A 57,671-nucleotide genomic window follows, 5' to 3' on the forward strand; every position below is an offset into this window, starting at 1 on the left:
CCCGGGATTTATTGAAGGAATCGAAAAACTTTCTTTTGGAGACAAGGCGGTCCTTTTCATTCCATCACACTTAGCTTACGGACAAACAGGTGCCGGAGATGTTATTCCGCCAAATGCGAATATCATTTTCGAAATCCAATTATTGGAAAAACCACAATAACTAACTATAGACAGACTTAAATTCGAAACACCATGAAATTTAAATTTCTATTCTTATTCTGCCTTGCAGTACTAAACATTCAGGCGCAAACAACAAAGAAAACCACTGCAAAAAAACCGGCCGGAAAATCAACGACAGCCAAAGCAGCTCCTAAAACTGTAAATCCTGCTGAAGGAATTTTTGCAACAATTTCTACGACTAAAGGCAATATCGTTTTGTCTCTGGAATATGTAAAAGCTCCCGTAACGGTGGCTAATTTTATCTCTTTGGCAGAAGGTAAAAATCCTAATGTAAAAGTGGAAAAACTGAAAGGAAAACCATTTTATGACGGACTTAAATTTCACAGAGTAATCAATGACTTTATGATTCAGGGTGGTGATCCTGACGGAAATGGTTCGGGAGGTCCTGGATTTTCATTTAAAGATGAATTTGTACCGGAATTAAAATTTGAAAAAGGCGGCGTTTTAGCCATGGCCAATTCAGGTCCGGCTACAAACGGAAGTCAGTTTTTCATCACACATAAAGATACACCGTGGTTAAATGGTAAACATACTATTTTCGGTCATGTGGTTTCAGGAATGGATGTTGTCAATAAAATTGTTCAGGATGATATCATGACCAAAATCACGATTACCCGTAAAGGTACAGCGGCAAAGAAATTTGATGCTTTAAAAGTAATTAGTGATGATGCCAAAAAAGGAGAAGCTAAAAAAGCGGAAAGTCAAAAAGTAGTTACAGAAAAAGCAGCTTACTTTGCAAGCACTAAAGCGACTGCCACTGCAACCGCATCAGGCTTAAAATATAAAATTACACAAAAAGGATCCGGTACAAAATTACCGGAAGGATCTAACATTTACTTTCACTATGCCGGTTATTTTGAAGATGGAAATCTTTTTGACAGCAGCATTGCCAATGTAGCAAAAGCGTATGGTAAATATGATGCCAACAGAGATGCTCAGAAAGGATATCAGGCTTTTCCGTTTGTAGTAGGTAAAAAAGACGGAATGATTCCTGGTTTTATTGAAGCCTTAGATATGATGACCGATGGCGAAAAAGCCATATTCTTTCTTCCTGCAAATTTAGCCTACGGAGAAAAAGGTGCAGGAGGTGTAATTCCGCCAAACGCCACTTTGGTTTTCGAAATCGAAACGTATAACGCTCAGCCTGTAAAATAAGTATTGCACACTGAATTTTCATACCAAACCATCAGGATTTATTTTCTGGTGGTTTTTTTATTGCACTCTCTCCGTTGTTTTAGGGTTTAATTTTTTAATTTAAATTGAAAGAAAAATCGTATTTTATTTATATCTTGCGCTCTAATACCAAGGAATATTATTGGGAGCATTTCTAATATAAACCCACAGCAGCAAATTTGTTTTTTACCTAACTTGTATTTTTTTATTCATAATTATTATCTTTGAACTATGAGCACAGCAACAAAACCAAATCATATCGGCCGAAAAATCAGCCGTATTCGTGAACTGAAAGACATGAAACAGGAAGCATTAGCGCAGGCTTTAGGAACCAATCAGCAGGCTGTTTCTATTATGGAAAACAGTGAAACTATAGAAGATGAAAAACTTGCTGAAGTGGCAAAAGCTTTGGGTGTAAGTGTAGAAGCGATCAGGAATTTTTCAGAAGAAGCTGTATTTAATATTATTGGAAATACAGTAAACAATCACGATAATGCCTCATTGAATTCAAATTTTCAATACCAGCCAACATTTAATCCAATTGATAAAGTAGTTGAACTTTACGAGCGTTTGGTTCAGGCGGAAAAAGATAAAAATGAATATTTAGAAAAAATTTTAAAGGATAAATAAGCCTTAAAAAATGATACAGCATTCGTAAATAGACTTCTTTGAAGTCTATTTTTTTTACGCAAGGTTTGTCATTTCGAGGAACGAGAAATCACACAAGAAACTCCCTCCCCATAATAGCCAATCTTTGTCGAATTGCGTGTGTGATTTCTCCCTTCGGTCGAAATGACAATGTTGCGCAAGCAGAAGTCACATCAGAAACTCCATCGCTAAAAGTCACCAATCTTTGTCGAATTACATGTGTGATTTACTTCGTCTGTTCGCTAGCGCTCGGGTCTCCCTTCGATCGAAATGACAAAGTTGCGTAAGCAGAAGTCACATCAGAAACTCCATCGCTAAAAGTCGCCAATCTTTGTCGAATTACGTGTGTGATTTCTCCCTTCGGTCGAAATGACAATATTGCGCAAGGAGAATCACAAAAGAAACTCCATCCTCACAACCACAAAGCTTTGCGAACTTCTCCCCCATTTACCAATCATCATTATCAATTTAATTTGCGTTCCTTGCGGTTAAAAACAAACAGCCATTTCCTGCCAAATCAATAATTTCAACCTCAAATCACACCTTCACATTATCACTATAACAAGGTTTTTACAGATTTTATACTAAATCCCAAACAAAATACCTTACCTTTGCCGGCTTGAATTTTAAAACTAAATGAGTTAGGATGTTACAAAATAATGTATTAAAGGGAGTCTTTTTTGTTGCTTTAGGAGCTACAACTTACGGAATGTTAGCCACTTTTGTAAAAATGGCCTATTCAGAAGGATATACAACTGCCGAAGTAACAACTTCTCAATTTGTACTTGGAATTATTGGTATTTTACTGATCAATGCTTTTCAGAAAATAAAACATAAAGACAACGTAGTAAAAGCTACTCCCAAAAACATATTTAACCTGATGCTGGCAGGTACTTCATTAGGTATGACGAGTTTATTCTATTATCTAGCCGTAAAATTCATTCCGGTTTCCATTGGTATTGTGTTACTGATGCAGACCGTCTGGATGGGTGTTTTGCTTGAAATGATTTTAGAAAAAAAATTACCTTCCAAACAAAAGGTGATTGCCGTATGTATTGTTTTAGTCGGAACTGTTCTGGCTACCAACATTATCCATAACGATATCGCACTGGACTGGCGAGGCCTTGCATGGGGAATTATGGCTGCAGCTTCTTTTACCACTACCATGTTTACCGCAAATCGCGTGGCTACCGAAATTTCATCGGCACAACGCAGCTTGTATATGCTTTTGGGTGGGGCAATAATTGTATTTACATTTGCTTTTTTCACTCAGGTTACTCCTTTCAACCTTGCGATTTTCCTGAAATGGGGAATTGTATTGTCCTTATTCGGAACTATTATCCCGCCTATGTTGATGAACATCGGTTTTCCGCTAACCGGAATTGGCTTAGGAAGTATTGTCTCTGCACTGGAACTTCCGGTTTCTGTAATGATGGCCTACGTTTTATTAGACGAAAAAGTAATTTTCCTGCAATGGGTTGGAATTCTGCTCATCATTCTGGCAATCATTATAATGAACGTAAATTTTAAGCGCAAAAATTAACTTATATTGTATAGTTCTAAAAAAATGAACTTAATAATATATTATTTGTTAATTTTTTTATAAATTCGTGATAAACTATACTATCATGAATTTACCGTGGCATTTATATGTAATGGCTTTTCTTTATATAATTGCCGGAATCAATCATTTTAAAAATCCGGGAATGTACATCAGAATCATTCCTCCCTTTTTTCCAAATCCCAAGTTATTAAATATTTTAAGCGGAGCTGCAGAAATCATTCTGGGCCTTCTGCTGACGCTTCCTTTTTTTACGCCTTATGCAGCCTGGGGAATTATAGCTTTGTTAATTGCTGTTTTTCCTGCTAATCTGTATATGTTTCAAAAGAAAAAAGGAGGCTATTCTCTATTAAAATTTATTTTATTAATACGTTTGCCCTTACAGATTGTATTGATTTTATGGGCATACCAATACACTCATTAACATACACTCATTAACAATCAACTATTAATTAAAATTATTTTATCATGAAAAAATTATTTGCTGAGTTCTTCGGAACATATTGGCTGGTTTTTGGAGGTTGTGGAAGCGCCATTTTTGCTGCCGGATTTCCCGAATTAGGCATTGGATTTGCAGGTGTCGCACTTGCATTTGGACTGACCGTACTGGCAATGGCTTATGCAGTCGGACACATCTCAGGCGGGCATTTTAATCCTGCCGTTTCCTTAGGCCTTTGGGCCGGAGGTAAATTTCCTGTCAAAGATCTTATACCTTATATTATAGCACAATGCGTTGGAGCCATAGCGGCAGCAGGAACATTATATACTATAGCATCCGGAAAAGCTGGTTTTGCAATTGACAGCACCAAAGCAGGGGCTTTTGCCTCAAACGGATTTGGAGCATTTTCTCCTGATGGGTATTCTTTACAATCTGTCTTTATTGCCGAATTTGTACTGACTTTATTTTTCATCCTTATCATAATGGGCGCTACAGACAAGTTTGCAAACAGTAATTTTTGTGGAATTGTAATCGGATTGACGCTAACCGTTATTCACTTAATCAGTATCCCCATTACCAATACTTCCGTAAATCCCGCGAGATCTTTATCTCAGGCTCTTTTTGTGGGTGGCGAACCCTTATCTCAGGTCTGGCTTTTCTGGGTTGCTCCTGTTTTAGGTGCTGTCTTAGGCGGATTTATCTATAAAAATCTGTTACAAAAGGATTCTGAAGAATCACAAATAAATAAATCAACTATTAACCCTTAAAACATAAACTATGGAATTTTTCTATTTCTTACTTATCGAAGCAATCTCAGGCGGCGGTTTCGGGCCTTCCTGGTAATATCGCTGTTGGTATCATTGGCGGATGCGCATGGAATTACAAAAGCATTCTGAAGAATCACAAATAAACAAATAAACAAATCAACTATTAACCCTTAAAATATAAACTATGGAGTTTTATTTCTTACTTATCGAAGCAATCTCAGGCGGCGGTTTCGGACCTTCCTGGTAATATCGTTGTTGGTATCATTGGCGGATGCGCATGGAATTACAAAAGCATTCTGAAGAATCAAAAACAAACAAATCAACTATTACATAACGCTTAAAACATAAACTATGGAGTTTTTATATTTCTTACTTATCGGAGCAATCTCAGGCTGGTTAGCTGGTCAATTATGGAAAGGCGGCGGTTTCGGCCTTCTGGGCAATATCGTTGTTGGAATCATTGGCGGAATCTTCGGAGGATGGCTGGCTCCTAAACTTGGCATTGGCGGAGGCGGATTGCTTTGGCAGATTGTTATAGCCGCCGGAGGCGCATGGATTTTGTTGTTTATTATTAGCCTGATCAAAAAGTAATACTAAAAACAGATCGTATTTAGTACGATATCCTATACACATAAAGGGAAAAGTGAAAATAAAATTTCACTTTTCCCTTTTTTTATACTAAACAACTATTAAACAATTACATATCTGTTAAAATTCATACCTTTATTTCATTAAATTAATTAAATTTGATCGAATATACTATACGATCATGAATGAAATAATTGCCTATTTTAGTACGATTCCTTCCTCTCATAGAAGTTTAATTCTGGTTGGGGGAATCACTCTTTTTTGGTTAATTGAGAATACGTTCCCTTTATTTCAGATGAATTATAAAAAATGGAATCATGCGGGGATTAATTTCTTTTTCACCTTTACGACCATTATTGTCAATTTTGTACTGGCGTTTATTCTAATTAAAACGGCTGAATGGACCACTCAAAATCATTTTGGAATTTTAAACTGGCTGCCTGAAATTCCAATTTGGCTGTATACTATTATCGGATTACTGCTGTTAGATCTTATTGGCGCTTATTTAGCCCATTTCACCCAACACAAAGTGAAGATTTTATGGCGTTTCCATCTTATTCACCATACGGATACCTGGATCGATACCACAACGGCCAACAGGCATCATCCAGGCGAAAGCGTGATTCGTTTTATATTTACCGCTTTTGGAGTACTATTCGTTGGAAGCCCAATGTGGATGGTCTTTTTGTACCAGTCACTATCGGTTGTAGCGTCTCAGTTTAATCATGCCAATATTTCACTGCCCCATAAGCTGGATGTGCTGCTGAGCTATTTTATCGTTTCCCCCAATATGCATAAGGTACACCATCATTATGTCCTGCCTTATACAGACAGTAATTATGGGAATATATTTTCGATTTGGGATCGTCTTTTCGGGACTTTTACAACATTACCGAAGGAAGATTTAATCTATGGCGTAGACACACATATGCTGCCGGATGAAAATAACAAACTGCAAAAATTACTTCATATTCCCTTTCAAAAAACCAGATCTGCAAAAAACAATTAAAAATCATAAAAAAAGTAGCACCGATCGCACCAAGTAGTTATTTTTTTTATTAATATTGATATATAAATTGAAAATCAATCTACTAATCATTAACCCCTATTTTGAATTAATTTTCACGTGATGAAAAAGAGTAACCGCAAAGAATTGAATTGGGAACAAACGGAAAAGTTGGTTTCGTTAGCCCTGGAAGAAAAAAATCCATTTGAAATTATAAAAAAAGAGTTTGGATTGGCAGAAAAAGAAGTACTGGAGATCCTGAAGAAGAAAATGCCTCTTGAAAAATTTGAGATGTGGAAAAAGAAAGCTTTAGCAACTAAACCAAAACCAAAACCCGTTAAAATAGATGATTTTGATGAAGATTTGGATGGCAAATATTATATAAAGAACAAATTAGACTAAAAAAAACTCCTGCAATTCAGGAGTTTTTTTTTATTTTTATAAGTTTTATAAGAATTCTGTAACAATTTTACGTTTTGTAAGTCAAACACAAATAACTAAACTCAAGCAAATGAAAAAAATAATTTACACCTTAGCGCTCGCAGTAACATTCTGGAGTTGTAAAACCGGTTCTGCCGGAGCTGCCAAAAAGAATACTGTAGACGTTAACATTAATCTTACTGATGTAAAAGACGATAAAGTTCTGGTAACCGTAACAGCACCGGAAATCAAAACAGATGAAGTAATTTACAGCATTCCAAAAACAGTACCCGGAACATACTCTACCGATAATTACGGTAAATATTCTGATGATTTTAAGGCATACGATGCTAAAGGAACTGCATTGACCGTAAAAAGAATTGACGACAATTCATGGTCTATTTCAAATGCAAAGACATTACAAAAAGTAACCTACCTGGTTGGGGATACTTTTGACACTGAAAAAGGAACCGGATTTGGTAATGATGACGTTTTCTCACCTGCAGGAACCAATATTAATGCCGGAGTTAACTTCATGGTGAACACACACGGTTTTGTAGGTTACTTTCAGGACAAATTAAATGTTCCTTATAAAGTTACCATTACACATCCTGAAACACTTTGGGGAGCGACTTCAATGACAGATGAAGATGCTAGCAAAACCAGCGATGTTTTTACAACACCGCGTTATGCCGTTTTGGTTGAAAATCCAATCATGTATTCTAAACCGGATTACACAACGTTTAACGTAAACGGAATGGATATCCTGATTGCTGTTTATTCTCCAACAGGAAAATTTACCGCAGAAAGCATCACTCCGGAAATGAAAACAATGATGACCGCTCAGAAAAACTTTTTAGGAAAGGTAAACGCTACTAAAAAATATACGGTTTTGTTGTATTTATCAAGCATGGCCAAAGACGATGCACATGGTTTCGGAGCTTTGGAACACCCAACAGCAACAACAGTTGTTTTACCGGAATCTATGCCGAAAGAAAAACTGGTAGAATCTATGAAAGACGTTGTTTCTCATGAGTTCTTCCATATTGTAACGCCATTGACTGTTCACTCCAAAGAAATTCAGTATTTTGATTACAATGCACCAAAAATGTCAGAACATTTATGGATGTACGAAGGGGTAACGGAATATTTTGCCAATCTTTTCCAGATCAATCAGGGATTAATTAATGAAAGTGAATTTTATACGCGTATTGCAGATAAAATCCAACAGTCAAAAAGCCTGAATGATACTATGTCATTTACAGTAATGAGCGCTAATGTTTTAGAGCAGCCTTATAAAGACCAATACTTAAATGTATATCAAAAGGGAGCTTTAATCGGAATGTGTATCGATATTATCATCAGAGAAAAAAGCAACGGAGAAAGAGGAATTCTTGACCTAATGCACAAATTATCGAATGAATATGGTATCGAAAAGCCTTTCAACGATAATGAGCTTTTTGCTAAAATCACAGAACTGACATATCCTGAAGTGGGAGAATTTTTGAAAACTTATGTACAGGGAACAACTCCAATTCCTTACGATGTTTATTTGGCTAAAGTGGGTGTAACAAAATCACTGGAGAAAAAACCAGGTCCAATTTTCCTGAAAGGACAAACACCTTATATTAGTATTGACAAACAGACAAAAGAAATCGCTGTTCGTCCAGATATTGAATTAAACGAATTTTTCAGGAATTTAAACTTAAAAGGCGGTGATATCATTGTGTCCGTAAACAGTAAACCCTACTCGTTAACGAACATCTATGATTTAATTACAGAAAGTGAAAACTGGAAAGAAAACGATCCAATCACACTGGAAATTAAACGTGGTGGTGCAGCACAAACGATAAAAGGAACTGTAAAATTACCATCTGAAGAAACAGAAACGTTTAAAGCTACAGATGCTTCAAAAGACAAACTTAGAAATGCATGGTTGAAAGGGTAATCTTTTAATCTTAAACATAAAAAAAACCGACAAGTGATTGTCGGTTTTTTTATGTTTTAATTTCCGCTTGTCATTTTGACGCAAAGATAAATCTCATTACGGAATTACAAGTCGTTGCTCTCTGAATGCGATTTCTCCTTCGTCGAAATGACAAATTGAGCGCAAAAAAAGACAAGTGATTATCGGTTTTTTTTTATGTTTTTAACTTCTGCTTGTCATTTCGACGAAGGAGAAATCAAATCAAGTTGATAACGTTGCGTTATTCCCGTTATGTGATTTCTCCTTCGTCGAAATGACACAAATGAGAATAATTATTTCTTAACCGGGAACTTCCAGTCAAATTCATCTTTATCATTGATTATGGCTCCGATTTCAAACTTCACCACCTCATCAAACTCAGTCTGAAGAATAAACCAGTTGTCTTCATTGAAATAATTCTCGAACGTATCAAAAGTCTCCTGAGTGTATTTCGTGATTCCTTTTGTAGCCAGATCTTTCTTTACATCCGCAATTTTTCTTCCGATTAGTTTGTATCCGAAAATTTCCAGATCATTTCCTGAAGCTACCAAATAACCTAATTTCAGGTCTTCTTCCTGATAAAAAGTCAATCTTACTTTTTGGGCATTGTATACGAAAATTACATTATCATCTTCGTCTGTATAATTTTTATCCGGTTTTCCCAAAGCAGCCGTTACATCATTTTGCTTCATTCCGAAAAGCAATTTATCAATTCCCGATTTTAGATTTATTTTCATATGGATTGTCATTTTATTTGAAGTGCAAATTTCGTGAAGTTTTTACAAACTCTGTTATGTTTAATCTTTTTGTTTGCCACGAATTACACAAATTTTCTCGAATTTTATCACAACCCTGACAGGTTTAGCTGATCAACCTAATAATTCTTCTTATTCGGCTTATCACTCATATAAAAAGTAATTTTACCTCCATTGATAACCTCTGAATGTTTCAGAAAAGGTTTATCTAATTGTTTTCCGTTCAAAAGAACTTTACTCACAAACACATTTTTATCGGACTGATTTACCGTTTCCACTTCGAAATTTTTACCGTTCTCTAAGTTAAAGACCGCATTTTTCACCAATGGACTTCCTAAAGCATATTCATCAGAGCCCGGAGCTACAGGATAAAATCCTAAACTACTGAAAATGTACCAGGCACTCATTTGTCCGAAATCATCATTACCGCCCAGACCGTCTGCCCCGTTTCTGTACATTTTTTTCAAAATCATTCTGATCTTATCCTGTGCTTTCCAGGGCGAATTAGTCCAGTTGTATAAATACACCACATGATGTGAAGGCTCATTGCCATGAACGTAGTTTCCAATGATTCCGTCTCTGGTAATATCTTCCGTGTTTTCGAAATATTTATCCGGAAGATGCATATTGAACAACGAATCTAATCGTACATTGAATTTGTCATTTCCACCCATCATTTTAATCATTTCTGCAGGATCCTGCGGCACATACAAACTGTAATTCCATGAATTTCCCTCAATGAAACCCTGTCCGTGGGTATCTAAAGGATCAAACTCTTTCTTAAAAGTTCCGTCATTTAATTTCGGGCGCATGAAACCTGTTTTGGCATCATACACATTTTTATAGTTTTTAGCTCTTTCTATGAATTCCTTATAAATTTCCGTTTTACCCAATTTCTTGGCGGCCTGAGCAATCGCCCAGTCGTCATACGCATATTCTAAGGTTTTAGAAACTGATGCTCCGTTTTTGTCTTCGGGAACATAGCCCATTTTCATATAATATTCCAAACCATCATAATAAGGCACTTTGGCGGTATTGACGCAAGCCTGAAGCGCTTTTTCAGGGTCAAAACCGGTATTTCCTTTTACGATGGCATCAGCAATTACGGAAACGGAATGATACCCGATCATACACCAGTTTTCATTGGCGTAGTGGGACCAGATGGGCAGCATTTTATGCACACTCTGATCGGAATGCGCCAGCATCGAACTAATCATATCTGAATTTCGACCGGGCTGCACAATATTAAATAAAGGATGCAGAGCCCTGTAGGTATCCCATAACGAGTAACTGGTATAGTTTTTAAAGTTTTCGGCTTTATGAACATTCATATCCAAACCTTTATAGTTTCCGTCGAGATCCATGTATTCTGTAGGGCCTAAAAAGGCATGATACATGGCGGTGTAAAAGTTCACCAGATCTTCTTTCTGAAGGGTTTCGATTTGAATTTTATTCAGTTCTTTGTTCCAGACTTCCTGACTTTGTTTTTTAACACGTTCAAAATCCCAGTCCGGAATTTCTTTTTTCATGTTTTCAAGAGCTCCGGCGGAACTTACAGGAGACAAAGCCATTTTTATTTTGATCTTCTCCCCTTCGGCTGTGTCAAAGTCAAAGAACAATTTGAGATTTTGTCCTGCCATCTCCGGAAAATTTTTGGTTTGGTCAAATCTTCCCCAAAAACCTCTGTAAACACTTTTTTCTAAAGCTGCCTGTCCGTAACTTTTAATGGGTTTACTGAAAGACATGGCAAAATAAACGGTTCTGGTTCTTGCCCAGCCATTGGTCTGGCGGTATCCGGTAATCAGGGTATCATTTTCGACACGAACAAAGGTCCAGACATTCTTTTTATCGTAGTTATAAATCCCCGAAGTTAAGTCCAGAATAATATGTGCTTCATCTGACTTCGGAAAAGTATATTGATGCATCCCAACGCGCGTGGTGGCAGTAAGTTCCGCTTTAATGTTATGATCTTCCAGCAGCACGCTGTAATACGCCGGCGCTGCTTTTTCTGTAGCATGAGAAAATACGGAACGATATCCGGATAATGGTTTTGAAGCGGTTCCCGGATTCAGTTGCAATTTTCCGGTGGTTGGCATAATTAAAAAATCACCCAGATCAGAATGTCCTGTTCCGCTAAAATGAGTGTGGCTGAAACCAACAATCGTTTTGTCTTCATATTGATAACCTGCACAGTATTTATAGACTTCTCCATTGTATTTTCCGTTTAAGCCGTACGCGATGGTATCGGTTTCGGGGCTTAATTGCACACTTCCAAACGGAACGGTTGCTCCGGGATACGTATGACCCATTTTGGCCGTACCAATCATAGGATCCACATACTGAATTAAATCTTTAAGTGTATTTGCTTTTTTCTGTGCATGGATCGCAGTTACACCACACATTAAAATTAATGATCCAAAAAGGTTTTTTTTACTGTTTACTATATTCATTAAGTAGTTTTTTTTAAAGAATAATTATCCGAATTTAAATCAATAGCAATGAAATTACCACCAAAATTTAAATTCAGTTTCATGTTTGAAAATTACAATAAATTATGGCTTTTAAAAAATATAAATATGCTTCAATCTCTATTCCTTTTGAATATCTTTGGTCTGTTAACAAGACCATTCCATTCATGAAAAATTATATTTTAATCGTATTTCTTGCTTTTTCTACCTTCAGTTTCTCGCAAAAAACAAATAGTTATATATTAGATAAAGAGCAGATCATCCAGAGAGAACTCAATGGATTAAGTGATTTTCCTATTTACAGGGCTTACGAGTTTCACGATAAAAGTGGTGTTTGTGAATTGGTTTTATTTGAAAACAGGAAGGTTATTTCCAAAAAAGATACTTTAAACACTAAAATCCAGGCCATTTGCGCGATGAATGATCACGGTGGTTTTCGGGAGAGATGGACCATTAACGATTTAGTTGATGCCGAAGAGACCAATATTTGGTTCTGGACTAAATATTGCTCTGCCAAAGATCTTGACGGGGACGGTTACACAGATCCTGTTATAGTGTATGGAACCAGAGATGAAAACGAGTACATCAAACGCGTTAAAATCATTACGGTTTATAAGGACAAAAAGTATGCGATAAGGGCGGTGGAATCTGATTTGGATTACGGTAGAAGTTTTAAAAAGGATGCCAACTGGAAATTATTGCCCCAGAAAATACAAGTCTCTATTACTAAATTGGTGGAGAAAATAAGAAAAGAACAGGATCTTCTTTTGAAAGATGGGTAAAATAAATTCCAAATTTTAAATTCCAAATTCCAAAATGGGAATGGTAAAAATCAATTGTAATGGCAAGGTAATTCGGTATTTGATTAATCCTGAAATTAACGTTTTACAGTTTTCTTTTTAGGTTTTCTTTTACTTCATCAAACCATTCGTTTCTTAGAATACTGAGAACGATGGAATCGCGGCGGATTTCGCTATTGGCAGTTGGCATGTGACTTCTTAAAACGCCTTCGACTTTACAGCCGATGCTTTTCATCGCGGCAATACTGCGCTCGTTATTATTATCGGCACGGAATTCTACACGTTCCATTCCGAGTGTTTCGAAAGCAAATTGTAATAATAGAAATTTACAGTGTTTGTTCAATCCGGTTCCCCTAAATGCAGAGCCGTACCATGTATACCCTAGTTGTACCGTTTTGTAGTCAAGCTGAATATCGTAAAAACGGGTTGAACCGGCATATTTTTGAGATTTTTTATCGAAAACAATGAATGGGAATTCTTTTTTATCCTCCCGGTTTTTTATTGCCGACTGAATGTAATTGATCAGATTTTCTTTCCCGTCGGCACCGACTAAGGAATATTTCCAGGTTTCCGGTTCGTTGATCGAGATTTCTACTAAATTATCGACGTCTGATTCCTGCAAAGGACGCAATAAAACGAAGTCGTCTTCTAAAATGATAGGGTCTGAGAAATTGAAATTTGATGTTGTGCTCATACTTTTTTATTCTTAGTGTAGCGCTGTGATATCTTTGTGTGACTTTGTGTTATAGCTATTTCGCAGAGCTACACTAAAAATATCATGAAGTTTCGCAAAGTTTAATTATTCACTCATTTCATCATAGCGCTCCGGCACCTGCGGATCGTACAACGGACATTTGAATTCTTCCATCAGACTTACGAGCTGATTCATTGTTTTACCTTCGGTTCCGTAGCAGTCGATTCTAACACTTTGTGGCGTAGTTATAACCTGAAAAGCGCCTTTCTCTGCGGTATTTTTCCAGCTGTTGTCATCTACTTTTTCCCATTGCGAAAATACCGATCTGATTCGGTTCATGATCACATCAACCGGAAGTTTCTCCAGGCCTTCTACTTCCTGTTCTTCCACAAGGGCTTCGTAAACCTCGTGATGGTTCAGGTAAATTTCGTCTAAATATTTCCAAAAAAGTAATTCGTACATATGCTTGTTTTTTTTACCATATTAGTGATTATAAGATAATATAAGCCATTGGCATTCTAAACGAAGCCTATGGTCTTGTAAATTAAGAATGGGCTTCGACTTCGCTCAGCCTGACACTTGAATTCATTTAGCCTGACTTTGCTCAATCCATATTAAACTTTAACCGCTCATACATTTACCACTGAGCCTAATTCTTACATGAACTTATATTACTTATATGGTGAAATAAATTATATTTAAATATTTCGATTAGCTCGTAATAGTTAAACGCACTGCTGTGCGCCCTACAGCGATTAACCTTAGAATCTTTGTACCTTTGAACCTTTGAACCTCAAAAAAAAACTAATATTCAAATGTTCCGTATTCGCTGGTAATGGTCAGCTTTTTAACATCAGCTGCTTCTACTCTGCCTACGATTTGTGCCTCCACATTGAATGATTTTGAAATCGCAATGATATCCTGAGCAATGTTTTCGGATACATAAATTTCCATACGGTGTCCACAGTTGAAAACCTGATACATTTCTTTCCAGTCTGTTTTGGACTGCTCCTGAATCAATTTGAACAAGGGTGGAACCGGAAATAAATTGTCTTTTATAATGTGTAAGTTCTGAACGAAATGCAGAATTTTAGTCTGTGCCCCGCCACTGCAGTGCACCATTCCGTGAATTTCGTTTGGAGTATACGTATCTAAAATTTTCTTGATAATCGGTGCGTAGGTTCTGGTTGGTGACAATACCAGCTGACCTGCGTTTATAGGGCTGTTTTCAACTTCATCCGTTAAATTTACCTGACCTGAATAAATTAATTCTTCGGGTACAAGCGCATCGTAACTTTCCGGGTATTTTGTAGCCAGGTATTTTCCGAAAACATCGTGACGTGCAGAAGTAAGTCCGTTGCTTCCCATTCCGCCATTATAGCTTTTTTCGTAAGACGCCTGACCAAAAGAGGCCAAACCAACAATAACATCACCGGCTTTGATATTGGCATTATCCACTACATCGCTGCGTTTCATGCGGGCTGTTACCGTAGAATCTACAATTATGGTACGAACAACATCACCAACGTCTGCAGTTTCCCCGCCTGTTGAATGAATCGTTACGCCAAAAGATTTTAACTCGTTGATTAATTCCTCGGTTCCGTTAATGATCGCAGAGATCACCTCGGCAGGAATCAGGTTTTTATTTCTTCCTATTGTAGAAGAAAGCAGAATATTATCGGTAGCGCCAACACATAATAAATCATCGATATTCATGATTAAAGCATCCTGAGCGATTCCTTTCCAAACTGAAATATCACCGGTTTCTTTCCAATACATATAGGCCAGAGAGGATTTTGTTCCCGCTCCGTCTGCGTGCATAATCAGGCAGTGTTCTGAATCCTGAGTTAAATAATCCGGGACAATTTTACAGAATGCCTGAGGAAATAAACCTTTATCGATATTTTTTATGGCGTTGTGTACGTCTTCTTTTGATGCCGAAACACCTCTTTGTGCGTACCTTTTGCTAGAATCTGAACTCATGAAAATTAGTTTGTGTTGATGTGGTGCAAAGATAATCCCTTTTTTTAATTCTTCGAATGATTCGTAAGTGGATTGTAAAAAGTTTTGCCACGAATTACACGAATTTTCACTAATTTTTTTCTTTTGAAAAACAAAAATCATCCTTAGCGGATGATTTTTGAATGTTTAAACTTTTTAGAATTGTTTAAAAAAGACAGTTTACTTTAGATCGCACTATTTACAAAACAAAAAAACAGATTCGTGAAAATTCGTGCAATTAGTGGCTAAAAAAACCTATTTCGTAAATAACAATTCTCTGTATTTGGTTAACGTCCAGCTTTCGTCGTCCACCAATAATTCTAATTTGTCACAGTGATTGCGGATATCTTCAAAATACGGTTTTACTTTATTGCAATACGTCTCTGCCATTTTTTGTGCGTCGGTCAGCTGATTGGCTGTTTTTCTTTCATTTGTCATGGCCAGAACTTTAGAATTGATTCCCTCAATATGGCCTGAAATTTCTTTTATCAAAACAATCTGCTCTTTTGCAATCGTTTCAAACTCTTTTCCGAAGATTTCTTTTAAACCTTTTACGTTTTCAATTAAAGTATTCTGGTAACGAATAGCAGTCGGAATGACATGATTTCTGGCAATGTCGCCTAAAACTCGTCCTTCAATCTGGATTTTCTTGGTGTATTCTTCCAATTCAATTTCATAACGGGCTTCGGCTTCAATATGGTTTAAAATCCCTAACTCTTCAAATAAATCCAATGCTTGTTTCGAAACTTTAGCTTTAATGGCTTCCGGTGTGGTTTTAAAATTACTTAAGCCTCTTTTTGCTGCTTCTTTTTCCCAGGCGTCGCTGTAACCGTCACCTTCAAAAAGTATTTTTTTAGATTGTTTAATGTATTCTCTTAAAACATTAAAGATGGCATCATCTTTTTTCATGTCTTTCGAATCAATCAAATGGTCCACTTCTGTTTTGAAATCTTTCAATTGTTTGGCTACAATGGCATTCAGCGTCGTCATGGCATTCGAACAGTTGGCATTGGAACCCACAGCCCTGAACTCAAATTTATTTCCTGTAAAGGCAAAAGGCGATGTTCTGTTTCTGTCGGTATTGTCCAGAAGAACGTCCGGAATTTTACCCACTACATTCAGTTTCAAATCTGTTTTTTCTTCAGGAGATAATTTTCCGGTAGTCACACTTTCAAGTTCTGACAATACTTTTGTCAACTGTGCCCCGATAAAAACCGAGATAATAGCCGGCGGTGCCTCATTAGCCCCTAGCCTGTGATCGTTACTTGCTGTCGCGATCGAAGCTCTTAACAATGTTTCGTAATCATTAACGGCTTTAATCGTGTTAATGAAAAAAGTTAAAAACTGCAAATTACTCATTGGTGTCTTACTCGGACTTAATAAGTTGACTCCTGTATCGGTTGCCAGCGACCAGTTATTGTGTTTTCCGGAACCGTTTACGCCTTTAAAAGGTTTTTCGTGAAATAGTACTTTAAAATCATGACGCTCTGCTACTCGCTGCATGACATCCATCAGTAAAGAGTTATGATCTACGGCAAGATTGGTTTCTTCAAAAATCGGAGCCAGCTCAAACTGATTGGGTGCTACTTCGTTATGGCGTGTTTTTACCGGAATTCCCAACAGCATACATTCCTGCTCTAAGTCTCTCATATACGTTAAGGCACGAGTTGGAATAGATCCAAAATAGTGATCGTCTAATTGTTGCCCTTTTGCCGAAGTATGTCCCAATAAAGTTCTTCCTGTCATCATTAAATCGGGACGGGAATTGGCCAGCGCTTTGTCAATAAGGAAATATTCCTGTTCCCAGCCTAACGTTGCGGTTACTTTTTTGACATTTTTATCAAAATATTTACACACTTCTGTTGCCGCCTCATCCATAGCCGATAAAGCTCTCAATAACGGAATTTTATTGTCTAATGCTTCTCCTGTGTAAGCAATAAACACTGTTGGTATACATAAAGTGGTTCCGTAGATAAATGCCGGAGAAGTCGGATCCCAGGCGGTATAACCTCTGGCTTCGAAGGTGTTTCTGATTCCCCCGTTCGGAAAACTTGAGGCATCGGGTTCCTGTTGTACCAGTTGTGCACCTCCGAATTTCTCTACAGGATCACTGCCGTCGTAAGAGGTCTCAAAAAAAGCATCGTGTTTTTCTGCCGTTGTTCCCGTCAGTGGCTGAAACCAGTGGGTATAATGGGTAACACCTTTTGCAAGCGCCCACTCTTTCATTCCCATGGCAATGTAATCGGCCAGTTTTCTGTCTATTTTAGTTCCGTGCTGAATGGCGTCCCGTACTCCTTTTAAGGCATCTGAAGTTAAATATTGCTTCATTGCTTTTTCATTAAACACATTTGAACCAAAAATGTTAGACTTTCTGTCTATTTCTTCAAAATGTACCGGCTTTCTGGTAGAAGCTTCTTTTAAAGCTTGGAAACGTAATGTTGACATGTATATAATTTTAAAATATTCATACTGATTTTAACTAAAAAAAGAGGAACAAATATAAGCAATTAAACCCCCTGTTTTAAACATAAATAATAGAATTTTATGCGAAGATTTTGCAACAGAAGAAGCTTTTTACCAAGAATAATGAATTTGAATTAAAGAAATATAACAAATTATGACAGTATTCCTGATTAAATAAACAATTTTTCGCAATTGATGGAGCACTAAATTCAAAAAACATGCTTAATTATTACGAATTTATTTTTAATAGCTATTAAAAATTGCTTTTTTAAAAATATACCCCTCTGAAAATTGCGCTTATCCAAAAAATTATAGTCAGCTAAACAAAATAGCCCCCTAATTTTTAGGACTAAAAAAATAAATCTATATTTGACCCAGCGAAAAAACAAAAAAAAATAAATTTATATTATTATGGCTAAAATTAAGTTAGAGTACATTTGGTTAGATGGATATGAACCAACTCAAAATCTTAGAAGTAAAACTAAAGTTGAAGAACACGAAAATTTCAAAGGAACATTAGAAGAACTTGGAAACTGGTCATTTGATGGTTCATCAACAAAACAAGCTGAAGGAGGATCTTCTGACTGTTTATTAGTGCCTGTTGCAATTTACCCGGATCCAACCCGTATTAATGGTTGGTTGGTAATGACAGAAGTTATGTATGCTGATGGTACTCCACACGCTTCTAACGGTAGAGCTACTATTGATGACGATGGTGATTTCTGGTTCGGTTTTGAACAGGAATATTTCATTATGGACACTAAAACTTTATTGCCATTAGGTTTCCCTGTTGGAGGATATCCTGCTCCACAAGGTATGTACTACTGTTCTGTAGGTGGAAAAAACACACACGGAAGAAAATTAGTAGAAGAGCATGCTGATTTATGTATTGCTGCAGGAATCAACTTTGAAGGAATCAACCAGGAGGTTGCTTGCGGACAATGGGAATTCCAATTATTTGCTAAAGGTGCTAAAAAAGCCGGAGATGAGATCTGGGTTGCCAGATACTTATTAGATCGTTTGACTGAAAAATATGGTTACTATATAGAATATCACCCAAAACCACTTGGAGATACAGACTGGAATGGTTCAGGTATGCATGCTAACTTCTCTAACGAGGTGTTAAGAACATGTGGAGACCAGGCTACTTACGAAAGAATTTGTGAGGCTTTCAGACCTGTTACTGCTGAGCATATCGCGGTTTACGGAGCTTACAACGACCAACGTTTAACTGGTAAACACGAAACTGCATCTATTCACGATTTCTCTTATGGAGTATCTGACAGAGGTTGTTCAATCAGAATTCCTTTAATGACAGTTCAAAAAGGATGGAAAGGCTGGTTAGAAGACAGAAGACCAGCTTCAAACGGTGATCCATACAAAATTGCAGCAAGAATTATCAAAACTGTAAAATCAGCACTATAATTCATAGTTTATAATATATACTTAAAGAGACTGCCCAAAAAGGCAGTCTCTTTTTTTTCGCAATTATTTGTCATCCCGAGGAACGAGGGATCACACTGGCAACTCTACAAAGATTGGCGAAATACTATGCAGAATTTTCAGTGTGATTTTACTTCGTCTGTTCGCTATCGCCCGGGCCTCCTACGTCGAAATTGACCTATATTGAGAATAGATTGCTACTATCTAATAAAGCAAACGGGAAAAGTTTTTAAAACCTCCCCTATTTATAAAATTTCAGAGTAAGTTTCTTATATTTAATTTTTAAGTTAAAATTCAAAAACTATCTTTGTAAATCATTAAAAAAATATATCATGATAGTCTGGATTTTGTTTTTGTTAGCCGTTGTTTTTATTCTTGCTTTAGACTTGGGAGTTTTCAATAAAACACCTCATATTATTAGCACCAAAGAAGCCAGCAAATGGACTCTTATCTGGGTAACACTTTCTTTTTTGTTCTCCGGCGTAATTTACTGGCTGTACACCACCGATTATATTGAAAATCCGGACAACCTGAAACCTGCAGTCGCTTCCATGAAGTTTATTACAGGTTACTTAATCGAATTATCGCTGAGCGTTGATAATATTTTTGTAATCGCTATTATTTTTGCCTCCTTCAAAATACCCCAAAAATACCAGCACCGTGTCTTGTTCTGGGGAATTTTAGGCGCTGTGATTTTCCGTGGTTTAATGATATTCTTCGGCGTTATGCTGATCAACAAGTTTGCCTGGACCACTTATGTCTTCGGCCTTTTCTTAATTTTTACTGCTGTGAAAATGCTATTTTCAGGAGATGATGAAGATTTTAATCCAAAAGATTCCTTTGTGTACAAAACTTTAGGAAAAATTATTCCGATTACTTCTCACATGGAACATGAGAAATTTTTCATTTTAACCGAAAAAGGAAAAAAAGCAGCAACCCCATTATTTGTAGCTTTAATAGTTATCGAAGTTATGGACGTTCTTTTTGCTGTAGACAGCGTTCCGGCCATTCTTGCCATAACATCTGATCCGTTTTTAGTATTCAGTTCTAATATTTTTGCGATTCTTGGATTGCGTTCTATGTATTTCTTCCTGGCCAATATGCTGGCAAAATTCAGTTATTTAGAATACAGCCTGGTGGCTATTTTAGCTTTCGTAGGACTAAAAATGCTGTTGCATGATTTTATTCAGGTTCCGGAATGGGCTTCTTTGGCGTTTATTGCTTTGTCACTTTTGGTAGGGATTTTGGTTTCTTTAAAATTTGGAAAAGAAAAAGAATTGACGGATTCAGATATGGAATAGTTTCTTGAAAAATATAGATATAAAAAAAAAGGAGATCATTAGATCTCCTTTTTTATTTCTATTCTAACAATCAGTTTAGACTCTTAACATTACTATCATCAATATTATATTTTGCAATAACCGCATTATAATCTGAATAATCTGCTTTTACTTTTTTTGCATTTATTCCATCATCTCCTGGAATAATAACAACCCTGAATGTTTTTCCTAACCTAAAACTAGCTGGCAACTGAGATAAATCACTTAAACTTCCATCAATAAAAACTGTAACTCTGTTTTTAGAAAAGTTAAAGTTATATTGAGCAGTTTCTAAACCATCATTAAAGTAATATATCTGAGGCAACAATGCCCAGCTGTCTCCTCCCGTTGTGCTAACTAGCTCATATACCAAAACATTATCTCCCGACAACATTCCTGACGGTGTGCTAGTCACAGCAAAATCTGGGCCAGCAAAGTTAACATTATTCATTTCATAAACATAAGGGAGTAAAATTCCGCCATCTTGTCCAGGAGGCCCTTCTGGTCCTTCACAGCTTGAAAACATTATTAATCCAACAACTGCGAAAAGCGTAAGTATCTTTTTCATAACTTTTATATATTTTTAGGTTTATATATAAAGGTATTCCAAAAATCAAACCAAAAAAAGCAAATGCAACTAATTTGTTATAAATTTTATTACTTTTTACTATTTCTTATTATATCCTTTAATGCTATTTCTTGACAACTACCTGATTTTTAAGCAGTATTTTATTAAAGAACAACAAATGATACGGCAATGAATTTTCCCAATACTCCCAGGTATGCGCTCCCGGTCGTTCGGTATAATCGTGATCTACCTTATTATAGACTAATCTTCGGTGTAGTTCTCTGTTGGGTTCTATTAAAAAATCATCAACCCCGCAATCTATAATTAAAGATAATTTGTTCGCTTTTATTTTGTCCAGCATTCCCATTACGGAATTCTGCTCGTACAATTCAGAATTACTGCTTTTATCACCAAAAACAGGCTGCATTAATTTTATTACCTGAGCCGAGGAGTCTCTGTTGAGCATCGCGCCCATGTCTACCGCTCCGCTCATGCTTCCGGCAGCACAAAACAAATCAGGATGCCTGGCCGACAAATACAATGCGCCGTGACCTCCCATAGAAAGTCCTGTAATCACACGTCCGTTTCTGTTACTTATCGTTCTGTACGTTTTATCTACTTTCTGAATGACTTCCTGCGTAATAAATGTCTCAAACTGACTTTCTTTATTTACCGGACTGTCCAGATAAAAACTAAAATTCTCTCCCTCCGGCATCACAATAATAATATTGTACTGGTCGGATAAGCCTTGCACTAATTTTTTGTTCGGCGTGTTTTTTAACCAATCGCTAAAGTGCCCGTAAGCACCGTGCAACAAATACAGAACCGGAAAAGTCGATTTGCTTTTAGCGTAAGAGTTCGGTAATACAACTGCGGCTTTGTAGGTTTTGCCCATAGCTGTACTTGCAATTTGTAAAGTATCTACTTTTGCAGCATAACTCATTGAGGAAATGCACAATAAAAATGTAAACACTAAAAATTTAAAGTTTTTCATATTGATATTTTTTCTGATTAGGGATTGTAAATATAACTTTTTCAGAATATAGTATATGAAAAATCTGATTCCTTTTTTTGATAAAGAATGAGTAGATTTAACCGCAAAGGTCGCAAAGATATTTCCTGTAATTAATTATTGAGTTAACCGCAAGGTTCGCCAAGCTGGATTTTAAAAAACTTTGCGAACCTTGCGATAAAAAAGTTCAAACCTTTGCGAACCTTGCGGTTAAAAAAAAAGCCTTGCGGTTAGCCAGGCTTTACTTAATAATAATCTTATGCTCGTTTCGGTATTGCGAAGCACTTTTACCGGTATACTGTTTAAAGGACTTACTAAAGTGACTGAAATTATTAAAACCGCTTTCGTAGCAAACTTCATTTATCGTAATCGGTTTCTCGGCCAAAAGTTTGGAGGCATGCACCAAACGATATTCGTTTACAAACTCCGTAAAGGTTTTGTTGGATATTTTCTTGAAGTACCTGCAAAAAGAAGGCGTTGTCATGCTCACTAAACTTGAAACTTCATCTATAGCAATCGATTCCTGAAAATGATCTTTTACATAATTAAAAACCACATTAATCCGATCACTATCCTGTGCATTCAGTTCGAGAGAAAAACCATCGGCATTAAGTATCGTGTATTCGTCTGAAGATTCTAATTCATCTAAAATACTCAGAAGTGTCATCAGACGTTCTAACGGAAGCTGATTTTCCATCATTTCAATCTGGTCTCCTATTCTCTTTTTGGTTTCTCCGCCAAAAGCGATTCCGGCTTTCGACTGACTCAAAATATTCTGAACCTTTTTCATTTCCGGAATTCCAAAAAAGTCATTCCCTAAGAATTCAGGTTTAATATGAATCACAATTTCGTTTGTATTTCCTGTCTGTTCATTGGTAAAACCGCAATGTGGCAGATTAGAACCAATCAAAATCAAACTGCCATTTGTATAATAGGAAACGTGGCTTCCGATTTGTCTTTTTCCTGCGCCTCCATTGATATAAACCAATTCAATTTCGGGATGATAATGCCATAAATGGGCTTTACTGTTCGTCTTCTGAGCATGTTTGGTATACGCAAAAGAACTTCCGTAGGAATTAGAAATGACTTCAAGAGCCGGGGCGATAGTCTTCATGATCAAATCTTTAAAAAATAATAGCAAATTTAACAAAATTACCTAAAATAATTCAAATTTTAACCTATAACGGTTTCGCAATTGAGAATAAAGCATATAATTTCTAAATTATTCAATTGTGAATTATCGGCAAAACTGTCCTTTTTTTGAGGTCTCATTTTTTTTCCTGCTTATTTTTTTATAAATCGTATTTATTTGGGTGTTTTTATGTGCATATCACATAATTGTAAGAAAAACAGAAAATTTTAAGGAACTTCATTTTTTAAAAAACATTGAAAAATATTAGCCGAATTAACAAAAACACCTCAAATAATTCAAATTTTAACCTATAACGGTTTCGTAAATGAGAATATAGCATATAAATTGGCAAATAGAGTTGTGATAAAAAATGTATTGTTGAAGTAATTTAGCATCAACAAATAAGAACAACAATTTAAAAAAATAAAGCCATGAAAAAGATTTTAAAACTTAGTATAGTATGTGCAGTACTTTTTACAGGAATGAGCACTTATGCAATTGACGGGAATGAAGACTTTAATCTTCATGTATTAAAAGGAAATGGTAAACTAATAACATTTGCTCTTAATCAGGTTAAAAAAGCAAACCTTGCTATATATGATACAAACGGAACTTTACTTTATTCTGAAAGTGCTTCAGGTAAAGACGGGATTCTTAGAACTTTCAGCTTAGAAGAATTTCCGGCAGGAACTTACTTCTTAGAAGTGCAAGACAATGCAAAAAAAGTAAGACATGAAATTACTGTTACTGATGAAACATCTGTTTTATCTACAAAAGCAGTTTCTTCAATTTATAAAGCAGATTCTGCTAAAAATACAAGCGTAGCAACGCGCTAGAAAAGTTTATACTCGCATACAGTATAAAAATGAGGTTAGATAGTTAGTAAAGTTTAAAAACATTCAATTGTTTTTTAAAACAGCTCTTTGTGGTTATTGAGCTGTTTTTTTTATGCCTTTTTTTTAACCGCAAAAGGCGCCAGGGTTAACGCAAAGTTCGTAAAAGTTTAATAATGATAAGCTTTGCGAACTTTGCGTTTTATTTCATTGCGGCCCTTGCGGTTAAATTTTACAATGGTATTTTTTTTGTAAGAACCACAGGTAAATTTACATTTTCTTAATTCAAACAAAACATTGAAAAATAACAAGCTAATTAACTAAAACGATAAATATAATTTAAATTTTAACCTATAACGGTTTCGTAAATGAGAATACAGCATCGAAATCAGCCAATAGAGTTGTGCAGGATTCTGTAAGATATAAGTAATTTAGCATCAGAGAATTAGAACTATTAATTTAAAAACGAAAATCATGAAAACAAGTTTAAAATTAAGTTTAGTATGTGCAGTGCTTTTTGCAGGAACAAGCTCTTATGCAATCGACGGGAATGAGGATTTTAATCTTCATGTATTAAAAGCGAATGGAAAACTAATTACGTTTGCCCTTAACCAGGTTAAAAAAGCAAACTTAGCGATTTATGACAAAGAAGGTACTCTAATTTATTCTGAAAGCGCTTCGGGTAAAGATGGAATTTTGAGAACTTTTAGTTTAGAAGAATTTCCTGAGGGAACGTACTTCTTAGAAGTAGAAGATAATGTAAAAAAAGTGAGACATGAAATTACCATCACTGACGAAACATCTGTTTTATCAAAAAAGGCAGTTTCATCGGTTTACAAAGCTGGTTTTAGTGCTAAAAACAGCAGTGTAGCAGCGCGCTAAAAATTTTATACCCGCATAGTATAAAAATGAGGTTAGATAGTTAGTAAAGTAAAAACTGATTGTTTTAAGAACAGCTCTTTGTGGTTATTGAGCTGTTTTTTTATGCTCAAATTCCACTAAACGATCATCGTTATTTTTCAATTGAAAAATTATTCTTAATAATTTTAAAGAGCTGTCTTTTAAAGTATTAAAAAAAATCACTTTAAAAACATCCAAGAGCCCAGCAATTGCGTACATAGTTCAGACAAAACACAGAAAGAGTTTTAATTCAGCAACTTATGTCTGTAAAAAAGATATTTTTTTGCATAAAATTCAATTTCTTTTTCTAGTTTTGCGCAACCACGATTAATACTAAAATTTAAAAAAAACATGACAAAATTTACCAAATTTGGCCTAGTTGTAGCCGTATTTTTAACAACTGTTTTAACCTACGCAATTGATGGAAAAGGGGATTATATCTTGTATATAAAAACCGGTAACGGAAAAGTAATCAGCTTTACTTTAAACACCGTTGAAAAATCAAGTTTTTCAATCTTCGACGTAAATAATAATTTATTGTACACAGGAACATCTGTTGCAGATAAATTAGAAATTTCAAAAACATTAAGTTTAGAAGCTTACCCGGCTGGAACTTATACTTTGGAAGTTAATGAAAATGGCAAAATTGCAAAGCATGAAATCACCGTTTCAGCTAAAAAATCAAAAACAAGTAAACTTGACGAATCTGTAAACGAAAGTCCGGCATTCCGTCGTTAATTTTTGGTTTTAACGAAAACGTAAAAAAGACAGCTTTTCAAGAGCTGTCTTTTTTTATTATTAGAGTTTATTACTAATTAACTATAATATTCCCCTGAGCATCATAAACAAATGTCCAGCCCGTTTCTTTTGTTGAAACATTGTCGTAGTAATATAAAGTCTCGGTATATTTTCTGAAATTATTTCTGGAAAGCGAACGATAAAAATATTCCTCTAATAATTGCATCCTCTTAAACGGATTATAAGAAGTATCATAATCTTCAAAAGTCCTTACGATTTTCTCGCCTTCGCTCTTTCCATTATGCAACTCTGTATATTCTGTCTTCGCTAAGTTATTATTGGCATCGTAGTAGAATTTTTCAGAGAATGTCAGTATATAATCGGTTGGATCCTCCGGATAGTAGGTCATATTAGGATAGGTGGTTATCACCTCTGTAAGTTTTCCTTCTGCATATTTATAAACCTGCTTTCTGGAATTAATAGCGATCCTGTTGGGTACTTCTTTTTCGGCAATCAGATTAGCACTGTTTAAGGTATAATAAATGGTTCCTTTAGCTACTGCATAAATATCCGAATCATAAAAATTTTCAACGGTAACCTTATTAGTGCTGTACACCAAAGATGTATATGCCTTATCTGTAAAAAATGCATCAAAAAAGGTTTCAGGAGGAAGTGGTAAATAACCACCAATTTTTTTGGTTAATCTATTACTGCTATCATATTCAAAATTAAAGTTTACCTCTGAAGAAAGAGGACTGAAATCCAAATGAGCTCCCTCAAACTTTATTTGTTTCACCAAAGGATCTGTATTTGTATCTGGTGCGTCCTCATCAGCACTGCTGCAGGAAGCCAGACAAATTCCGACAACTAAAATTGTAAATAAATGTTTTATACTTTTTGACATATAGGCTGTTATTTTTTAAGCAAGATAATAATTACTGTCAGAAAAAAAGTTGTGACAAAAATTAATTTATTTTTATTTTGTCACAGCCACAACTTTTTTCTTTAATTAGTTTCCGTAATCATTTTATACAATTCCTGACAATACGCAAACTTCTCATTTTGCTGGTTTCGTTTATTTTCCTGCCCGGTTTCATAAACCGAAACCTGAAACCAGTTTAATATCCGGATAGCCATATTTTGGGCTAACGGATTTTTGTCGTCTGCTTTCATCACATTCAGCTCGTTAATTTCAGATTTCCAGAACTTAAAATTAGTAGTAAGCTTAGCCGGTTTTAATTCCTGGTCAAAACGATGCCAGAGTTTATCTAAAATTTCGTTTTCTAAAACCTTTATCTTTTCTGTTTTTGCTGTTTCCTCTTTGTACGCTTTGGATTTTTTGATTTCGGCAATCTGAGCTCTTAGAAAATTGTCATCCGTTGTATTCAAAAAAGTAATTCCTCTTTCATAGGCATTCACCGAAAGCACCAGTTCGTTATTCGTCCTTAAACTATCGGCAATTCGCAAATTAGCTTCATAAATTCTTTTCAGAATAGAATCGTTTTTGGGTCTTATATTTTTCCTGTAGGCCTGAATTTCGAGCCATTCAAAGGCGCGGAGCATTTCAGACGGTTTTGGCCAGACATGTTCGTCATGCACTATAAAAAGCGTGTTTATAATTTTTGCGTTGTCCAGCCACGCTTTGTTAGCTGTCATTTCCTGATAATTCATATCCCTGTCTCCCACCATACCCACATAGGAGAAATTATTAGAAGGCGGTATAAACTTATCCATATCATTAAAAGAAGCGCCACAAGCAATAACCCCCTGGAAAGCGCCCGTGGAGATCCCGAAATAACTGGCCAATCGTGCACCACCCGAAAAACCGGCGATATACAGTTGCGCAGTATCAACGGTATAGTTTTCCAATACGGCATCAAACAATCGGTTGGCGATCGCAATATTGTTTTGAATGGATCCGTTTTTTAACTTATTCGAGCATACCAAAATATACTGGTACGTTTCTGCTGCCGGAATAAAGGGCGCAATTCCTTCTTTACCCCTCGCAGCCGGTTCGAAAATAAAAACCGCTGCCAATGGCGTTTTACCATCGTATTTTTTAGGGAAATATAGGGCATACGATTCTGTTGGAGCAGTTGCCACTTTTACCGAATCGATAATAATGCCCGTTGGCAACAATGGCTTGTCCTGCGGATAACCAAAAACCGTAACCAAAAGAAAGAGAATAGAATAGACCGCGTTTTTCATAACACTAAAATAAAAAAACCTTTCATTTCTGAAAGGTTTTTGGTTTAATATCTTTATTTCTGATGTAGTAATTTTTCTAAATATTCGATTTTATCTTTTTCAGATTGCAGTAAACGTTCGTACAATTTTTTGTTCTCCTCTACTGTTTCCATTAATTTATCTAACGGATTAAAAGTAAGAACATTATTATCGCCAAAACTATTATTCCCAGAATCGTGAAAAGTATTAAAATAGTTAATAACTCCTTCTTCTGAGAAATTCTTAATAGCTTCCACCGTTACACCCAGTGCTTTTGCTACTTCAATCAATTTTTCCTCATCAATCGTTTCACTATTTTCTATAATAGATACAGCCTGTTGGTTGGTTCCTAAAGCTTGCGCCAAAGCTTCCTGCTTCATATCACGAAGTTCACGAATACGGCTGATTTTTCGCCCTATGTGGTTTGGTTTTGTTAGTGTGCTCATAATTCAAAGATAATAATTAAGTGTAATAACTGGCAAGATGTAAAAAGATATTTAAAGCGGTACCCTACGACTAAAAATAATTTGGTACAGTAGAAATCCATTCGTTTTCTGCAGTGTTTTGCAAATATAAGATTTTACTTATAATGAAAACCAGCTACTCTATATTTTTACACGCTAAAACCTAGTTGAACAAGCAAAGGGATTACTCAGTAAGCACAACCACGATATTGTCATTTCGACGAAGGAGAAATCTCCACGTGTTGAGCATGTCCTGTTGCGGAGTTTCTTGCGAAGATTTCTCCTTCGTCGAAATGACAAACAATGTGGGATTTTATTGTTTACAATCACTGCTCAATTAAGCATTCGCAATTGCTGTGCGAAGTCTCCAGACTTCGTACCCGTCACTATATTCCGTTCCAATTATTTTTTTATTCGCTTTGTGGATTATTGGAGCGTGTACGAAGTCAGGAGACTTCGCAGAGCCGAGGTAATCCGATAGAACAACCACAATATTGTCATTTCGACGAAGGAGAAATCTCCACGTGTTGAGCATGTCCTGTTGCGGAGTTTCTTGCGAAGATTTCTCCTTCGTCGAAATGACAAACGGTTTGGAATATTGTTGTTTTATTCTTGATTTTATTTACAATAATTGCTCGACTAATTGTCCGCAATTGCGGTGCGAAGTCTCCTGACTTTGTACCCGTCACTATATTCCGTTCCAATTATTTCTTTTTACAACAAAAAACCTCCCATTATCTGAGAGGTTTCCTTAAATCTATAAAAAAATAAATTCTACATATTCCTTCTATACTGCCCGCCCACTTCAAACAAGGCTGAAGTAATCTGACCGAGCGAACAAACCTTTGTAGCTTCCATTAAATGGGCGAATAAGTTTTCGTTTTTAATCGCGGCTTCCTGTAGTTTGTTTAAGTGCTCGTTTACTTTTGCTTCGTGAAACTGATGCAGGTTATCGAGCATCGTAATCTGATATTGTTTTTCTTCTTCGGTGGCGCGAATGACTTCTGCCGGAATTACCGTTGGTGAACCTTTTGAACTCAGGAAGGTGTTGACACCCACAATTGGGAAATCTCCGTTGTGTTTCAGGGTTTCGTAATACAAACTTTCTTCCTGGATTTTAGAACGCTGGTACATGGTTTCCATGGCCCCAAGAACACCGCCACGTTCTGTGATGCGGTCGAATTCCTGCAGAACGGCTGCTTCTACCAAATCGGTTAATTCTTCGATGATAAACGATCCCTGAATCGGGTTTTCGTTTTTCGCCAGTCCTAATTCTTTATTGATAATCAACTGAATCGCCATGGCTCTGCGCACTGATTCTTCGGTTGGTGTGGTAATCGCTTCGTCGTAAGCATTCGTGTGCAGGGAATTACAGTTGTCGTAAATCGCATACAAAGCCTGCAAAGTGGTTCTGATATCATTAAAATCAATTTCCTGTGCGTGTAACGAACGTCCGGAAGTCTGAATATGGTATTTCAGCATTTGAGCTCTTTCGTTCGCGCCGTATTTGTTTTTCATGGCTTTCGCCCAGATTTTACGTGCCACACGACCAATTACCGAATATTCAGGATCTACTCCGTTCGAGAAGAAGAACGATAAGTTTGGTCCGAAATCGTTGATGCTCATGCCACGGCTCAAATAATATTCCACGTAAGTGAAACCATTCGAAAGCGTAAAGGCCAATTGTGTAATCGGGTTGGCTCCTGCCTCGGCAATATGGTACCCTGAAATCGAAACCGAATAAAAGTTACGAACGTTTTGGGTAATAAAATATTCCTGAACATCGCCCATCAATCGCAACGCAAACTCTGTTGAGAAAATACAGGTGTTTTGTGCCTGATCTTCTTTCAGGATATCAGCCTGAACCGTTCCTCGAACTTGTGACAGCGTTCTGACTTTGATTTCGTTATATACTTCCGAAGGCAAAACCTCATCTCCGGTAACCCCCAAAAGCATTAAACCTAAACCATTGTTTCCTTCCGGTAAATCGCCCTGGTATCTCGGGCGTTCCAAACCTTTGGCTTTGTAGATCTGGTTGATTTTAGCATCAACTTCTTTTTCTAATTCGTTCTCCTTAATATAGTACTCACATTGCTGATCGATTGCGGCATTCATAAAGAAACCTAACAGCATAGGTGCCGGTCCGTTGATGGTCATACTTACCGAAGTCATAGCATGCACGAGATCAAAACCGGAATACAGTTTTTTGGCATCGTCCAGACAGCAGATGGAAACTCCGGCATTCCCGATTTTCCCGTAAATATCAGGACGAATATCCGGATCATTTCCGTATAAAGTCACACTGTCAAAAGCAGTTGAAAGTCGTTTTGCAGGCAAGCCCGCACTTACGTAGTGAAAACGTTTGTTGGTTCTTTCCGGTCCGCCTTCTCCTGCAAACATTCTGGACGGATCTTCGCCTTCACGCTTAAACGGATACAATCCTGAGGCAAAAGGAAATTCACCCGGTACATTTTCCTGTAAGTTCCAACGCAGGATATCGCCCCACGCCTCATATTTAGGTAAAGCAATTTTTGGTATTTGCAGGTGCGATAAACTCTCGGTATGGGTGGCGATTTTGATTTCCTTATCACGAACTTTAAACGAGTATACCGGATTTTTGTATTTGTTTACTTTTTCGTCCCAATTCAGGATAATTTCCCAATTGTACGGATCTAAATCCATTTTTACTTTATCGAACTGATTCAGTAAAAGATTTAGGAAGATTCTGTTTTCGTCATGTTCCTCGACTCCGCCCGGAAGGACAGTCGAGTCATCGATTCCGGCTTTGGTAATTTGCGGTACTTTTCCGGAAACCGATTCTATGGTTTTAAAAATTCCGTAGAGTTTCTGTGCGACTTTTTGCTGTGAAAGGGCAATTTCATCATACCCTCTGTTGCTCTCGGCAATTTCAGATAAATAACGCGTACGGTGTGGCGGAATCACGAAGATTTTCTCGCTCATTTCACGCGTAATTTCAAAAGTCGAATGCAGGCTGGATTCCGTTTTTTCGACGATTTTATCCATAATCGCTTTGTACAGCGTATTCATTCCCGGATCGTTAAACTGCGAGGCAATGGTTCCGAAAACCGGCATCTCGTCCGGATTTTTATCCCAAAGATTGTGATTGCGCTGGTATTGTTTTTTGACATCCCGAATGGCGTCTAACGCTCCTCTTTTATCAAATTTATTCAACGCTACGAGATCAGCAAAATCAAGCATGTCGATTTTCTCTAATTGTGTCGCCGCACCAAACTCAGGTGTCATTACATATAAAGAAACATCGGAATGATCCATGATTTCGGTATCCGATTGTCCGATTCCGGAAGTTTCCAGAATAATCAAATCGTATTTAGCGGCTTTCAAAACCTGAATCGCTTCGGCTACATATTTAGACAAAGCCAGATTGGACTGACGTGTCGCCAATGAACGCATATAAACGCGAGGATTATTAATAGCATTCATACGGATTCGGTCTCCTAACAATGCTCCTCCTGTTTTTCTTTTGGATGGATCGACAGAGATTAACCCGATTGTTTTTTCAGGGAAATCAATTAAAAATCGACGAACCAGTTCATCTACCAAAGAGGACTTTCCGGCTCCACCTGTTCCGGTGATTCCTAAAACCGGAATTTTAGAATCGGCGTTATTGGTATGAATCTGATCGAAAACCGGTTTTGCAATTTCGGGAAAATTCTCTGCTGCCGAAATCAAACGGGCAATTGCGGTTGGAATTTTATTTTCTATATGATCAATCTCTCCGTTTAGTTGGTCTCCAATCGGATAATCGGAACGTTCTACCAGATCGTTAATCATTCCTTGTAGCCCCATAGAACGGCCATCATCGGGAGAGTAAATTCTGGTAATACCATATTCATGCAGTTCTGAAATCTCGCTTGGCAGGATGACTCCGCCCCCGCCTCCAAAAATCTTGATGTGTCCGGCTCCTTTTTCCTGAAGCAGATCATACATATATTTAAAGTATTCATTATGTCCACCCTGATACGATGTCATGGCAATCGCATTGGCATCTTCCTGAATGGCGGTATTGACCACTTCTTCAACACTTCGGTCATGACCCAGGTGAATTACTTCTACACCCGTTGACTGAATAATGCGTCGCATAATATTAATTGCAGCATCATGTCCGTCAAACAGTGAGGCAGCTGTGACAATTCTTACTTTATTTTTAGGATTATATGGTTTTTGTTGTTCCATTTTATGAATATGATAATTTTAAGGGAGCAATTTACAAAATATTTTAATATTCGATCACTACGATAGCTTTATGTTAACAAAAAAAATACGTTTTTTTTCATTATAAGGGTAACAATTTAAACCATCGCTGTATTTATTACGTACAAGCTTATAGGACATGGAAATTTCGCAACATTTAAATAAAATATAACAACTTGCTCCTCAAGTAACTAAAGTAATTTAGCAGTGTAGAAATGCCCCAAATTTTTACCCGATACTTTTCATACTTAGTAAGTAGAAACGTAAAAATTTAATACAATGAAAACATTATATCCAATCGCCGTAATTCTATTGATCGGATTTACAACTTGTTCTTTTGATTCGATAAAAAATGATTTTGCAGAGAGTAAAAAATCAGAAGAATTTTATTTTGAAGTCGTACATGATTCTGATCCAGTGATAGATAATGACGTCCTGAATGATTTTTTTAAACGCTATACCGATTTAAAAAAATACCAAAATAAAATAGCCGCCCTGTACCAAAACAGATCTTACGAGTCTATTTGGTATGAAGACAATAAAATTAACGAATTTGGTAAACTATTGCACCAAAAACTAAAACTGACACATGAGGAAGGACTGGAAATTGAAATTCCTTATGAAAATGAAATTGATAAAATCTTTAACACAAAAAGTAAAGAAAGACCATCAAAATCAGATTCAGATCTTTTGTTAAGTGCCGCCTACATTATTTATATGAGCCAGGTTTATGAAGGACTTGATGCCGAAACGGTAAAAAAGACGGGCTGGATGCTGCCTAAAAAACAATTGTCTTACGAGACTTTATTAGATTCTCTTATTGTAAACCCTGCTTTATTGGAGAAAAATGACGAATTGCTTTTTGATCAGTATTATAAATTACAAGGTGCGTTGGAAAAATACAGACAAATTGAAAAAGACGGTACATGGACGCCTATTGAAACGGCAACTCCCTATAAAGATTTACGTCCCGATGCTGTTTTCAAAACAATTGCCCAGGTCAGAAACCGCCTGTTTGTAATGGGAGATTTAGAAAACGATTCTAAAAGCGATATATACGATCGTGAAATGATGGATGCCGTGATGAAATACAAATTAAGAAATGGCTTTAAACCCAACTATATTTTAGGTGAGGAACATATTAAAGACATGAATACGCCAATAGCCGATAAAATAACAACACTGTCTGTGAATATGGAACGTTGTCGCTGGATTTCTCCAAAATTGGTGAAAGACAAAGAATATATTATGGTGAATGTTCCTTCTTTTGAATTGGTGTATGTGAAAAACGGAAAAACAGAATTGGCATCACGTGTTTTTGTGGGTTCGGCATTGACCAAAACATCCATCTTTAGCGGAAATATTGATAAAATCGTTTTCAGTCCGTACTGGACCATTCCGCAAAGTATTGTGGATAATGAACTGAAATCAAAAATAGCCTCTGATCCTAATTATCTGGCAGAACATAATATGGAGATGAAAAACGGTCAGGTGAGACAAAAACCAGGCCCTGAAAACTCTCTTGGATTAGTGAAATTTATTTTCCCGAATCCGGAAGATATTTACATGCACGATACACCGGCGAAAACATTGTTTGACTTTGAAAAAAGAACGTTCAGTCACGGTTGTATCAATGTAAAAGAGGCTAAAAACCTGGCCATTGCCATGCTGAAAGAGTATCCGGAATGGACTGCTGACAGAATAGACACAGCAATGGAAGGTAAAGAGGAAATTACATTTAAATTACCAAACAAAGTACCAATTTATATTTGTTATTTTACTTCATGGGTAAATGAATCAGGCGAAATAAGCTTTTTTCAGGATGTCTATGAAAAAGATAATGATTTGAACAAAATCATGTTTCAGGAATCTATGGCGTTTAACAATTAGTATATAGATTTTTTTAAAACTGATATTTAAGTTTTTTACCGGGTAATTTTAGGTTTGATTTAGAATTTGAAAGAAAAAAGAATATCTTTCAGGTACTAAACTCAAATTTAAAATTACCCTTTTTTTATTATGGAAGAAAATCATACTGAAGTTAAAAAAAATTGGTGGGACAGAAACTGGAAATGGTTTGTTCCAACCGGATGTTTAAGCCTTATTGTCCTTCTTGGACTTTTTATAGCAGGAATTTTTTTCGGAGTCACTTCGTTAATGAAAGATTCTGATGTTTATAAAGACGCGATGCATCAGGTGACACAAAACAAAGTAGTGGTGCAGCAATTAGGCAGTCCTGTTGAAACGGACGGAATGCCTTCCGGAAGTATTAATGTGAGTAATAATACAGGGGAATGTGATCTGGAAATTCCGATAAAAGGGCCTAAAGGAACCGGTATTTTATTTGTAACAGCACATAAAAAAGTAAGATGGACGTATGATGAATTGTCTGTTTACATTAATGCCACAGAAAAAGAAATTAATTTACTGGAGAAATAAAATTACAACATTCAGATCACTTTCAATTTATGAATACACACTTTCTCGCCCTGCTCCTCTTTTTAAGTCTTAATGCTGCTTCTTTTTCTAAAACATCATTGAGGCATCAGGTTCTTCCTTTACATAAGAAATCTTACGCTCCGATACTTTCAGACCAGGATGTTAAAATATTCTGGCTGGAAAATGATACTTTCCATATAAATGAAAGTTATCTTAAAACCATAACCCAGCAGCAACGTGCCGCTTTGGGATATATTACGACTTTTGTAGGCAATGATTGTGACTGGGACGGGGATAAAAAAACTGACGAAAGTAATTTAAAATGTAAATTACTCGCAGCTCTTGATCTGGGGTATCAGTGTTCGGAGAAACATTTGTCTTTTTTAAGAGAATGGTTTAAAGGAGATCAAAAAATTCTTGAAGATTTACAGACTTGCAAAAGAACGCCCGCTTCGGCCAATATTCAGGACAGTTTTATCGAACTCCGCATGCTTACCGTTGATAATACTATTACCATCACGTACAGTGCCGTTGGTTTCGATTTTAATGCAAAACATACATGGAAATGGACTGAAGAATCTATCTTTACTTTCACTAAAAATGAAATCAAACGCACCGGCAGAAAAAACATTGAAGGCGGATTTAATTAACGATCCGCAATTTAAAATAACATCCTATGAAATCATTATTACTTTTATGTATTGCCCTACTGAACACTATTTTAGGATCAGCACAATCTGATGCACGATATCATACCCATACCGAACGAATTGCACAATTTTCAAAACCCAATAAACTTTTATCCAGTACCATCGATGCGGAAGGAAATGGGTCGCTGGAATATACCAATCCTAAAAATCAGGTGCTCCGTTTTCGATTATTGAATCATAGACTTCAAATACAACATGGCGGTATTGCTTTTCAATTGTTCTCTTATCAAAATAATTATCTGCAAAAAATAGAAACTTTCGATCTGCAGGGAAAACGGGCCGGTGAAAGAGAATCTCAAAATGAAGCCGTAGTGCAATTTATAGTAGAGAAAAAAAACGAATATCTCCAAAAAAAGAAATTGATAGACGATGCTGAAGGAAATATCGATCTGAAAGACGATAGCAAAGAGCAAATCATCAGAATTAAATTGTTTGACACTAATAATCTTCCCTTATCAGAAAAAGAGCCTGCTTATATTTCAAGCAAAACTTATTGGGAATACAATGTGAGAATGTATTGGCCTTAAAAAAAACGCTCCGTTTTACCGACATTCTGTACAAAAAACAGAAATCTGCTTAGTAATGTTAATTCTAAAACAAATTGTTTCTGCTGCTGAAATAAAATTGTGGCTTTGTTTTTGAATAAGTAGTATTTTTGAAACTTAATAAATCCCCAATAAATGAAAAAGATCATCATTCTGGCATTTGCATTTTCGCTTACTTCATGTGCCCAGGTACAACAAACATTAAACCAACTACCACAATTATCTTCACAGATTCCCGGAATTGGAGTTGGCGGCGTTGATATTGCTTCCGGTTTAAAAGAAGCTTTAAATAAAGGAATTACACAACAGGTAAGCAAACTGACCGCTGTTGACGGTTTTTACAAAAATGAAGCCGTAAAAATCTTAATGCCGGAAGAACTTCAAAAAGTGGATGCTACTTTACGAAAAATAGGATTAAGCTCTCTTGCCGATGAAGGGATCAAAGTGTTGAACCGCGCAGCAGAAGATGCCGTAAAAGAAGCAACCCCGATATTTGTTTCGGCAGTAAAAAATATGTCTTTTACAGATGCTAAAAATATTTTGCTTGGAAACGACAGTGCTGCAACCAGCTACTTGCAAAACAGTACAACAACAGCTTTGTACGGAAAATTTAATCCGGTGATCAAAAGCTCTTTCGAAAAAGTAGGTGCCGATGTGGTATGGTCTAAGATTATCAACAAATACAACACTATTCCGTTGGTTAAAAAAGTAAATCCGGATCTGACTGATTACACGACCAATAAGGCTTTGGTGGGTGTTTTTAAAATGATTGCCGTTGAAGAAAAAGAAATCCGTAATAATATTAGCGCAAGAACAACCCCTTTATTAAAAAGTGTTTTTGCCATGCAGGACGGGAAATAATTTTTTAGCTGAAGAGTTGCAAAGTTGCAAAGTTGCAAAGGTTCAGAGGTTCAGAGGTGCAAAGGTTTTAAAACTTTGCGCTCCCAGCGTATATCGATAGCTATGGGCATTGCGAACTTTGCGGTTAAAAAATAAAAACAAAAAAACAACCAGAAAAATGCAAAAAATAACGATTCTGATTCACTGCAAAGACCAAAAAGGAATTATTGCTGCAATTACTACCTTTATCGCCAAAGTGGAAGGAAATATTATTTATATCGATCAGCATGTTGATGTGGAGCAAAACGTTTTTTTTATGCGTCTCGAATGTGAATTTGCCAATTACAGCAGCAGTATCGATGCGATAAAAAAAGAGTTCCAGGAAACCATTGCTACCGATTTTAATATGTCCTGGGATTTGTATAATCAGGAGCAAAAGCCTAAAATGGCTTTGTTTGTATCTAAATACGATCATTGTTTGTTTGATATTCTGGGGCGTTACAGTGCCGATGAACTCAATGTTGAAATTCCGGTAATCATTAGTAATCATAACGACTTACGATCGATTGCAGAACGTTTTGATATTCCGTTTCATTGTGTACCGTTTACAAAAGACAATAAAGAAGAAGGTGAAGCGAAGCAAATTGAATTACTGAACCGGTATCAGATTAATTTTATCGTTTTGGCGCGCTATATGCAGATTATCACCCCAAAATTGATTTCGCTTTACGAAAATAAAATTATCAATATCCACCATTCGTTTTTACCTGCCTTTCCGGGTGCTAAACCCTATCATTCGGCTTTTAAACGTGGTGTGAAAATTATTGGTGCCACCAGTCATTATGTGACGGAAGAATTAGATGAAGGTCCAATCATTGAACAGGATATTGCCAGGGTTTCCCATATTCATTCCGTTGAAGATTTTATCATGAAAGGACGTGACCTGGAACGAATTGTACTGGCACGTGCAATCAAACTTCATGCAGAACGCAAGACGATGGTGTATAGTAATAAAACAGTTGTTTTCTCTTAGAAAATTTAACGGGCAACTTAATAAAACAAACCCGACAGGTTTTTAAAACCTGTCGGGTTTATTGTAAAAACCTTTGAACCTTTGCATCTCTGAACCTTTGTACCTAACCTCAAAAACCTCTCGGATCTCATCCATTTTAAACAGTCTTCTTACTGCAATTGTTAATTTTTACAAGAATCTAGAATACTGACATTTAGCATTTTACCAACCGAAAACAAAAAGCCTTTCGATATTCATAAGAAAATTTGATTGTTATTATATTTTAATAATCAAAAGTAATTTAATGCTACAGATTACTCAAACGGACAGATCGAAAAATCTTAACTTATGTCCAACAAAGTAATAACAAAACCTTAACAGCTTACGATTCATATATGTCTGATCTTTGTAATGTAATAAACTGGTTATTTATTATTTTGGTTTTGGTTAGTTAAATGATGCCGGCGTCTTCGAGATGCCGGCATTCTTTTTTTGTATGAGTTTTTGTTTTTTTGTTTCAGGTTTAAAGTTTCAGGTTGCAATACTTTACGAGATTTAACCGCAAAGTTCGCAAGGTTTATATCACATAGCTTTGCGTTTAAAAAAAACCTGCTATGAAAAAAAACCTTTACGTGACTTGCGGTTCAATACACAATCCAACTTTCCTCATTTTGGATACAACTAAACGAGATTCAGATACTTCACAAAACTATTGTTGTAAGATCTTTGCTGTATTACTTTTCGATCTAAAAATTTAAAACAGCAATTATGAGTACAATACAAAAATTTAAATTAGGAAATCAGGGCCTTATTGTTCCTAATATTGGTCTGGGCTGCATGGGTATGACGCAGATTGCCGGAATGGATATTTACGGGAAAGCCGATGAAACAGAAGCAATAGCCACTATTCACCGTTCGCTCGAATTAGGTGGTACTTTTCTCGATACAGCAGATTTATATGGTCCGCTACACAACGAAAGACTGATTGCAAAAGCCATAAAAGGCAATCGAAACGCCTATACCATCGCCACAAAATTTGGGTATGAAATTGACGATAACGAACAACTTACCTGGCAATTTAATGGTAAAAAAGAATATGTGAAAAAAGCCGTAGAACGTTCCCTGAAAAACTTAGGAACCGACTATATCGATTTGTACTATTTACACCGCCTCGATCCTAATACTCCGATTGAAGAAACAGTTGAAGCAATGTCCGATTTGGTAAAAGAAGGTAAAATAGGGTATATCGGACTTTCTGAAGTTTCATCGGAAACGATTCGTAAAGCACATCAAATTCATCCTTTAACAGCGGTACAAACAGAATATTCTCTATTCGAAAGAAGTGTTGAGGAGTTTGGTATTCTGGATACACTGAAAGAATTAGGAATTGGATTTGTAGCGTATTCGCCGCTGGGAAGAGGTTTTATTTCCGGAGACATTAAAAGCCCGGATGATTTTCCTGACAATGATTTCAGAAAAAGCATCCCGCGTTTTCAGGGAGAGCAATTTCAGAAAAACATTGAATTAGTAAACGAGATACAAAAATTAGCGCATGAAAAACAAATTACAGCCTCTCAGCTTGCTCTTTCGTGGATTGCTACTAAAAATATCCTCGCAATTCCGGGAACTAAACGGGTAAAATACGTCGAACAAAACATTGCTGCCGCCCAAATGGTTCTGACCGAAGATGAAATGAAACGTTTAGAAAATATTATTCCGCTTGGTACGCAAACCGGCGCCAGATATGACGAAGCCAATATGGCCGGAATTGATCAATAAAAATCATCAGGAAAAGTTATCTTTACGATAGCTTTTCCTTTATTATTTCTTCACCTATTTCTTTAACTATTTTGCTATGAAAAAAGAGGCCATCACCCCCTATACGATTCATTCGATTTCAGAAATGCATTCGCTGCTAAAAATTCCAAAACCGGAACATCCTTTAGTAAGTTTTGTAGATTTGAGCAAGATTACCTGTCATTTTGATGATAATTTAAAAAGTGTGGTCTACTCTTTTTATACCGTCTGCATCAAAAAAGGTTTTACGGGAAAAATGAAATACGGACAAAATTTTTATGATTTTGATGAAGGAGTAATGACTTTTATGGCTCCGGGACAAGTAATTTCTACCGAAGTTACCACAGACAGTGCTGTATATGGCGCCATGTTGGTCATTCACCCCGATTTTATTCAAAACTATGCTTTGGCGAAAAAGATAAAAGAGTACAGCTATTTTTCTTATGCCGTGAGTGAAGCACTCCATCTTTCTGAAAAGGAACAAACCATGATTACCGGAATTATGAAAAATATCGAGCAGGAATATCGTTCTTCTATCGATGCCTTTAGTCAGGATGTGATGGTTTCGCATATCGAATTGCTCCTTAATTACTGTAACCGATTTTACAACCGACAATTTATTACCCGAAAAAACGCCAATAACTCGCTCTTAAGCAAACTGGAAAATCTGTTATCCGATTATTTTGAAAGTGATAAAGTACAAAGATTAGGTTTACCCACCGTAGCGTATCTCTCTGATGAGTTGAATGTGTCCCCCAATTATTTAAGCGATATGTTACGTTCCTTAACAGGCCAGAGCACACAGCACCATATTCACGATAAAATTATAGCAAAAGCAAAAGAGCTGCTGACCACTACTTCGTTAAGTGTCAGTGAAACGGCTTTTCAATTGGGTTTTGAATATCCGCAGTCGTTTAATAAATTATTCAAAAGCAAAACCAATCTTTCGCCTTTAGAATTCAGAAGTTCGTTTAATTAACTTTTTAATCTTTCGTGCAGTAATTTAAAATACGGGAAAGCCTTTAGCAACCGGCTTCCGTGCCAGGAGAACATTTCACCGTCTACGAAGATTGTTTTGGCGTGATGTGTAAAACGCCCTATTTCAAAAGCATCTTCTTCTTTAAAAGGATAAGGTTCTGACGAAAGAAAAACCAAATCGGGATCGCCTTCCAGGCGCATCTTTTTGAGTTCTACTTCAGGATAGCGTCCTTTGTCTTCGTAGATGTTCTGAAAATGATTCAGTTGTAATAACATATTGATATATGTATCTTTTCCGGCCACCATATAAGGATTTTTCCAGATAAAATAAGCTGCTTTTTTAACCGGAATATCGGCTATGTATTTTTTGAAATCGCTTAAGGCGAAAGCCAGTTTGTTGTTCCACTTTTGCGCTTCGGTTCTGCAATTGAAGATTTGTCCAAAATCTGAAATCATCTGAAAATTATCTTCGAGACTTACGATATTGGTCACCCAAACCGGACAGATGGTACTGAGCTGCGCTACGATCTCAGCTGTATTTTCTTCTTTATTACAGATGATAATATCCGGCTGTAACAGTTTTATTTTCTCAAAGTGAATTTTCTTCGTTCCGCCAACCACTTTCTTCGTTGATTTTAAATGATACGGATGCACACAGAACTTGGTTATGCCAATGATTTTTTCCTCTAAACCTAAATCATATAATAATTCGGTTTGGGAAGGAACCAAAGAAATAATACGTTTTGGTGCCGTTTCAAAGGAATGCAAAGTGCCAAGCTGATCTGCGAATTGTTTCATTTCTTTTTTTTTGTTTCAGGTTTTCTTTGTTTCAGGTTTCAGGTTATTTAACCGCGAAGTTCGCAAGGTTTTACACTAGGAACGCAAAGCTTTGCTTTGCATTCCTAGTGTAAATTATGTTCAAAGTAAAGCAACCTGAAACCTGAAACCTTAAACAAAAAAAACTATTTAGCACCAATAATCGATGCCATTTCCTGTTGTACTTTCAACGCTTCTTCTCTCGCTTTCGCTGCAAAATCAGTTCCATTGGAAGCGTAGATAATGGCTCTGGCAGAATTGACCAAAAGACCAATTTTATCATTCATTCCGTATTTGCAAACTTCCGATAAACTTCCGCCCTGGGCACCGATTCCGGGAACCAGCAGGAAGCTGTCCGGAACAATTTTCCTGATATCTGCAAAGTATTCGGCTTTGGTAGCCCCTACCACATACATTAGATTTTGGCTGTTTTTCCATGTTTTAGAAGTTTCCAAAACCTGTTTGTACAGTTCTTTTCCGTTTGTGGTTAAGGTCTGGAAATCGAAAGCACCTTCGTTTGAAGTCAGCGCCAGCATAATCGTATGTTTATTCTCGAAAGCCAGGAAAGGTTCTACAGAATCTTTTCCCATATAAGGTGCAACGGTTACACTGTCAAAATTTAAATCTTCAAAAAAAGCTTTGGCATACATGCTTGAAGTGTTTCCGATATCGCCGCGTTTGGCATCGGCAATGGTAAAAATATCAGGATACTTTTCGTTGATATAATTTATCGTTTTCTGAAGTGAAAGCCATCCTTTAATCCCATACGCTTCAAAAAAAGCAGTATTGGGTTTGTATCCCACCGTTAAATCGTGTGTCGCATCGATTATGGCTTTATTGAATTCGAAAATAGGATCTTCGGTTTCTAATAAATGAGGTGGAATCTTCGTTAAATCAGGATCCAGTCCAACGCATAAAAATGATTTTTTCAGAAGAATTTGTTCGTGTAGTTGTTGTGTTGTCATTCTTGATTTTTTAGTCCTTCAGATTGGTAAGAAGCAGTTCTTTTTTAGAAGTATGCAAAAATAAAAAAAGCCACTCAATTAAGAATGGCTTTTTGGTATTATATTCAGTAAGGTTTACAAATTCCCTAAATAAACAATTTCAGTTCTTCTGTTTTCAGCTCTTCCTGAAGCAGTTTTGTTTGACTTAACCGGTTTTGTAGCTCCAAATCCCTGAGAAGTTAAATTAGCAGGATCTACTCCTTTACTAATCAGAAGATCCATAATTACTTTTGCTCTGGCTTCCGATAATTTCTGATTGGCTTTTGCATTCCCAACATTATCAGTATGACCGTTGATCGCAAATTTAGCATTTGGATAATTTTTCAGTATTTCTTTAATAGCGTCTAATCTTCCTGATGTTTCTCCTTTTCTGGCATCATTAAGAGTCGCTTTTCCTGTTGTAAAAAAGATCGATTTTGCCTCTACACGCAATTGCTCTAAAGTAGCTTTAGAAACTTTCGGACAACCTTTGTTTTCTATCGGACCTGCCAATAAAGGACAATCATCTTCCTTATCGTTGATACCATCTTTATCCGCATCTAAAACCGGACAACCTTTGTTTTCTGCCAGACCCGGAACATCGATACAAGCATCGTCTTTATCCAAAACTCCGTCTTTATCCGTATCCGGCCAAGGGCAGCCTTTGTTTTCTACCGGACCGGCAATTGCAGGACAGGCATCAACATTGTCTAATAAAGTATCTCCGTCAGTATCTTTCCACGGACAGCCTTTATTTTCTACCGGACCTTTTGTATCAGGACAGGCATCGTCTTTATCAAAAACTTTATCGCCATCCGTATCCGGCCAAGGACAACCGTTATTTTCTGCAGGTCCGGCTACTTTTTTACAAGCATCTTCCTTATCGATAACGCCGTCTCCGTCTGTATCTTTAAATTTCTTTTCATATACCGGAATCTTAACTCCTAAATGAAAATCAGCTCCTTTAGATTCCTTAGAAACTAAATTACTCACAATAGAACCCGAACCAATAAAGAACGCTCCTACTCTGATTCCGGAACCAACCTGCATTCCGCTATATTCCATCCAGGTCACTGGCAGATAATAACTAAACCATCTGCTCTCGTAACGCGGCGTCAGGCTTACTCTGTCCGCAATACCGTAAGCGTTTACTTTGTTGGCAGACACCATATTGATATCTCCATTCAGATTCAAATAGAATTTTTTGTACATATTCCAGTCCACATCTGCATGAAGCGCTGTTGGCAAATTGGTCTTCGCTCCTTTTGAAGTTGAGGTTTTTGTATAATGCTCGTTTAAAAAGTCGTATAAATTATCGGCATCATCAATCATCTGTTGCGTTACAATACCCGTTACATTATAGGTATCCTGTTTGGAATTTCTATAATCTATAGATCCAATGTCTGTAACAGACAATCCGAAACGAACTTTATATTTATTTAAGTCCCTAAAATTATTATCGGCTGGTTTGGCATTACTTAAATCATATTGCTCATAATCAGGTCTCCATTCGTACACAAGTCCGAAATCAAAACCAAATCCTCTTGAACCGGAATCAAAGTCATAATCCTCGTTGGCTTCAAAGTCCTGGCTTGCCCCAATGGTAATTTCGCCGCTCGATGCCAGAACACCCGCCTGCGGATTAGTCGTGTTTTCAACGTACGTTACTTTAACATCTTTACCCTGAACATATCCGTTTACTCCGCCTTGTAAATACTTAGCCGTTAAACCCCCTTTCAGGAAATGCTGATTCTTCTGGTATAAAACGGCAGCATAAGAAATGCCAACTTCGCCCCATGTATTTGAAGCTCCGTTTATATTCCCGGCATTGTAGTTAAAATTGCTGGATTGATCCAATCCGTCTTTCACCTGATCGATAAGATATCCGTTTACATTTCTGACATTGCTTACAGATCTGGCTCTTGTAAATACAGCCAGAGTATGTTTTGGAGCAATATTAAACATAAAGGAAGGCCCCATAACATCAAAATTAGCCTGACCGTTATTAGCATCAGAAGGAGTTCTTTTGGCCTGGGTATTTAAATCGTAGCCATCTTTATAAACATCAAAAAGATTAACGCCATACAAATCATTTTGTACCGATCCGCTTACTGAAAATATATTAATATCCGTTTTAAAACGGGAATCGGCTATAGAAGCCGGATTAAATAGAACACTTTGTACACCGGCGTAATTGTCCTGAAAATAACCCAGGTAGGATTGGGCTTTTACGGTAAGGGAGGCGGTAAAAAGTAATAAAATAAGTAATTGTTTTTTCATTCAAATTTTGGGTTTTAGTTTTATTCGGCGGCAAAACTACAATAAATGATTCATTAAGATGTTACCAAAACATTGAATTCATGTAACATCTTCCACAAATTATGTAAGAAATAAAATGGAACGCTATTCTATTTTTGGAACGAACCGGAAATCAAACAATTATGAGCCCAAACATTGGAATTACAACAAAAAACTTAAAGAAAAGTGCCACCATATTAGCCACGATTTTATCTAACGAAATGACATTATACGTGAAAACCAGAAAATTTCACTGGAACATTTCAGGAAACAGCTTTATGGAACTGCACAAATTGTTTGAAGACCAATACAGGCTTTTAGAAAACAACATCGATGAAGTAGCAGAGCGTATCAGTCAGCTGGGTGAAAAAACAATCGGTACAATGAAGGAATTTATTGAAAATTCAACCCTGAAAGAATCCCCTCAAGAATATGCATCGCAAAAACATATGCTGCAGGAATTGCTGGAAAACCACGAACAAATGGTAACGGAATTCAGAGAGTATATTCCGGCTTTTGAAAATGACAATCACGACATAGGTTCTGCCGATTTTATTACCGGTTTATTGCAGCAACACGAAAAAATGGCCTGGATCCTGCGTCGTTATCAGGCTTAAAAGACCAAATGTGAATTATAAAACATTCTCAGAAATTGATATAAGAGCTAACCGATGATTAATTTGCAATTTTACAATACTATTAATCATTAAAACAAAATATCATGAATACTACAGAAATAAAAGGAAACTGGAACGAGTTAAAAGGGAAATTGAAACAAAAATACGCCGATCTTACAGATGATGATCTAATGTATGCTGAAGGAAAAGAAGACGAAATGTACGGAAAACTGCAGCAAAAATTAGGTAAAACCAAAGAGGAGTTTAAACAAATGTTATCAGAATTGTAAACCTTTTTTGACCCCAGAGAAAATACCGTCTAAATTATAACCTTAGACGGTATTTTTTTGGTTAAGTCAAATAATGACTTCATAAAATATAAATATATTTAAACCTATAAGCCGTAAAAACAAAAAAAAAAATAATTATCTTTAACCCTATTTTAATCCTATGAAATTATTTATAAAGTTCGATATCAACACGATTTGTTCTCTTTTTCTGAAAGAAAAACTGGAAGAAGAAAACTTAAATTTCAGCACCTTAGGCTTTGGCGAAATTGAATTGGATGAGAACCTTGATATTGAAGGACTTGACAATTTAAAAAGCAAACTGGCACCTTTTGGTTTTGAAGTTGTTGAAAATCAAAAAAGTGTTTTGGTCCAGAAAATTAAGGATGCCATCATTGAACTTGTTTATATGGATGATAATAATAACTTTAAGAGTTCTGTTTTTTTAGCAGAGAAACTAAATCACAGTTACGGTTATCTATCGAATGTATTTTCGGAAGTAACCTATTCCTCTATTGAGAATTTTATCATTTTACAAAAAATAGAAAGAGCCAAACAATTGATGTTAGTCAATGAAATGAGCCTGACCGAAATTGCTTTTTTACTGAACTACTCGAGTGTTGCCCATTTGAGTACACAATTTAAAAACACCACCGGAATAACGCCATCGGCTTTTCAGAGGATTATTAAAAAGAGAAGAGAAAATTTAAAATAAAACCCAAATACCCGAAAAATCAATGCAAAAAAACGCATTACACATTTTACTCGCTGATGACGATGAGGATGACAGACTTTTTTTTAAAGATGCCTTTGAAGAAGTAAGAGTTCAAACCAAAGTAACTTTTGTCCATGACGGTCTTCAGCTCATGGAACACCTGATGACACCGGATATTAAATTACCGGATATTTTATTTCTGGATTTAAATATGCCAAAAAAAACAGGTAAAGAATGTTTGATCGAAATCAAAAAAACCGAGCATCTTAAAAATATAATTATTGCTATCTATTCTACTTCCTCTTCAGAAGAAGATATAGAAGACACCTTTATTGAAGGTGCCAATATTTATATCAAGAAACCAAGTGATTTTAATACCCTGAAAAAAATTATTAATGAAGTCGTTACCTTAAATTGGCACTATCACACCTCCGGTCTGAACCGGGATAACTTTTTGTTGCGCCTAAAATAATAACATCCCATGAAGTTGTTCCCCAAGTTTAATTCTTCAAACTCATTGAGAGTTATTTTTGTGATCGCAGTTTTCATTCTGTTATTTCTTTCTTCTCTTGGATACAAGCACAACCAGGATCTGAATGCATCCAGTAAGGTGGCCATGCATACCTATGAGATAAATATTCAGTTAGAAAGATTAATGTCAGCTATAAAAGATGCCGAAACGGGACAGCGCGGTTATATCATAACACGCAACAGTCGTTTTTTGGCTCCGTACATTTATTCGCGCGATAAGGTCAACACTTCATTTATTACTTTAAAAAAACTTACAGCCGATAATCCGGTACAACAGGAAAACCTTCGAAGATTATTCAAATTAATCATTCAGCGTTTTACTTCGTTTGAAAACTGCTTCAAATACAGCGATCCCAAAACATATGATAAGCGAAAACTCGACAATCATATGTTTGGTGGCCGTATCCTGATGGAGAACATTCGTTTTCAGGTCGATAAAATGAATGATATCGAAAAAAAATACCTGGACAGAAGACTGAAAATTTATGATCAGGAGATTTCCCTGAGTCCGGTTTTCTCTATTTCCTTATTTCTTGCCGCCCTGCTTTTTATTCTCTTAGCCTACCGACAAATCAGTAAAGACATCCAGCGCCTTAAAGTTTTTAATAAAAAACTGCTGATCTCTTCCCGATTAATGTCTGAATCCGAATCGATTGGTAAATTCAGCACCTGGCAATGGGATTTAGATACCCAGAAAATTGACTATTCCGACAACCAGTATCGTTTGCTGGGCGTACGGCCAAATGCTTTTGTTCCCGTTCAGGAAACTTTTCTCGATTTTGTACATCCTGATGACAAAGAAGCAATTGCTGCTTCTATGGAAGAGATTGTCACTAAAAAACATTTACCTTTTATCTATTATAAGGTATTACGTGCCGATCGTGAAATCAGATATTATAAATCAACCGGAAAATTACTAACGGACAAGCAAGGCAGTAAAATTTTACTCGGAATCAATTTTGACATTACGGATGAACATTTATTGAATATAGAACTTCAGGAACGTAATGATGAATTGGAAAAAAGCAATAAAGAACTGGCTTCTTTCAATCACGTAGCAAGTCATGATTTACAGGAACCGCTTCGAAAAATCCAGACTTTCATTTCCCGAATTCCTGAGGCAGAAAAAGCAGGAATGTCGGACAGTGCCAAAGATTATCTTTATAAAATTGAGGTGTCGGCCAAAAGAATGCGCGTTTTAATTGACGATTTGCTTTTATTCTCCAGAACAAACACCACCAAAAAAGAATTTATTAAGTCCAATCTGAATGAACTGGCCGAAAACGCCAAATCGGAATTACTGGAAATTATTGACGAGAAAAAAGCGGTAATCACCGTTTCTAAATTACCTAAACTGTCTGTTATTCCCTATCAGATCGAACAGCTTTTTATAAACCTGATCGGAAATTCCCTGAAATACAGCCGTCCGGATACTATTCCTGAAATTCATATTGAAAGCGAAAAAATCAATTCTTCCGATTATCCCGGTTTACTGGATCAGAATACCAGAAAATTTCATAAGATCACTTTTAAGGATAACGGAATGGGTTTTGATCCACAATTTAAAGAAACCATTTTTGTACTCTTTCAACGTCTGCATTCCAAAACAGATTATCCCGGAACAGGAATTGGTTTAGCCATCTGTAAAAAAATAACAGACAATCACAAGGGCTACATTATAGCAGACAGCACACCTGATAAAGGCTCAGAATTTACCGTTTTCCTCCCTGAGTAAATCCTACAAAAAAACACACCTTAAAACGTTATATAAATCCATTATGGGAATTATATAACGTTTCTTTTTTATGCTGTAAAGTAAAATATTCATTTCGTTAGCATCTTTGCAATGTAATACTTTATGAAGTAATTGATGGAAGCAAAACCCATAGTAAAAACAAAAATCTTGAGAGTTCTTTTTTTATTGATCGTTATAATATGCAGTACATCATGCAGAGAAAATAATCCGATAGAAACCAGCTTAAAAAACGAAGTTTTTATAAAAAATGACAAAGAACAAAGTGAAGCTTATTTTTTAATTGCGACGGCAAATATTAGTAAGTCCATTATTGCGAAAAGTCAGATTGCCCAACAGGAAAGTTCAGAAAGTAAGATCGGGGAAATTGGTAAGAGATTACAAAATCAGCAAAATCTTTTGTTACAGGATGTAACGAGAATGGCCAATAACAGGCTCGTGGTTGTTGCAGGTATAAATACCGATAATAAAGGGGATTTATATGAACAAATTGAAAAAAATGACAACAATTTAAATAAAGCTTATGTCGATGCTGTCGCAACATCATTAGCAGAACAAATTAAGTTATTCGAATCGATTTCCAGAGACACAAATGATAGGATGATTTTAAAATTGGTATTACAGTATTTGCCTGAGAGTTACCAGCTGCTTAGAGAAGTAGCACAAATTAGAGAACAAATTAATTAAAAGCCCGTAATGCCCATTTATTAACTAAAATTATTTAAAAATTATGAAAATTCAATCAAAATTATTATTCGCCGTAACACTTTTTATGACAGCTGCATTTGGAGCGCTACATGCACAAAGTGAAAATGTAACCACAGAATTTGGTGTAAAAGGTGGTTTCAATATGTCTAACCTATATGATGACAGCAACGGTCCTGACGACAACAATGTATTATACGGTTTTAATGCCGGTGTATATGCTACATTACCAATATCAGATTTTATCGCTATTCAGCCAGAACTTTTATTTACAACCAAAGGTTCAGAGTTAAAATACAACAATGCTTTCGCAGAAGGAAATGCAAAATTCAAATTAAATTATATAGAACTTCCTTTATTAGTACGTGTAAATGTGACTAAAAACTTTAACATTCAGGCCGGTGGTTATGCTTCATACCTGGTAAGTTCTAAAGTAACAGGAAGCGGGGATTTCGAAGGTAGCGAAGATATAGATACTGATGATCTTAACAAATTTGACGCTGGTATAGCTGCAGGTGTTGGTGTTGACTTCAGCCCAATAAGTATAGGTGTACGTTACAACTACGGTTTAACAACTGTGGGTAAAGAGAGAACTGTTTTAGGAACTACTTATACTTTTCCTGATGCAAAAAACAGCAATTTAACGGTATACTTATCGTATAGATTAAACTAAGAAACAAATTAATCATTAATCATTAACCATAAATAAAAATAACACCATGTCAAATTTATTATACACAATTGCAGTAATCCTGGTTATTCTTTGGGCCCTTGGGTTCTTCGTTTACAGCCTTGGAAGCATTATCCACATTTTATTAGTCATTGCAATTATTGCAATTCTGTTCAGACTTATCAAAGGTCGTGGCATTTAAAAAAACATTTATTAAATCAATTATATTAATCCATTAAATCAAATATTATGAAAACTAGTAGCACACTTTTAGGAATTTTAGGAGCCGCAGCGGCGGGAGCATTTTTAGGTGTTTTATTTGCACCGGACAAAGGTTCAAATACAAGAAAAAAAATCTCAGATAAATCTAAAGATTACGGAGATAATCTAAAAACAAAAGTTGACGGAATTATCAGCACAATTACTTCAAACGGTAAAGATATTATCGACGAAGGAAAAGCAAAATTCAATGCTGCAAAAGAAGACTTCAATTCTATTAAAGAGGAAGCAAAAACTGTAAAAACGAACTATTAAAAAGTGAGATTTTTAAATCCTAAAATACCTTTATCATGGAAACAAATGCAACAACAAATGAGAACCTGAATCTTTATGAAAAAGCAGAAGATTATGCAAAAACGAGTTTAGAGTTAATTAAACTCAAAACCATATCGGCTGCCGCTGACGCATTGTCGACAGTAACATCTAGAATAGCGGTTGGAGCTGTTGTTGCATTTTTTACCTTGTTTCTGAATATCGGACTTAGTTTATGGATTGGAAAAGAACTGGGTGAGTATTATTACGGTTTTTTTATAATAGCATTGTTTTATCTGATTGTCGCCATTATAATTCATAAAGCGCAATACAGTCTTATAAAAATACCAATTGGAAATATGATTATTTCCAGCATTTTAAAAGAAACTAAAAAAGAAGTCAATCCTGATTTAAATTAATTGATAATTAAAAAAGACTGTTATGGAAACTGTTTACAATATTGATACATTAAATCAGAGGATTCAGCTATTGGAAAATCGACAGACCGAAGAATGGTGTTCGATAAAGGATGAGATTGAAGATATAAAACAAAATCTGAAACCTCTTAACCTTATCCGAAACACTGTTGAAGAAATCAACGAAACCGTTGGTTTTAAAAATCATCTGGCGCAATCTGCAATGAGTATCGCAATCGGATACCTGGCCAAAAGATTTGTAGTCGGAAAAAGCGACAATATGTTCAAAGGCATCCTGGGATCTGTTTTACAACTTGTTGTAACCAATTTAGTTTCTCAACCACATCATGACGATTCGAAAGAAGAATCATCACAACACGAATCATAACAAAGAGTATTGTCTAAACTTAAATTTATGTATTATGGAAAAGTTAAGCGAAATAGTATTAAAGAACGGTGTGTACATGTACTCTAACCTATATAAATGTTTTGAATTTACAAGAGTATTTTTAGGTATCTAACTCGCTTTATACGTTTCTCAAACAAACGGTTAAACAGTTAATATCCTTCACTATATTTTTTTTCTTCTGGTTAACTTTAAAGGTGCTGAGGTACTAAGACGCTTAGGTGCTGAGTTTTTTAGGCGCAGAGGCGCAGAGGTCCAAAGGTACAGAGGTTTTTTAGGGGAAATAAGAAAAAGAGATTGTTTCATTTGAGGCAGTCTCTTTTTTGTTTTTTTTTAAGGGGCAAAGGTGCAGAGGTTCAAAGTAACAAAGGGACAATTTAAATAAAAAGAGAGAGATTATTTCACAAATGAAATAATCTCTCTCTTTTTATTATTAGTGGCAGTCAAAGTATTTCAGGACTTTGTACCTCTGTAGCTTTGAACCTTTTTTCGTTAGAAAACTTCTGACGCTTCCTTCAGTTTCTCCATATTGTTTACCAATTGTAATTCGGAAACAATTTTGTGGATATCACCGTTCATGATGTTTCCAAGATCGTAAAGTGTTAAACCCACTCTGTGATCGGTTACACGACCCTGAGCGTAATTGTAGGTACGAATCTTAGCCGAACGGTCACCGGAGCTTACCTGTGATGTACGTTTGGTAGCATCTTCGGCTTCTTTCTTGGCCAATTCCTGTTCGTATAAACGGGAACGTAAAACGTTCAGTGCTTTATCTTTGTTTTTATGCTGTGATTTCTGATCCTGACATTGCGCCACCAATCCCGTAGGAATGTGCGTTAAACGTACCGCAGATTTCGTTGTATTTACCGATTGTCCTCCAGGTCCTGACGAACAGAAGAAATCTACACGAACATCGTTCATATCAATTTGTACGTCAAACTCTTCCGCTTCCGGTAAAACCATTACCGTCGCTGCCGAGGTATGCACACGACCCTGAGTTTCGGTCTGAGGTACACGCTGTACACGGTGTACTCCTGCTTCAAACTTCAAAGTTCCGTATACATCTTCACCTGAAACTTCAAAGATGACCTCTTTGAAACCTCCCGAAGTTCCTTCGTTCATATCTACTACCGAAGTTCTCCAACCCTGGTTTTCGCAATATTTGGTATACATTCTGAAAAGATCTCCAGCAAAAATACTGGCTTCATCCCCACCCGTTCCGGCGCGGATCTCGACCATGACGTTTTTGGCATCTTCAGGATCTTTTGGGATCAGCATAAACTTGATTTCTTCCTCAAGTTCCGGCAATCTTTCTTTTGCTTCATCCAGCTGCATTTTGGCCATTTCGGTCATGTCTGCATCACTTCCGTCTGCAATAATTTCGTTTGCCTCGTCTATATTAGCCATCAAAAGCACGTATTCATCACGCTTTTCAGCCAATGCTTTCAGGTTTTTGTACTCTTGATTCAATTGTACATAACGTTTCTGATCCGAAATAACATCCGGCTGGATAATTAAGTCCGAAATCTCGTCAAAACGTTGTTTTACTATTTGAAGTCTATCTAACATTTTCTAATTCCTTTTATTGGAGTGCAAATTTACGAAATTTTTGTTTAAAATTCTATCATTAACTTTTTGAGTTTTTTAGGGTTGAAATTTAGTGGAATCAGGATGGTTTTAAGGAGCTGTTTCCTGCTATTCGCTATATCTTTTTAGGCAGAAGGTTTACGGTTGAATTTTAGCTGTTTTGGTTTGCCTAAAAAGGATGCCGCTGCTATCAGGGCTAGGGATTTTGATTTTATAAGAAAAATTTGGTTTCTTGGAATATAAATCTATCTTAAAATAAAACCCCTCTTTGAGGGGTTTTATAAAAAATCAAATTAATAATTTAAACCAAAGTCAAATCACTTAATTCATCAGCTAATTTATGTAATCCTTTAGAAATTTGTAACATCTTGTCGCTTGATAAATTGGTTAAGCCTTTTGTATATTGTCGGAATAAGCTTTGATTCATTTCTGCATAATGTTCTGCAAAAGCTGATTTGTTAATTACACTAAAATAATCAAAAACCTGTTCTAAATCTATTTGATAACTAATATCAAAACCAGTTATTGTAACATTTTCTCCTTGTTCCTGTAGATATTCTACATGATATTGAAGGACTTCGTTAAAATTTTCTTTTATTTCGGTTATACTACTTCCAACTGTAGCTAAACCATCAATTTCTTTTGCATAAGCTGAAAAACCTGTAGAAGTTTTTTCAATAACAACAGAAATCACATTGTTTTTTGAATTCATATAATTTAAAAATTTACATTTAAAAAAGCTGCAGAACTATTTATTTAAGTCCTGCTGCTTTTAAAATACTATTTAAAGTACCATTTGCCATTTCTTTACTGCCATGTCTCGGAATCGTAAGCTGATTCTTTTTCGTCGCATGTCGATACAAATCATGGTTTGCACCGTTTTTATAAAGAACCCAACCATCTTTTTTGAGAAGTTTCAACAACTCATTTACTGAAGCCATTTGCTTTAATTTAAATTAATAAAATAGATCTGTCTTTTCTCATATTTTTTGGTTTTAGGGATTTAATTAATTTTAAGATCATACAAATATATAACAATTTTGTTATATAACAAAATTGTTATATATGAATTTATTAAGGCATTTATGTTTTTCCTTAAAATCATTAAATTAGGAGATTTACTTTAGTAAAAAAATCAGGTGTTTTTACTTGGTGATTAATTTAAATTAAAGACGATGTTTGTTTTTTATAAATATTTTAGTTGAATCCACCAGCTCTCCGAAGTGTTCCTTCTAAAAAGTCACAATAGCTGTGCGAAGTCTCCCGACTTCGTACCGACTCCAATAAGCCACAAAGAAAGTAAAAAATATTCTATACGGAATATAGCAACGGGTACGAAGTCGGGAGACTTCGCACAGCGGGGTCGGGAGACTTCGCACAGCAGATTAAAAAAGCAAAAAAAAAAATGTGCAAAAGTCAAAACAGACATTTGCACATTTTTTATAAAAGACTTTTTCGAGTATTATTTTCCTTTCAGTAATTCCACCTTTTCTCTTTCGGCCTGAACCAATTCTTTTTCAGCCTGAATCAGACGTTCATACAATTCAATCACTTTATCTAAAGGATTAAAATTACAAGTACTTTGCGGACCAAAATTACTACCAGAAACAGTTTCATTAAAAGTGTTGAAATAATTAAACACCCCTTCTTCCGAAAAGTTTTTAATAGCCTCTACAGTTACACCCAGAGCCTTTGCTACTTCCACTAATTTTTCTTCCTCAATAGTCTCGCTGTTTTCCATAATAGAAACGGCCTGTTGGTTGGTTCCTAAAGCCTGCGCTAAGGCTTCCTGTTTCATGTCTTTCAGTTCACGAATACGGCTGATTTTTCGCCCTATGTGATTTGGTTTTGTTGCTGTACTCATAATTCAAAGATATTTAAAATTCTTTTAAAAAATAATACCCGCCCAAAAACAAGATTGTTTTGGTGCGATACTATTCCATTGCTTGTTAGGGAGTCAACAAAAGTACATTTTTTCGTACATAATTTACTACATCTGCTTATTTTTTATTCTATCTGATCTTTTTAGAAGCCCGCTCGTGAACGTAATCAAAATAACGCAGTAAATGTCTTGTTCTCAAATAGGTTTGTACTTTTGTGTAAACCTATTTGAGGGCAAGACAGGGGGTATGCCGTTGCCGAAGACAAGAAAAAAGAAATCGTAAAAACCAGAGCAATCGAATTACAACAATATTATAAAATGTTAGGCTTTTAGATGGTTTCGGTTATAGAATATCTTTCCGCTCCCGAAGTATTCTAATAAAATGCCGCAAAGTCAAAGACATTTGCAACCGGATATATTACTTTTGGGAATAATAACTTTTGAAAGAAAACTTCAAATGAGAACATTCTTTTTTATACTTACGTTACTTTTTTTGCAAAAAACGTTTGCTGATCAACCGAGGACTAGATATTCTTTTAAAAGTCTAAATTCCAGATATGAGTTAAAACCTTCTGACACTCTATTTTCGGATAATAAAATTTATACAGACTCCATTTATAATAGCAAGACAAAAACCTATTATACAATGTCCTATTCCTATCCTGATAGATATTATTGGGGTTTATACGACACGCAAACAAAACAAAAACTGTATACAATAAAAAATGACAGTTTATTCATAGAATCTAAAACCGCCGTCATTTCAAATGACGGACAAAACATTGTTATCGTTGATGATTATTCCGGAGCATTTGGTTATAAAAGATTTGAGATTATGACTTTTTATGAAAAGGATAAACTCATAAAGCGTCTTAACCTTGGGGATTTAATTCAAAACGTGTGCGCTTTAAGTTATTCTGTAAGCCACATGACTTGGTGTTCTACTAATTTTGATTTCAATGATAGGAATGAAATAACAATAAAAACACATGAATTTTACAATTATACATTCAACAAAAATGGGGAATTACTTAGTAAAGAGAGTGACAAATTAATTCAGACGAATGATGTTTTGGCCGTTGGAAAAATAAAAAGAGAAAGCCGAAATAAATACTTAGTAGAAATTATTTTTTGTATCAGAGGAAATTTAAAAGCCAAAGAAATTCTAGAATTAAAATGCAAAGACAGTCAAATGAAGAAAGTTTACGGAAACCTATATGGTTTTCTGAGATCAAAAAAGAAGGCCATGAAGGAGGAGTTTAGCAGAACTTTTTTGATAAGAAATTCTAAAATCCGCAATTTAGATTTTGCAAGACCAACTTACAATTCTTATGAAAGTTGTAATGATGTAAATTTAATAGAATAAACAAAACTGTCTTGTTTCTTTCGGGTGCATTAAAGCCATAAGTAGTCTTTCAAAATATTCAAAACAAACTAATTTGTTTTCATTTTATCTGTTTAATTATATATATATTTGAAGAAGTTTACTATTAATTAATCCAAAAACATTTATGCTAAAAAAATTACCTCTTCTATTTTATTCTTTCTTATTCTTATTTGTCTTTTTTAGCGGAAACATTCTAAATGCAAAAACAATTAAAGTTGTTGCAGGTCCAACTCCCGATGCAAAAGGTATTTTGTATGTAAAAACAGGGGGCACCGGCGATGGCTCTTCGTGGAGTAATGCACTGGGAGAATTAAGAACTGCAGTAGAAAGTACCAATTCTGCAATTCTTCAGATTTGGGTAGCAGCAGGAACTTATACTCCAATGTACGGCAAAACTTTTCTTTTAAAAAGAGATATCAAAATTTATGGCGGTTTTACAGGAACCGAAAATGATATTCAGCAACGTGATCTGAAAACTAACATCACCATTTTAAAAGGCCTTTCGAACACCATTATTAAAACAGAGGGATTAACCGAGGTCTCCGTTTTGGATGGTTTCACGATGATCGACGGATTTACAGACTATAACACAAGTGGTACACCGGGATTTGGTGGTGCAATTAGTAATCGTAGCTCTTCTCTTACGATATCAAATTGTATTTTCAAAGATAATAAAGCATCGTCAGGAGGTGCAATTTATAGTTTTAGCGGTTATCCAAAAATTAAAAACTGTACTTTCATTAATCATAAAAGTAATACTATTTACAATGATTCAAATTCAGCTTTAATAGCAGATTGTACTTTTGAAAAAAACATGTCCTTAACCAGTGCAATCAAAAACGAAAAATCTGTAGTTGAGATAACCAATTGCAATTTTACAGAAAACAAAGGTGAAGATGGTGGTGCTGTCTACAATGAAAGATCAACAGTTACCTTTACCAATTGCAATTTTTCTAATAATATTTCTTC

Annotated in this window: 57 protein-coding genes (2 of these 57 only partly in view); 37 read left to right on the forward strand and 20 right to left on the reverse strand. The window is 35.9% G+C overall.

The features are described 5' to 3' along the window. The 10 genes from HAV12_RS17065 to HAV12_RS17110 all read left to right on the forward strand — a co-directional run. On the forward strand, positions 1–160 hold the 3' portion of the coding sequence (locus HAV12_RS17065; protein WP_171570728.1) for a peptidylprolyl isomerase. 917 nt of this gene lie to the left of the window's left edge; 160 of the gene's 1,077 nt are visible here — the last part of the coding sequence; the start codon falls outside the window, past its left edge; its stop codon occupies positions 158–160. A gap of 32 nt (positions 161–192) precedes the next feature. Continuing rightward, positions 193–1,335: a peptidylprolyl isomerase gene (locus HAV12_RS17070; protein ID WP_171570729.1), complete on the forward strand. Its 1,143-nt coding sequence runs from the start codon at positions 193–195 to the stop codon at positions 1,333–1,335. Between the two features lie 249 nt (positions 1,336–1,584). Continuing rightward, positions 1,585–1,983: a helix-turn-helix domain-containing protein gene (locus HAV12_RS17075; protein WP_171570730.1), complete on the forward strand. Its 399-nt coding sequence runs from the start codon at positions 1,585–1,587 to the stop codon at positions 1,981–1,983. A 664-nt stretch (positions 1,984–2,647) separates the two neighbouring features. Continuing rightward, on the forward strand, positions 2,648–3,544 hold the full coding sequence (locus HAV12_RS17080; RefSeq protein WP_171570731.1) for a DMT family transporter: 897 nt from the start codon (positions 2,648–2,650) through the stop codon (positions 3,542–3,544). 85 nt (positions 3,545–3,629) lie between these two features. Next, a complete protein-coding gene (locus tag HAV12_RS17085; RefSeq protein WP_171570732.1) occupies positions 3,630–3,986 on the forward strand; it encodes a DoxX family membrane protein in 357 nt (118 codons plus the stop codon). Between the two features lie 44 nt (positions 3,987–4,030). Further along, on the forward strand, positions 4,031–4,768 hold the full coding sequence (gene aqpZ, locus HAV12_RS17090; protein ID WP_171570733.1) for an aquaporin Z: 738 nt from the start codon (positions 4,031–4,033) through the stop codon (positions 4,766–4,768). Between the two features lie 351 nt (positions 4,769–5,119). After that, positions 5,120–5,359: a GlsB/YeaQ/YmgE family stress response membrane protein gene (locus tag HAV12_RS17095; RefSeq protein ID WP_132035637.1), complete on the forward strand. Its 240-nt coding sequence runs from the start codon at positions 5,120–5,122 to the stop codon at positions 5,357–5,359. A 178-nt stretch (positions 5,360–5,537) separates the two neighbouring features. Continuing rightward, positions 5,538–6,365, forward strand: a complete 828-nt coding sequence (locus HAV12_RS17100) for a sterol desaturase family protein (protein WP_171570734.1) — start codon at positions 5,538–5,540, stop codon at positions 6,363–6,365. Positions 6,366–6,485: 120 nt separating this feature from the next. After that, entirely contained in the window at positions 6,486–6,764 is a 279-nt protein-coding gene (locus HAV12_RS17105; RefSeq protein WP_132035643.1) for a DUF2805 domain-containing protein, read from the forward strand. Between the two features lie 109 nt (positions 6,765–6,873). Beyond that, entirely contained in the window at positions 6,874–8,730 is a 1,857-nt protein-coding gene (locus HAV12_RS17110) for a peptidase M61 (protein ID WP_171570735.1), read from the forward strand. A gap of 311 nt (positions 8,731–9,041) precedes the next feature. On the opposite strand, the gene HAV12_RS17115 is transcribed toward HAV12_RS17110, so the two are convergent. Both HAV12_RS17115 and HAV12_RS17120 read right to left on the reverse strand, forming a co-directional pair. Continuing rightward, a complete protein-coding gene (locus HAV12_RS17115; protein ID WP_132035649.1) occupies positions 9,042–9,485 on the reverse strand; it encodes a hypothetical protein in 444 nt (147 codons plus the stop codon). 137 nt (positions 9,486–9,622) lie between these two features. Further along, complete coding sequence (locus HAV12_RS17120) at positions 9,623–11,905, reverse strand: GH92 family glycosyl hydrolase (RefSeq protein ID WP_171571710.1); 2,283 nt, start codon at positions 11,903–11,905, stop codon at positions 9,623–9,625. 233 nt (positions 11,906–12,138) lie between these two features. Here HAV12_RS17120 and HAV12_RS17125 point away from each other — a divergent pair, with 233 nt between their 5' ends. Further along, positions 12,139–12,753, forward strand: a complete 615-nt coding sequence (locus tag HAV12_RS17125; protein WP_171571711.1) for a M949_RS01915 family surface polysaccharide biosynthesis protein — start codon at positions 12,139–12,141, stop codon at positions 12,751–12,753. A 103-nt stretch (positions 12,754–12,856) separates the two neighbouring features. On the opposite strand, the gene HAV12_RS17130 is transcribed toward HAV12_RS17125, so the two are convergent. The 4 genes from HAV12_RS17130 to HAV12_RS17145 all read right to left on the reverse strand — a co-directional run bounded on the left by HAV12_RS17130 (position 12,857) and on the right by HAV12_RS17145 (position 17,911). Next, positions 12,857–13,465: a GNAT family N-acetyltransferase gene (locus HAV12_RS17130; protein ID WP_171570736.1), complete on the reverse strand. Its 609-nt coding sequence runs from the start codon at positions 13,463–13,465 to the stop codon at positions 12,857–12,859. A 105-nt stretch (positions 13,466–13,570) separates the two neighbouring features. Next, positions 13,571–13,927, reverse strand: a complete 357-nt coding sequence (locus HAV12_RS17135) for a hypothetical protein (protein WP_171570737.1) — start codon at positions 13,925–13,927, stop codon at positions 13,571–13,573. Positions 13,928–14,269: 342 nt separating this feature from the next. Next, positions 14,270–15,448 carry an AIR synthase related protein gene (locus HAV12_RS17140; RefSeq protein ID WP_171570738.1) on the reverse strand — a complete coding sequence of 393 codons (1,179 nt, stop codon included), beginning with the start codon at positions 15,446–15,448 and terminating at the stop codon, positions 14,270–14,272. Between the two features lie 273 nt (positions 15,449–15,721). Continuing rightward, on the reverse strand, positions 15,722–17,911 hold the full coding sequence (locus tag HAV12_RS17145; RefSeq protein ID WP_171570739.1) for a glutamine synthetase III: 2,190 nt from the start codon (positions 17,909–17,911) through the stop codon (positions 15,722–15,724). 429 nt (positions 17,912–18,340) lie between these two features. Between HAV12_RS17145 and HAV12_RS17150 the strand changes: the two genes are divergently transcribed. Continuing rightward, positions 18,341–19,354, forward strand: a complete 1,014-nt coding sequence (locus HAV12_RS17150) for a glutamine synthetase beta-grasp domain-containing protein (protein ID WP_115847512.1) — start codon at positions 18,341–18,343, stop codon at positions 19,352–19,354. Positions 19,355–19,704: 350 nt separating this feature from the next. Then, on the forward strand, positions 19,705–20,673 hold the full coding sequence (locus HAV12_RS17155) for a TerC family protein (protein ID WP_171570740.1): 969 nt from the start codon (positions 19,705–19,707) through the stop codon (positions 20,671–20,673). A gap of 70 nt (positions 20,674–20,743) precedes the next feature. Here the strand turns inward: HAV12_RS17155 and HAV12_RS17160 are convergent, their stop codons facing one another. From HAV12_RS17160 to HAV12_RS17170, 3 genes are all read right to left on the reverse strand, one after another. Continuing rightward, positions 20,744–21,259 (reverse strand): hypothetical protein, encoded by a 516-nt coding sequence (locus tag HAV12_RS17160; protein ID WP_171570741.1) that lies wholly within the window; start codon positions 21,257–21,259, stop codon positions 20,744–20,746. Positions 21,260–21,383: 124 nt separating this feature from the next. Further along, positions 21,384–22,253 carry an alpha/beta hydrolase family protein gene (locus HAV12_RS17165; protein WP_171570742.1) on the reverse strand — a complete coding sequence of 290 codons (870 nt, stop codon included), beginning with the start codon at positions 22,251–22,253 and terminating at the stop codon, positions 21,384–21,386. Between the two features lie 259 nt (positions 22,254–22,512). Then, positions 22,513–23,385 (reverse strand): AraC family transcriptional regulator, encoded by an 873-nt coding sequence (locus HAV12_RS17170; protein WP_171570743.1) that lies wholly within the window; start codon positions 23,383–23,385, stop codon positions 22,513–22,515. 449 nt (positions 23,386–23,834) lie between these two features. Here HAV12_RS17170 and HAV12_RS17175 point away from each other — a divergent pair, with 449 nt between their 5' ends. From HAV12_RS17175 to HAV12_RS17185, 3 genes are all read left to right on the forward strand, one after another. Beyond that, positions 23,835–24,239: a T9SS type A sorting domain-containing protein gene (locus tag HAV12_RS17175; RefSeq protein ID WP_171570744.1), complete on the forward strand. Its 405-nt coding sequence runs from the start codon at positions 23,835–23,837 to the stop codon at positions 24,237–24,239. 471 nt (positions 24,240–24,710) lie between these two features. Then, complete coding sequence (locus HAV12_RS17180; RefSeq protein ID WP_132035678.1) at positions 24,711–25,118, forward strand: secretion protein; 408 nt, start codon at positions 24,711–24,713, stop codon at positions 25,116–25,118. A gap of 369 nt (positions 25,119–25,487) precedes the next feature. Next, a complete protein-coding gene (locus tag HAV12_RS17185; protein WP_171570745.1) occupies positions 25,488–25,874 on the forward strand; it encodes a secretion protein in 387 nt (128 codons plus the stop codon). A 73-nt stretch (positions 25,875–25,947) separates the two neighbouring features. Here the strand turns inward: HAV12_RS17185 and HAV12_RS17190 are convergent, their stop codons facing one another. From HAV12_RS17190 to HAV12_RS17205, 4 genes are all read right to left on the reverse strand, one after another. Beyond that, complete coding sequence (locus tag HAV12_RS17190; RefSeq protein WP_171570746.1) at positions 25,948–26,778, reverse strand: hypothetical protein; 831 nt, start codon at positions 26,776–26,778, stop codon at positions 25,948–25,950. Positions 26,779–26,879: 101 nt separating this feature from the next. Continuing rightward, complete coding sequence (locus HAV12_RS17195) at positions 26,880–28,082, reverse strand: hypothetical protein (RefSeq protein ID WP_171570747.1); 1,203 nt, start codon at positions 28,080–28,082, stop codon at positions 26,880–26,882. Positions 28,083–28,135: 53 nt separating this feature from the next. Next, on the reverse strand, positions 28,136–28,546 hold the full coding sequence (locus HAV12_RS17200) for a helix-turn-helix domain-containing protein (protein ID WP_171570748.1): 411 nt from the start codon (positions 28,544–28,546) through the stop codon (positions 28,136–28,138). 792 nt (positions 28,547–29,338) lie between these two features. After that, positions 29,339–32,779, reverse strand: coding sequence for a methylmalonyl-CoA mutase family protein (locus tag HAV12_RS17205; RefSeq protein ID WP_171570749.1), 3,441 nt, complete (start codon positions 32,777–32,779; stop codon positions 29,339–29,341). A 297-nt stretch (positions 32,780–33,076) separates the two neighbouring features. Here HAV12_RS17205 and HAV12_RS17210 point away from each other — a divergent pair, with 297 nt between their 5' ends. The 8 genes from HAV12_RS17210 (at position 33,077) to HAV12_RS17245 (ending at position 41,119) form a co-directional block, all read left to right on the forward strand. Continuing rightward, on the forward strand, positions 33,077–34,687 hold the full coding sequence (locus HAV12_RS17210; RefSeq protein WP_171570750.1) for a murein L,D-transpeptidase: 1,611 nt from the start codon (positions 33,077–33,079) through the stop codon (positions 34,685–34,687). A 129-nt stretch (positions 34,688–34,816) separates the two neighbouring features. Further along, complete coding sequence (locus tag HAV12_RS17215) at positions 34,817–35,236, forward strand: cytochrome c oxidase assembly factor Coa1 family protein (RefSeq protein WP_171570751.1); 420 nt, start codon at positions 34,817–34,819, stop codon at positions 35,234–35,236. A gap of 29 nt (positions 35,237–35,265) precedes the next feature. Beyond that, positions 35,266–35,886, forward strand: coding sequence for a hypothetical protein (locus tag HAV12_RS17220; RefSeq protein ID WP_171570752.1), 621 nt, complete (start codon positions 35,266–35,268; stop codon positions 35,884–35,886). A 26-nt stretch (positions 35,887–35,912) separates the two neighbouring features. Continuing rightward, on the forward strand, positions 35,913–36,473 hold the full coding sequence (locus tag HAV12_RS17225) for a hypothetical protein (protein ID WP_171570753.1): 561 nt from the start codon (positions 35,913–35,915) through the stop codon (positions 36,471–36,473). Between the two features lie 153 nt (positions 36,474–36,626). Beyond that, positions 36,627–37,352, forward strand: coding sequence for a DUF4197 domain-containing protein (locus HAV12_RS17230; RefSeq protein WP_132035713.1), 726 nt, complete (start codon positions 36,627–36,629; stop codon positions 37,350–37,352). A gap of 157 nt (positions 37,353–37,509) precedes the next feature. Beyond that, positions 37,510–38,364, forward strand: coding sequence for a formyltetrahydrofolate deformylase (gene purU / locus HAV12_RS17235; protein WP_171570754.1), 855 nt, complete (start codon positions 37,510–37,512; stop codon positions 38,362–38,364). A gap of 747 nt (positions 38,365–39,111) precedes the next feature. After that, positions 39,112–40,122: an aldo/keto reductase gene (locus HAV12_RS17240; RefSeq protein WP_171570755.1), complete on the forward strand. Its 1,011-nt coding sequence runs from the start codon at positions 39,112–39,114 to the stop codon at positions 40,120–40,122. 76 nt (positions 40,123–40,198) lie between these two features. Beyond that, on the forward strand, positions 40,199–41,119 hold the full coding sequence (locus HAV12_RS17245; protein ID WP_171570756.1) for an AraC family transcriptional regulator: 921 nt from the start codon (positions 40,199–40,201) through the stop codon (positions 41,117–41,119). Here the strand turns inward: HAV12_RS17245 and HAV12_RS17250 are convergent. The 3 genes from HAV12_RS17250 to HAV12_RS17260 all read right to left on the reverse strand — a co-directional run bounded on the left by HAV12_RS17250 (position 41,116) and on the right by HAV12_RS17260 (position 45,197). Continuing rightward, positions 41,116–41,916, reverse strand: coding sequence for an ABC transporter substrate-binding protein (locus HAV12_RS17250; protein WP_171570757.1), 801 nt, complete (start codon positions 41,914–41,916; stop codon positions 41,116–41,118). The two genes, HAV12_RS17245 and HAV12_RS17250, sit on opposite strands and share 4 nt — an antisense overlap. A gap of 164 nt (positions 41,917–42,080) precedes the next feature. Next, entirely contained in the window at positions 42,081–42,899 is an 819-nt protein-coding gene (pyrF, locus tag HAV12_RS17255; protein ID WP_132035728.1) for an orotidine-5'-phosphate decarboxylase, read from the reverse strand. A gap of 114 nt (positions 42,900–43,013) precedes the next feature. Beyond that, complete coding sequence (locus HAV12_RS17260; protein WP_171570758.1) at positions 43,014–45,197, reverse strand: DUF5723 family protein; 2,184 nt, start codon at positions 45,195–45,197, stop codon at positions 43,014–43,016. Positions 45,198–45,358: 161 nt separating this feature from the next. On the opposite strand from HAV12_RS17260, the gene HAV12_RS17265 reads away from it, so the two are divergent. The 11 genes from HAV12_RS17265 (at position 45,359) to HAV12_RS17315 (ending at position 51,828) form a co-directional block, all read left to right on the forward strand. Next, positions 45,359–45,832 (forward strand): Dps family protein, encoded by a 474-nt coding sequence (locus HAV12_RS17265; protein WP_171570759.1) that lies wholly within the window; start codon positions 45,359–45,361, stop codon positions 45,830–45,832. 104 nt (positions 45,833–45,936) lie between these two features. Beyond that, positions 45,937–46,122, forward strand: a complete 186-nt coding sequence (locus tag HAV12_RS17270; protein WP_132035736.1) for a CsbD family protein — start codon at positions 45,937–45,939, stop codon at positions 46,120–46,122. Between the two features lie 160 nt (positions 46,123–46,282). Next, positions 46,283–46,834, forward strand: a complete 552-nt coding sequence (locus HAV12_RS17275; RefSeq protein ID WP_132035739.1) for an AraC family transcriptional regulator — start codon at positions 46,283–46,285, stop codon at positions 46,832–46,834. A 22-nt stretch (positions 46,835–46,856) separates the two neighbouring features. Next, entirely contained in the window at positions 46,857–47,306 is a 450-nt protein-coding gene (locus HAV12_RS17280; RefSeq protein ID WP_127336991.1) for a response regulator, read from the forward strand. A gap of 9 nt (positions 47,307–47,315) precedes the next feature. Then, positions 47,316–49,100: a CHASE3 domain-containing protein gene (locus tag HAV12_RS17285; protein WP_171570760.1), complete on the forward strand. Its 1,785-nt coding sequence runs from the start codon at positions 47,316–47,318 to the stop codon at positions 49,098–49,100. Positions 49,101–49,235: 135 nt separating this feature from the next. Next, positions 49,236–49,805, forward strand: a complete 570-nt coding sequence (locus HAV12_RS17290) for a DUF4142 domain-containing protein (protein ID WP_171570761.1) — start codon at positions 49,236–49,238, stop codon at positions 49,803–49,805. 43 nt (positions 49,806–49,848) lie between these two features. Then, the gene (locus HAV12_RS17295; protein ID WP_171570762.1) at positions 49,849–50,496 is read left to right on the forward strand and encodes a porin family protein; all 648 of its coding nucleotides are present in this window, start codon (positions 49,849–49,851) and stop codon (positions 50,494–50,496) included. A 46-nt stretch (positions 50,497–50,542) separates the two neighbouring features. Then, positions 50,543–50,695 carry a lmo0937 family membrane protein gene (locus HAV12_RS17300; protein ID WP_171570763.1) on the forward strand — a complete coding sequence of 51 codons (153 nt, stop codon included), beginning with the start codon at positions 50,543–50,545 and terminating at the stop codon, positions 50,693–50,695. Positions 50,696–50,742: 47 nt separating this feature from the next. Next, entirely contained in the window at positions 50,743–51,027 is a 285-nt protein-coding gene (locus HAV12_RS17305; protein WP_132035753.1) for a YtxH domain-containing protein, read from the forward strand. Positions 51,028–51,062: 35 nt separating this feature from the next. Continuing rightward, the gene (locus HAV12_RS17310; RefSeq protein WP_171570764.1) at positions 51,063–51,443 is read left to right on the forward strand and encodes a hypothetical protein; all 381 of its coding nucleotides are present in this window, start codon (positions 51,063–51,065) and stop codon (positions 51,441–51,443) included. A gap of 22 nt (positions 51,444–51,465) precedes the next feature. Then, positions 51,466–51,828: a hypothetical protein gene (locus HAV12_RS17315; protein ID WP_171570765.1), complete on the forward strand. Its 363-nt coding sequence runs from the start codon at positions 51,466–51,468 to the stop codon at positions 51,826–51,828. Positions 51,829–52,338: 510 nt separating this feature from the next. Here HAV12_RS17315 and prfA read toward each other — a convergent pair. From prfA to HAV12_RS17335, 4 genes are all read right to left on the reverse strand, one after another. Further along, complete coding sequence (gene prfA, locus HAV12_RS17320) at positions 52,339–53,415, reverse strand: peptide chain release factor 1 (protein WP_132035762.1); 1,077 nt, start codon at positions 53,413–53,415, stop codon at positions 52,339–52,341. 319 nt (positions 53,416–53,734) lie between these two features. Further along, a complete protein-coding gene (locus tag HAV12_RS17325) occupies positions 53,735–54,145 on the reverse strand; it encodes a type II toxin-antitoxin system HicB family antitoxin (RefSeq protein ID WP_171570766.1) in 411 nt (136 codons plus the stop codon). 40 nt (positions 54,146–54,185) lie between these two features. After that, entirely contained in the window at positions 54,186–54,374 is a 189-nt protein-coding gene (locus tag HAV12_RS17330) for a type II toxin-antitoxin system HicA family toxin (RefSeq protein WP_171570767.1), read from the reverse strand. 521 nt (positions 54,375–54,895) lie between these two features. Continuing rightward, positions 54,896–55,297, reverse strand: coding sequence for a helix-turn-helix domain-containing protein (locus HAV12_RS17335; RefSeq protein WP_171570768.1), 402 nt, complete (start codon positions 55,295–55,297; stop codon positions 54,896–54,898). Positions 55,298–55,961: 664 nt separating this feature from the next. On the opposite strand from HAV12_RS17335, the gene HAV12_RS17340 reads away from it, so the two are divergent. After that, on the forward strand, positions 55,962–56,681 hold the full coding sequence (locus HAV12_RS17340; protein WP_205423329.1) for a hypothetical protein: 720 nt from the start codon (positions 55,962–55,964) through the stop codon (positions 56,679–56,681). A gap of 145 nt (positions 56,682–56,826) precedes the next feature. Beyond that, positions 56,827–57,671, forward strand: partial view of a right-handed parallel beta-helix repeat-containing protein gene (locus HAV12_RS17345; RefSeq protein ID WP_171570770.1) — the 5' portion only. 850 nt of this gene lie beyond the right edge of the window; only the first 845 of its 1,695 coding nucleotides appear in the window; its start codon is at positions 56,827–56,829; its stop codon lies off the right edge, out of view.

Source organism: Flavobacterium sp. CLA17, assembly GCF_013112255.2.
GTDB lineage: Bacteria > Bacteroidota > Bacteroidia > Flavobacteriales > Flavobacteriaceae > Flavobacterium > Flavobacterium circumlabens.

What these genes read in the sequence shown, in the direction of transcription:
- HAV12_RS17215 (WP_171570751.1), top strand. Translation starts at nt 34,817, where the DNA reads ATGGAAGAAAATCATACTGAAGTTAAAAAAAATTGGTGGGACAGAAAC.
- HAV12_RS17110 (WP_171570735.1), top strand. Translation starts at nt 6,874, where the DNA reads ATGAAAAAAATAATTTACACCTTAGCGCTCGCAGTAACATTCTGGAGT.
- HAV12_RS17170 (WP_171570743.1), bottom strand. Translation starts at nt 23,385, where the DNA reads ATGAAGACTATCGCCCCGGCTCTTGAAGTCATTTCTAATTCCTACGGA.
- HAV12_RS17100 (WP_171570734.1), top strand. Translation starts at nt 5,538, where the DNA reads ATGAATGAAATAATTGCCTATTTTAGTACGATTCCTTCCTCTCATAGA.
- HAV12_RS17155 (WP_171570740.1), top strand. Translation starts at nt 19,705, where the DNA reads ATGATAGTCTGGATTTTGTTTTTGTTAGCCGTTGTTTTTATTCTTGCT.
- HAV12_RS17285 (WP_171570760.1), top strand. Translation starts at nt 47,316, where the DNA reads ATGAAGTTGTTCCCCAAGTTTAATTCTTCAAACTCATTGAGAGTTATT.
- HAV12_RS17105 (WP_132035643.1), top strand. Translation starts at nt 6,486, where the DNA reads ATGAAAAAGAGTAACCGCAAAGAATTGAATTGGGAACAAACGGAAAAG.
- HAV12_RS17165 (WP_171570742.1), bottom strand. Translation starts at nt 22,253, where the DNA reads ATGAAAAACTTTAAATTTTTAGTGTTTACATTTTTATTGTGCATTTCC.
- HAV12_RS17270 (WP_132035736.1), top strand. Translation starts at nt 45,937, where the DNA reads ATGAATACTACAGAAATAAAAGGAAACTGGAACGAGTTAAAAGGGAAA.
- HAV12_RS17240 (WP_171570755.1), top strand. Translation starts at nt 39,112, where the DNA reads ATGAGTACAATACAAAAATTTAAATTAGGAAATCAGGGCCTTATTGTT.
- HAV12_RS17085 (WP_171570732.1), top strand. Translation starts at nt 3,630, where the DNA reads ATGAATTTACCGTGGCATTTATATGTAATGGCTTTTCTTTATATAATT.
- HAV12_RS17185 (WP_171570745.1), top strand. Translation starts at nt 25,488, where the DNA reads ATGACAAAATTTACCAAATTTGGCCTAGTTGTAGCCGTATTTTTAACA.
- HAV12_RS17120 (WP_171571710.1), bottom strand. Translation starts at nt 11,905, where the DNA reads ATGTGTGGTGTAACTGCGATCCATGCACAGAAAAAAGCAAATACACTT.
- HAV12_RS17245 (WP_171570756.1), top strand. Translation starts at nt 40,199, where the DNA reads ATGAAAAAAGAGGCCATCACCCCCTATACGATTCATTCGATTTCAGAA.
- HAV12_RS17200 (WP_171570748.1), bottom strand. Translation starts at nt 28,546, where the DNA reads ATGAGCACACTAACAAAACCAAACCACATAGGGCGAAAAATCAGCCGT.
- HAV12_RS17125 (WP_171571711.1), top strand. Translation starts at nt 12,139, where the DNA reads ATGAAAAATTATATTTTAATCGTATTTCTTGCTTTTTCTACCTTCAGT.
- HAV12_RS17130 (WP_171570736.1), bottom strand. Translation starts at nt 13,465, where the DNA reads ATGAGCACAACATCAAATTTCAATTTCTCAGACCCTATCATTTTAGAA.
- HAV12_RS17265 (WP_171570759.1), top strand. Translation starts at nt 45,359, where the DNA reads ATGAGCCCAAACATTGGAATTACAACAAAAAACTTAAAGAAAAGTGCC.
- HAV12_RS17180 (WP_132035678.1), top strand. Translation starts at nt 24,711, where the DNA reads ATGAAAACAAGTTTAAAATTAAGTTTAGTATGTGCAGTGCTTTTTGCA.
- HAV12_RS17145 (WP_171570739.1), bottom strand. Translation starts at nt 17,911, where the DNA reads ATGTCAACATTACGTTTCCAAGCTTTAAAAGAAGCTTCTACCAGAAAG.
- HAV12_RS17140 (WP_171570738.1), bottom strand. Translation starts at nt 15,448, where the DNA reads ATGAGTTCAGATTCTAGCAAAAGGTACGCACAAAGAGGTGTTTCGGCA.
- HAV12_RS17260 (WP_171570758.1), bottom strand. Translation starts at nt 45,197, where the DNA reads ATGAAAAAACAATTACTTATTTTATTACTTTTTACCGCCTCCCTTACC.
- HAV12_RS17175 (WP_171570744.1), top strand. Translation starts at nt 23,835, where the DNA reads ATGAAAAAGATTTTAAAACTTAGTATAGTATGTGCAGTACTTTTTACA.
- HAV12_RS17300 (WP_171570763.1), top strand. Translation starts at nt 50,543, where the DNA reads ATGTCAAATTTATTATACACAATTGCAGTAATCCTGGTTATTCTTTGG.
- HAV12_RS17290 (WP_171570761.1), top strand. Translation starts at nt 49,236, where the DNA reads ATGGAAGCAAAACCCATAGTAAAAACAAAAATCTTGAGAGTTCTTTTT.
- HAV12_RS17150 (WP_115847512.1), top strand. Translation starts at nt 18,341, where the DNA reads ATGGCTAAAATTAAGTTAGAGTACATTTGGTTAGATGGATATGAACCA.
- HAV12_RS17210 (WP_171570750.1), top strand. Translation starts at nt 33,077, where the DNA reads ATGAAAACATTATATCCAATCGCCGTAATTCTATTGATCGGATTTACA.
- aqpZ (WP_171570733.1), top strand. Translation starts at nt 4,031, where the DNA reads ATGAAAAAATTATTTGCTGAGTTCTTCGGAACATATTGGCTGGTTTTT.
- HAV12_RS17095 (WP_132035637.1), top strand. Translation starts at nt 5,120, where the DNA reads ATGGAGTTTTTATATTTCTTACTTATCGGAGCAATCTCAGGCTGGTTA.
- HAV12_RS17115 (WP_132035649.1), bottom strand. Translation starts at nt 9,485, where the DNA reads ATGAAAATAAATCTAAAATCGGGAATTGATAAATTGCTTTTCGGAATG.
- HAV12_RS17340 (WP_205423329.1), top strand. Translation starts at nt 55,962, where the DNA reads ATGTCCTATTCCTATCCTGATAGATATTATTGGGGTTTATACGACACG.
- HAV12_RS17295 (WP_171570762.1), top strand. Translation starts at nt 49,849, where the DNA reads ATGAAAATTCAATCAAAATTATTATTCGCCGTAACACTTTTTATGACA.
- pyrF (WP_132035728.1), bottom strand. Translation starts at nt 42,899, where the DNA reads ATGACAACACAACAACTACACGAACAAATTCTTCTGAAAAAATCATTT.
- HAV12_RS17315 (WP_171570765.1), top strand. Translation starts at nt 51,466, where the DNA reads ATGGAAACTGTTTACAATATTGATACATTAAATCAGAGGATTCAGCTA.
- HAV12_RS17330 (WP_171570767.1), bottom strand. Translation starts at nt 54,374, where the DNA reads ATGGCTTCAGTAAATGAGTTGTTGAAACTTCTCAAAAAAGATGGTTGG.
- HAV12_RS17250 (WP_171570757.1), bottom strand. Translation starts at nt 41,916, where the DNA reads ATGAAACAATTCGCAGATCAGCTTGGCACTTTGCATTCCTTTGAAACG.
- HAV12_RS17230 (WP_132035713.1), top strand. Translation starts at nt 36,627, where the DNA reads ATGAAAAAGATCATCATTCTGGCATTTGCATTTTCGCTTACTTCATGT.
- HAV12_RS17335 (WP_171570768.1), bottom strand. Translation starts at nt 55,297, where the DNA reads ATGAGTACAGCAACAAAACCAAATCACATAGGGCGAAAAATCAGCCGT.
- HAV12_RS17070 (WP_171570729.1), top strand. Translation starts at nt 193, where the DNA reads ATGAAATTTAAATTTCTATTCTTATTCTGCCTTGCAGTACTAAACATT.
- HAV12_RS17305 (WP_132035753.1), top strand. Translation starts at nt 50,743, where the DNA reads ATGAAAACTAGTAGCACACTTTTAGGAATTTTAGGAGCCGCAGCGGCG.
- HAV12_RS17220 (WP_171570752.1), top strand. Translation starts at nt 35,266, where the DNA reads ATGAATACACACTTTCTCGCCCTGCTCCTCTTTTTAAGTCTTAATGCT.
- HAV12_RS17075 (WP_171570730.1), top strand. Translation starts at nt 1,585, where the DNA reads ATGAGCACAGCAACAAAACCAAATCATATCGGCCGAAAAATCAGCCGT.
- HAV12_RS17135 (WP_171570737.1), bottom strand. Translation starts at nt 13,927, where the DNA reads ATGTACGAATTACTTTTTTGGAAATATTTAGACGAAATTTACCTGAAC.
- prfA (WP_132035762.1), bottom strand. Translation starts at nt 53,415, where the DNA reads ATGTTAGATAGACTTCAAATAGTAAAACAACGTTTTGACGAGATTTCG.
- HAV12_RS17225 (WP_171570753.1), top strand. Translation starts at nt 35,913, where the DNA reads ATGAAATCATTATTACTTTTATGTATTGCCCTACTGAACACTATTTTA.
- HAV12_RS17310 (WP_171570764.1), top strand. Translation starts at nt 51,063, where the DNA reads ATGGAAACAAATGCAACAACAAATGAGAACCTGAATCTTTATGAAAAA.
- HAV12_RS17275 (WP_132035739.1), top strand. Translation starts at nt 46,283, where the DNA reads ATGAAATTATTTATAAAGTTCGATATCAACACGATTTGTTCTCTTTTT.
- HAV12_RS17325 (WP_171570766.1), bottom strand. Translation starts at nt 54,145, where the DNA reads ATGAATTCAAAAAACAATGTGATTTCTGTTGTTATTGAAAAAACTTCT.
- HAV12_RS17160 (WP_171570741.1), bottom strand. Translation starts at nt 21,259, where the DNA reads ATGAAAAAGATACTTACGCTTTTCGCAGTTGTTGGATTAATAATGTTT.
- HAV12_RS17195 (WP_171570747.1), bottom strand. Translation starts at nt 28,082, where the DNA reads ATGAAAAACGCGGTCTATTCTATTCTCTTTCTTTTGGTTACGGTTTTT.
- purU (WP_171570754.1), top strand. Translation starts at nt 37,510, where the DNA reads ATGCAAAAAATAACGATTCTGATTCACTGCAAAGACCAAAAAGGAATT.
- HAV12_RS17205 (WP_171570749.1), bottom strand. Translation starts at nt 32,779, where the DNA reads ATGGAACAACAAAAACCATATAATCCTAAAAATAAAGTAAGAATTGTC.
- HAV12_RS17080 (WP_171570731.1), top strand. Translation starts at nt 2,648, where the DNA reads ATGTTACAAAATAATGTATTAAAGGGAGTCTTTTTTGTTGCTTTAGGA.
- HAV12_RS17280 (WP_127336991.1), top strand. Translation starts at nt 46,857, where the DNA reads ATGCAAAAAAACGCATTACACATTTTACTCGCTGATGACGATGAGGAT.
- HAV12_RS17190 (WP_171570746.1), bottom strand. Translation starts at nt 26,778, where the DNA reads ATGTCAAAAAGTATAAAACATTTATTTACAATTTTAGTTGTCGGAATT.